This is a genomic window from Collinsella sp. BIOML-A6, assembly GCF_009875845.1.
In the GTDB taxonomy this organism is placed as follows: domain Bacteria; phylum Actinomycetota; class Coriobacteriia; order Coriobacteriales; family Coriobacteriaceae; genus Collinsella; species Collinsella aerofaciens_H.
Genome location: NZ_WWSL01000015.1, coordinates 1 through 57,671, shown reverse-complemented (window position 1 = coordinate 57,671; position 57,671 = coordinate 1). Strand labels below are relative to the sequence as shown.

Here is a 57,671-nt window from a genome sequence, read left to right as displayed (position 1 = left end):
CGCGTCGGCGGCGTTCTCTGCGATATCCCCGATGCTAGCGGTCGCCTCCAGCGCCGTCGTCGCGGCGGCGCTGGGTCTCGGTGTCGGCATCGGCATGCCTGTGTCCAATCTTGCCGCCCAGACGGGCGCCGATCCGGCGGACGCCGGGCGCGCCACCTCCATGGCTATGTTCTTCAGAGGCTTCGGCGGCACCGTCTCGGTTGCGGCGTGCGGCATACTTGCCCCCGCCGCGACCGCCGCGGGCACGGCGGCGGTGTTCGGCGCGGTGTGCGTGGCGGCTGTCGCCGGCCTGGCCGTGTCGCGGTTCATCCCGAGGGAGATCGCCTCGTAGGCGTGGCCACTTCTCGGCTCTTTCGCATCGACCTTACGCTCCTCTCCCTGTCCGGCTATACCTCGTTAGCTGCCGACCGCCCGAAGCGGGAGCGGAGGGCGCGCGGGATCCCGCGCGCCGCGAAGGGGGCGAAGGCGCAGCCGACCGGATGTTTCGGGGGAGCTTCGCCGACGTCGCTCTGAGCGGGGGCGGCCGATCCCGAAAGAAGCCGGAAAAGCATCGCGGCCCTTACGGGAAAAGCGGGTCCCGTGACAGGCTGTGCGCACGAGGAATAACCGGCATCCGTCGGCCTCGGCTCATCGCTATTGGGTTGTCTCTGGGGTTCGCTCTATCGGCTTTGCACCCGGCCGAGAGGGCGAAGTCGGGCCCTACTCTGACCACTCGGACTTACTCGAACCTACTCTGTCCGAGCGGGGCCCAAATGGTAAGGGGCAATTAGGGGGCTGAAGAGCTATAGGGAGCTCGAAGAGATGACATCGGCTCCCGAGCGCATGACTTCCCCCAGCATCCTGATTCCTCGGTCAAGCTCTATCTGCTTTTCGAAGTAGTCGGCGTACTCAAGGAAGCGCTCGCGCAGGGTGCGCAGGCCTGCCGCCTTTTCCGACCTCGCGTCCGCATCGCTGACAATTCTATCGAAGCAGAGCACGAGCGCAGTGAAGTCGTGGATGACGGGGAAGCGCTTCGTAAGGGCGACGAGCTCCTGGTCGATTCCGAGCTCCTCCCGCGCGGCCGTCGCGATGGAGCCGACGGGCTTCTGTAGACGCTGCCCGATCGTGTTCAGAACGTTGCCGTTATGAGCGGCCGCGTTGCGCAGAGCCTTCACGGGGAACAGGAGCTGCTTGACGGATTCGGCCTCCTGGCTGCGTTCCCTCCTGAGGTCGTAGAAGTAGAACTTGTAAAGCGCGATGATTCCCCCGAAGGAGACGAGTTCCAGGTAGTTCCAGACGTACATGTCCTCGCGTCTGCCGTACTTATTCGCGAGGTCCCGGGTGTAGTTCGAGTCTCCGAGGTACGAGACGCTGCGCTCGAGGTGCTCCGGGTCTATCCCCAAAGTCTGATCCTCGGCGATGTGGAGCATCTCGAGGAAGAGCATCGCCCGCTCGCTGCCGCCCACCCCATCTAGCCGGTCGGCGATGGCCTTCATCCTCTCGACGGTGGCTTCTGACCCGCTTGGATCGAACCGCTCCTCCAGCATCCTCTCCTTACGCAGCCTTTCGTGGGCGAAAAGGAGGTCGAGGACTTCCTTCCCGTCGGCGCCGTCGTCCATCATCGTCCGGTTTAGATGGACCTTCATGTAGTGCTCGATGTCAAGTGTCATCGAGAGGATGTGCTCGCGGAGGTGGTGGTCGAGTCTGGTGAGCTCGGTGAGGTAGGCGAAGTCTAGGTTGACGTAGCGTCCGTAGCCCTCCGACGCGGGGCTACGATACGTTGAGAAGCACTTCGCAAACGCCTTGACCTTGAAGAAGAAGTTCTTGTCGCGGAGGAACGCGACTGCATCCTTGGGGCTCATTATGTCGAAGCGGACGCCCCGCTCTGCGAGGTGGGCGACCTGTTGTTCTGCCGGGATGAGCGGGCGCTCCTTCATGATCGTTCCTCCAAAACGAAAAATGCGGCTGTAGGTACAGGTACCCGCAGCCGCTAAAAGCCCGAAGGCTTTTCACACTGCGGACAGTATACCCCACTTTGCCGAAGGGGCAAAGAGCGCGGGGAACGCCCGCCCTCTTTGCGACACTTGCCGCGAAGAGGGGATATCCGCTTTGGCGGTTTACTTTCCTTGCACCATGGTGAGGGAGATCTTCTTGCGGTCGCGATCGACCTTCTCGACCCACACCTTGACCGTGTCGCCGACGCGCACCACGTCGCTCGGGTGCTTGACGAAGCGGTTGGCCAGCTTGGAGATATGCACGAGGCCGTCCTGGTGCACGCCCACGTCGACGAAGGCGCCAAAGTCGACGACGTTGCGCACCGTGCCCTTGAGCTCCATGCCGGGCTCCAGATCGTCGATGGAAAGCGCCGAGCGGCTAAAGACCACCTCGGGCGCGTCGTCGCGCGGGTCGCGGCCGGGCTTCTTGAGCTCGTTGACAATGTCGATGAGCGTGAGGGTGCCGCAGTCCAGGTCGCTAGCCAGCGTCGAGATGCTGCCCAAACGGCGCTCGATGTCGGGTACGCCGCCGCGGCTGAGCTCACTGGCCGCCACGCCGGCGCGTTCCAAGACGGATGTGGCTACCTCGTAGCTCTCGGGGTGGACGCTTGTCGCGTCGAGCGGGTTCTTGCCGCCGCTGATGCGCAGAAAGCCCGCGGCGTTGAGATATGCCTTGGGTCCCAGCTTGGGGACCTTCTTGAGCTGGCGGCGATCGGTAAAGGCGCCGTTTTCCTCGCGGTACGCCACGATGTTCTTGGCCACGTTCGGCGTGATGCCCGATACGTATCCCAGCAGGCTCGCACTCGCGGTGTTCACGTCGACGCCCACGCGGTTGACGACGTCCTCCACCACGTGGCCCAGGGTGCGCGAGAGCTCGGCCTGGTCAAGGTCGTGCTGGTACTGGCCCACGCCGATGGACTGGGGCGGAATCTTGACGAGCTCTGCCAACGGGTCCTGCAGGCGGCGGCCCAGGCTCATGGCGCCGCGCACGGTGACGTCCAGATCGGGATATTCCTGGCTGGCGAGCTCGGAAGCGGAGTACACCGACGCGCCGGCCTCGTTAACGATGGTGTAGCGAAGGCTGGGTGCCTGCTCGGCAATGAACTCCGAGACGACTTCCTCGGTCTCGCGGCTGGCGGTGCCGTTGCCGATGACGATGGTGTTGACGCCGTCCTTCTTGACGAGGCGAGCGAGCTCGCGCTTGTTGCCGGCGACGTCGTGGCGTGGCTTGGTGGGATAGACCACGCCGTGGTCGAGCAGCTTGCCGGTCTCGTCCATGACGGCGACCTTGCAGCCGGTGCGGTAGCCCGGATCGAGCGCGAGCACGCGGGCGCCGCGCACGGGGCGTGCCGAGAGCAGGCTCTCAAGATTCTTGGCAAAGACGTTGATGGCCTCGGTCTGGGCGCGGACGGTGAGCTTGGCACGGGCCTCGCGCTCCAGCGAGGGAGCCATGAGGCGCTTGTAGCCGTCGGCGATAGCGGCGTCAAAGACGGGCGCGAACACGCCCTGGCGACGGGGCCAGCGGCTGCCGAGGCGCGCCGTGGCGGCAGCGCCGTCGACGTTCACGCGCACGCGGAGCTTGCCCTCGCGCTCACCGCGGTCGATAGCCAGCACGCGGTGGTTGGGTATGCGGCGCAGTGGCTCGTCAAAGTTGTAGTAGGGCTCGTAGGGAGTCTTTTCGGCGGGGTCGGTGGCCTCGACGACGATGTCGGCGGTGTTTTGCGTAAAGGCGCGCAGGTCGGCGACGTTCTCGGGGTCTTCGGCCACCGTCTCGGCCACGATGTCGGCAGCGCCGGCGAGCGCCTTCTCGGGCGTGTCGAAGCCGGCCTCATCGTTGACGTATGCCGCGGCGGCGTCGAGTGCGCTGCCCCTGGCCGAGGCCTGCATGATGATCATGTTGGCGAGCGGCTCCAGGCCGGCCTCGCGGGCCTTTTGCGCGCGGGTCATGCGCTTTTTGCGGTAGGGCTTGTAGAGGTCCTCGACACGCTGGAGCTGCGTGGCCTCGCGAATTTGCTGTTCGAGTTCGGGCGTGAGTTTGCCCTGGGCGTCGATGAGCAGAATGACGTCCTCTTTGCGCTGCTCAAGATTGCGCAGGTAGGACAGGCGCTCGTCGAGGGCGCGCAGGGCGACGTCGTCCATGCCGCCCGTGGCTTCCTTGCGGTAGCGCGAGATAAAGGGGATGGTGTTGCCCTCGTCGATGAGCTTGACGGCTGCCTCGACATTGACGGCCTTAAGGTTGAGCTCGCGGGCGAGCTGGGCGATAAGATCCATGAAACTCCTTGCGTTTGAGGTGCGTTTGCAGCACAGGGCTACCAAGGATACCACCCGTTCCAAAAGACTGTTTTGGGCCCGCGCCACGAAAACGGCCTATCTACTACGTTTGAACAGCATGGGTCGACCATCCCCCGGTTTTCCGAGAATACGCAAGCCGTCTACCTGCGGTTTTTATTTCGCGAAATTCGGCATGGTTGAGGACGATCGGTTAAACGTAGTAGATAGGCGCATTCCGTGGCGAACGAATCAAGCAGAGGTGCAAAATGGCCCCCGTCTCAGAAAAATCGTCGGCAAGGTAGCAAAAAGCCCCGCGGGCAGGAGGCTGCTCGCGGGGCAAAGAAGAGGGGCATATTTGTGGCGGACCGAAGGGTTCGGCATGGGGTTTCTGTCGCGGCTGCTCTTAAGGCATTACAGCTCGACGAGCTGGCCGGTCTCGGCGGCCTCCTTGATGGCGTTGAGAAGCGTGAGCGTCTTAACGTTGTCGGCGGGGGTCACGACGGGCTCGACCTCGCGGCGAACGACCTTCACAAAGTGCTTGAGCTGCATCTTGTGCGGCAGCGCCGGGTCCACAGCCGGGATTTCCATCTGCAGCGGCTTGTGCCAGTTGGAGGCGCCGTCGTAGGAGAACTGGTGTAGGCGGGGCAGCGAAAGGGCGCCCTTAGTGCCGCCGATAAAGTAGGCGTCGGCGTCGAAGGGGCGGTACTGCGGATCCTCGCGAGCGGTGGCCTCCCAGTTCCAGGGGCTGGCGGTGGCGTCGGAGATGGTCATGCTCGCAAGCGCGCCATCGGCAAAACGGACGTTGACCACGGCGGAGTCCTCGGTCTCAAAACCGCGGGCGGCGCTGGACTGCATGCCCTGGACGGCAACGGGCTCGCCCAGCAGGTAACGGAGCAGGTCGACGTCGTGCACCAGGTTGACCAGGATCGGGCCGGCACCCTTCTTGCGGCGCCACTCGACGTCGAAGTACTCGTCGTTCTTATAGATCATGTAGTGGAAGCTCGACACGGTGAGCTTGCCCAGCTCGCCGGACTCGATGATCTCCTTGGCTTTGTTGACGAAGGGATTGTGGCGACGGTGCTGGCCCACGAGCACGGGCACGCCGGCGGTCTCGGCCTCGGCGGCAAAGGCCTGGGCATCCTCGAGGTCGTTGGAGATCGGCTTCTCGACCAGCGGCACAATATTGCGCTTCACGGCCTCGCGGGCAACGCCCAGGTGCAGGTCGTTGGGGGTGGCGATGATGACGGCCTCGGGCTTGACCTCGTCCATCATCTGGGCGGGATCGGTGTAAAACGGCACGCCGGCGGCCTCGGCCGTGGCGCGGGCGCCCTCAAAGGCGTCGGCGATGGCGACGAGCTCGGCCTCGGGCTCCTCGGTGACAAAGCGGATGTGGTTGCGGCCCATGGCGCCGGCGCCGATAACGGCAATGCGGACGGGATTGAGCTCAGACATTTTGACTCCTTAATACTGGTGACCGGTGGAATGCGACAAAGGGACAGTCCCTTTGTCGCATCGGTAAAACTAGGCGGACTTCTTCTTGCTGTCGGAGACCATCATGTAGACGGTGAGCACGACGGCGATGGCGGCGATCACAATGGCGCCGTAGAAGGACTGCTGGTAGGCGGCGCTGCCGGCCTCGGCGTGATACAGCACAGCGGTGATGGGCTGGCTGATCCAGGTGGAAGCGGCATAACCCAAAAACATGATGCCGTAGTTGACGCCGATGTTGCTGGTGCCAAAGGCGCCACCGGTGAGCGGCGGGTAGATGACGAGCAGGGCGCCAAAGCTAAAGCCGAGCAGGGCGAGCGCCACAAAGAACATGCTCTGCGTAAAGCTCATCGACATGATGACGAGCGCGACGATGGTGACGACAAGGCTGATGAGCAGCGACTTGTAGGCACCGAGCTTGTCGATGATCTGGCCAAAGGACAGACGACCAACCAGGTTGGCGCAGGTGTTGACGGAGACGACCACGCCGCCGAGGGCGACGGCCGCGGCGCTCGTGGGGTCGGCGAAGAGCTGGACGGCGGCGATGGAGGCAACCTTGCCCACGAGCAGGGTGCCCGCGGTGGCGGCAAAGGCGAAGGTGACGATGAGGACCCAGAAGCGCGGGGTCTTAACCATCTCGCCCGGGGTGAGGTCGCCGAAGGTGCCGGCGTGTGCGCCGCCCTTGGGGGCCTCGAAGCCCTCGGGCAGCCAACCGGCCTCGGGGGCCTTCAGGAACAGGGCGGAGGCGGCGATCATCACAAAGAAGATGACGCCGAGCGCCTTAAGGGCGCCAAAGATGCCCAGACTCGGGATGAGAAGCGAGGCGAGCACCGGGGACAGTACGGCGGGACCGGCGGTCGAAGCGGCCAGGGTGATGCCGGAGGCGAGACCCTTCTTGTCGATGAACCACTTTTGGCCGGTGGTGAGCGCCGGGTTGTAACCCAGGCCGTTGCCGATGGCGGCGACGAGCGAGAACCACAGGTAGAACTGCCACGGCTCGGTGACGGTGCCGGACATGAACCAGCCCACGCCGTAGCACACAGCGGCGGCGATCACGACGTTGCGCGGACCGATCTTATCGGAGATGCGGCCGGCGAAGATGCCCGTCACGGCCATGATGGTCTGGAAGACCGGGAAAGCCCAGGTAAGGGCGCTCGACCACTCGGGGTAGACGGCGAGCAGGTTCTTGCTCACGACGGAATACAGCGCGATGGAGCTGATGAAGAACATGGTGACGCACGCGGCGGAAAGCACGACGGCGCGACCCTTGTTGGAGTTGGTGGAAGCCATTGGACTCTTTCTAATCGATACGGGGGAGGAGCGGGCGTGTCCGCGGGACCTCCCTGTCAGGTTGGTTTACTGGTCAGTCGGCTTGGCGACGCCGGACTCATCGGACCAGAGCTCGACACCCTTGTTCTTAAGGTAGTTGTCGGCATAGGCGCGACGGCCGCCGGGCTTGGCGGTGAGGTCGCCCATCATGTTGGAGAAGCCGCCATCGACCTTGATGGCGTCGCCGGTGGTAAAGTCCGAGCGCGTGGACGCCAGGAACATGACGGCGTTGGCGATATCGTTGACCTCGCCGATGCGGCGCGTGGCAATGAGGCGGCTGCGGCTCTTTTCGACTTCGGGGTCGGCGTAGAAGTTGGCTGACATCGGGGTCTTAACGAAGCAAGGCTCGACGCAGTTGGAGCGGACGCCGTAGGGGCCCCACTCGGCGGCGAGCATCTTGGACATCATGTTGACGCCGGCCTTGGTGGAGCTGTACACGCCCGAGAACGTCTCGGGGGAGTGGCTGGCGACGGTCGAGATGTGCACCAGGCGGCCCTGGCCGGCCTTGATCATCTCGCGACCAAAGCGCTGCGAGGTGATGAAGTAGCCGGTGAGATTGACGTTGAGCACCTGCTCCCAGTCGCTTAGCGGCAGGTCCTCCATGGCGGCGAAGCGCAGGATGCCGGCGGTGTTGACGAGGACGTCGACGCGGCCGAAGTTGGCGATGGTGGCGTCGACGGCAGCCTGGACCTCGGCCTCGTTGGTGGCGTTCATCTTGTAACCCTCGGCGTGGATGCCAAACTCGGCAGCGAGGTCGGCGGCAGCGGCCTTGACCTTCTCCTCGTCCAGGTCGAGCATGACGACGTTGGCGCCATTGCGGGCGAACTCGCGGCAGATCTCGGCACCCATACCGCCGAGCGCGCCGGTCACGGCGCAGACATCGCCCTCGAGCTTAAGCCAATTGCTCATAGGAACTTCCCTTCTTGTGCCTCCCGGTGGGTCGCTCCTATTAATCGACCCACGTGGTTTTCGCTGGTTATCGTATGCTTTGCATTTGCGCAGGTGAATTGCATATTTGTTAGAATGGCGTTAACCGTAGGTTTACACTATGCAATGCAGTTTATGCTCAACTGAGCGCGTGACCTGCGAAAGCAACCCCCTGTGGCATCATGTGGCCACAGGCGCGAAAACGGGAGATTGACGTGTACGATCGACGACTTGAGGCCATATCGGCCGCCGCGGAGCTGGGAAGCTTCTCGCGTACGGCGGCGAAGCTGCGCGTGTCGACGCCGGCACTCGTTAAGCAGGTATCGGGTTTTGAGGCGGAGTTTGGTATTACGCTGTTCGAGCGCTCGCATTCGGGCGTCAAGGTGACGCCGGCGGGTGCGTTACTGGTAGACGACGCGCGCTCGATCATGCGCCAGTCCGAGGACGCCCTGCGCCGTGCCCGACGTGCGGCGGGTGATGGCGGTGCCGTGCGCCTGGGCGTGTCGATGATGTGCCCGGGGCGCCAGACGCTTTCGATGTGGACGGGCGTGCACGAGCTGGAACCGTCGCTGCGATTTGAGATCGTGCCGGTGAGCGACCTCTACGACGAGCGCGAATCCGTCATGTGCAGCCTTGGTCGCGAGGTCGATGTGGTGCAGTCGAGTTTTTCGACCCCGCGCTGGGGCGACGCATGCCAAAAGCTCCGCATTGTCAACGTGCCGTTTTATATCGACCTGCCGCGCACGAGCCCGCTGGCGCGCAAGACGCGCATCACGGTCGCCGACTTAGAGGGCATGCGCCTGCGCGTGCTCCGTCACGGCAACGATGCCATGGACAGCCTGCGTATCGACCTGTTAGCCGACGGCGGCGTGGACGTGATCGATGTGGACAGCTTCGACTTTGCGCTCTTTAACGAGGCGGAGGAAAAGGGCGACGCGGTGCTCACCTGCGGCGCGTGGTCGGGGGTACACCCGGCCTTTGTGGGCGTACCGTTCCTGTGCGGCCGCGAGGTGCCGGTCTTTCTGCACTACCCGCTCGAGCCCACCCTCCAAGTACAAAAATTCGTGAACGCCATGGCTCAGCTTCTCAAATAGCTATCGTGTCGATGATTCTTTAATCCCCGTCCTAGAAAAATCATCTGGTAGAGTTGACCCCGCATGATTTACAAGACGCTATGCGCCACCTACTCTTTTGTCATTTAGGGGATTGAACTTGTGAATACTTCTGTCGCCAAGAAAGCCAGCCGGGCGGTGCGCTTGCTCATGATGGTGCTCACGGCAGTTCTCATCTTCTTCTTCATCAATGTTATGCTGCTCGTCTCCGATATTCAGGGCACGGCACGCGTGGTCAACTACGCCGGTCTGGTGCGCGGCACCACGCAGCGAATCGTTAAGCTCGAGGATGCAGGCCAGCCTCGAGATGACCTGCTCAGAGCCGTTGATTCATACATTAACGGTTTGCGTTACGGAAGTGATGACCTCAACCTCGTCCGTCTCGACGACGACGAGTATCAGGCAAAGATGACCGAGCTTGCAAACTATTATGATGAGCTTTGCGCCGAGATCATCCGCGTGCGCGAAGTCGGCTACGAGAACACCGACATCATCGCCATGAGTGAGGAGTTCTTTGGCATTTGCGACGATGCTACGCGACTCGCAGAGGACTACTCTCAGGAGAAGGCGTCGGCGCTCAACTATCTCGAGGGCTTGGTGATTATCGACATCGTGGGCTTGGTGGCGACCTTTGCGGTCGAACTTGTTCGCGCGGTGCGCACTGCCGCACTCAATCGCGAGCTGCAGAACAAAGTCTATCTCGACGAAGCCACAGGACTGCCCAACAAGAACAAGTGCGAGGAGATCTTGGGGCAGGAGCATCCCGTTTCCGCTGAAGCGCCCGTTGCGCTGTGCGTCTTCGATCTTAACAATCTGCATACGGTCAATAACAGCTTTGGTCACGAGAAGGGCGACGAATATATCCGTTCTTTTGCCCAGCAGCTGGGGCGCGTGGCGTCGGAGACCTGCTTTGTGGGCCGCGACGGCGGCGATGAGTTTATCGCGGTGCTGTGGGATGCCGATCGAGCTGCCGTGGAGTCCTTTCTCGCTCGGGTTCGTGCGAACATGAACGAGCATTCCGAAGCTCACTCCGACATGCATATCAGCTATGCGGTGGGCTACGCGCTTTCCAGTGATTTTGATGAACCGCCTACGATGCGCGAGCTCTTTTCCCGGGCCGACAAAAACATGTACATCGACAAGAACCGCGCAAAGACAGCCGAGGCAGCCGGGCCGCAACGCGAGGAACGGTAAGCTTGCAACAGAGGGCATAGAAAAGCCTCCGCAGCTCGTGTGGCTGCGGAGGCTTTATTCGTTGCGGCGCATTGTGTTTGGGTCGTTGAGATGAGTCGATTTGCCCCGAAAGAGGAGGGCATTGACCTTAGGGTCATGCCCGACGAATGAGCGGCAAATCGGCCATCTCGGCGGGCCGAACTACTCCAGCTCAAACGCTCCGGTGTAGAGCTGGTAGTAATATCCGCGCTTGGCGATCAGCTCGTCGTGGTTGCCACGTTCGATGATGCGGCCGTGGTCCAGGCAGATGATCGCGTCGGAGTTGCGCACGGTGGACAGGCGGTGCGCGATGACAAACGTCGTGCGACCCTCCATGAGCTTGTCCATGCCCGCCTGCACGATAGCCTCGGTGCGGGTGTCGATGGAGCTCGTGGCCTCGTCCAGGATCATCGCCGGCGGATCGGCGACGGCAGCGCGTGCGATCGAGATCAACTGACGCTGGCCCTGTGACAGCTGGGCGCCGTTGCCGGTGAGCATGGTGTCGTAGCCGTCGGGCAGGCGGGTGATAAAATCGTCCGCGCCCGCGAGCTTGGCCGCCGCGATGCACTCCTCGTCGGTCGCATTCAGGTTGCCGTAGCGGATGTTGTCCATCACGGTGCCGGTGAACAGGTTCACGTCCTGCAGCACCACGCCCAGCGAACGGCGCAGGTCGGCCTTGCGGATCTTGTTGACGTTGATGCCGTCGTAGCGGATCTTGCCATCGGCAATGTCGTAGAAGCGGTTGATGAGGTTGGTGATGGTCGTCTTGCCGGCACCGGTGGCGCCGACAAACGCGACCTTCTGACCCGGCTTGGCGTACACGGATACGCCGTGCAGCACCTCGTGGTCGGGCGTGTAGCCAAAGTCCACGTTGTCCATGACCAGGTCGCCACGCAGCGGCACGTACTCGATCTCGCCGGTCGCGCGGTGCGGATGCTTCCACGCCCACATGCCGGTGTGGTGGTCGGCCTCCTCGAGCTGCCAGGTGTCGGGGTTGACCTGCGCGTTGACAAGCGTCACGTAGCCCTCGTCGGCCTCGGGCTCCTCGTCGAGCAGCTCAAAGATACGCTCGGTGCCGGCAAGGCCCATGACCACGGCGTTGATCTGCATCGAGATTTGGCCGATCTGGCCGCAGAACTGCTTGGTCATGTTGAGGAACGGTACCACCACGGCGATCGAGAGCGGCAGGCCCGAGATGCTCAGGTTGGGCACGCCCAGCGCCAGGAAGATACCGCCTGCCAGCGCGACCAGCACGTAGAGCAGGTTGCCCAGGTTCATGAGGACCGGCATTAGAATGTTGGCGTACATGTTGGCCTTCTGCGAGACCTCGAAGAGCTTCTCATTGCGCTCGTCAAAGTCGGCCTCGGCGGCGGCCTCGTGGCAGAACGCCTTGACGACCTTCTGGCCGTTCATGACTTCCTCGATATGGCCCTCGACCACGCCGAGCTCGGTCTGCTGCGCGATAAAGAAGCGCGCGGAGTTGGAGCCGAGCAGCTTGGTCATAAAGGTCATAAACGCGACGCCGGCGATGATGACCATGCACATCCACACGCTGTAATACAGCATGATAAAGAACACGGTGACGATGACGATGATCGTCATGAGCAGGTTGGGCAGCGACTGGCTGATCATCTGGCGCAGCGTGTCGATGTCGTTGGTGTAGTGGCTCATGATGTCGCCGCGCTGATGCGTGTCGAAGTAGCGGATTGGCAGGTCCTGCATGCGGTTGAACATCTTCTCGCGCAGCTTCTCGAGCGAGCCCTGCGTGATGACGGCCATGGCGCGGTTCCAGAAGAGCGAAGATGCGACGCCCACGGCGTAGATGCAGCAGAGTGTAGTCACAAGTTTCAGAATTTTGGGCTGCGCGGCCGTCCAGTCGCCCGACTGCCATGATTCGCTGATGACCTGCAGCGCGCTTTGGAGAAACGTCGCGCCGATGGAGTTGATGACGGCACAGAGCACCACGCCGGCGACGACGAGGGGCAAAAGCACCGGGTAGAAGCTAAAGAGCGTCTTGATGAGGCGCGACATGGTGCCGCCCTTGCGGTTGAGCGCGCGCTCGGCGGTAGTTACCTTACTCATGTGCCTCGCCTCCTTCCTGGGTCTGAGCTTGCGATGCAGATGCCTCGGTGCCGGCTGCAGCGTCCTCGCCCTCGGCGCTCATCTTGTTCTGCGAGGTAAAGGTCTCGCGGTAGATCTCGCTCGTCTGGAGCAGCTCGTCGTGGTTGCCGATGTCCTTGATGCGGCCGCCCTCCATGACGATGATGCGATCGGCATCCTGCACGGAGCTAATGCGCTGGGCGATGATGAGCTTGGTCGTGTTGGGCAGATAGCTCGCCAGGCCCTCGCGGATCTTGGCGTCGGTCTTGGTGTCGACGGCGCTCGTGGAGTCGTCCAGGATCAAGATCTTGGGGCGACGCAGCAGGGCACGCGCGATGCAAAGGCGCTGCTTCTGGCCGCCGGAAACGTTGGATCCGCCCTGCTCAATCCAGGTGTCGTAGCCCTTGGGGAAGCCGTCGACAAACTCGTCGGCGCAGGCCAGATGTGCGGCCTCGCGGACTTCCTCGTCGGTGGCGTTCGGGTCGCCCCAGCGCAGATTCTCGGCGATGGTGCCGCTAAACAGCACGTTTTTCTGCAGCACCATGGCTACCTGGTGGCGCAGCGCGTCCAGATCGTAGTTGCGTACGTCCACGCCGCCGACGCGCACGGTGCCCTCGGTGACATCGTACAGGCGGGCGATCAGGTTCACGAGCGTCGACTTGGCCGAGCCGGTGCCGCCGATAATACCGATGGTCTCGCCGCTTTTAATATGCAGGTCGATATCGTCGAGCGCCTGGCGGCGGGCATGCTCGGAGTACTTAAAGCTCACGTGGTCAAAGTCGATGGAGCCGTCGGCAACCTCGAGCACGGGCTCGGTCGGGTTGGCGATCATGGGCTCGGCGGCCAGGACCTCGGTGATGCGGTGCGCCGACTCGTCGGCCATGGTCACCATGACAAAGATCATCGACAGCTGCATCAGGCTCATGAGGATCTGGAAGCCATAGGTAAAGATGGATGAGAGCTGTCCAACGTCGAACAGGGTGCCCTGGCTCGTGATGATGAGCTTGGAGCCCAGGTAGATGATGACGACAAATGCGCCGTTGACGCAGATGTTCATCATGGGGTTGTTAAAGGCGAGCAGCTTTTCGGCGCGGGTGAAGTCCATCTGGACGTCGCGCGCGGCGGTGGCGAACTTCTCTTTCTCGTAGTCCTGGCGCACGTAACTCTTGACCACGCGCATGCCGGTGACGTTTTCCTCGACGGACTCGTTGAGCGCGTCGTACTTGTGGAATACGCGGGCAAAGATCGGGCGCACCTTATAGATGATAAAGAATAGGCCAAAGCCCAGCAGCGGAATGATGACCAGGTAGACCATGGCGACGCTACCGCCCATGGCGTAGGCCATGGCAAAGGCGAAGACCAACACCAGCGGTGAGCGCACGGCGATGCGGATGAGCATCATAAAGGCCTGCTGCACGTTGTTGATGTCGGTGGTGAGGCGGGTGACGAGCGAGGGGCTCGAGAACTCGTCGATGTTGGCGAAGCTGAACGTCTGGATCTTGTAGAACAAGTCGCGACGCAGGTTCTTGGCAAAGCCGCAGCTGGCATGGCTGCAGGTGATGCCCGCAACGGCGCCAAAGGCGAGCGACGTCAGCGCAATGAGCACCAGAAAGCCGGCGGTGGGCAGCATCTGGGCGACGGTGGCACCGTCTTTGATGGCGTCGATCATGTCGGCGGTGATAAACGGGATCATCATTTCGCAGATTACCTCGCCAAGCACGAGCAACGGCGTGGCAATGGTGACTTTCATATAGTCGCGGATGCTGCCCATGAGGGTTTTAATCATCCAGTTCCTCCCAGGTTACGCGGATTTTTTCGAGCATCTCGGCGAGCTGTTCGCGCTCGTCGTGCGTAAGGGCGCTAAAGGCCTGTTCCCTAAAGCGAATGCGGGCCGCCTGGTCGATACGGGCGTTTTCCCGGCCGGTTTCGGTCAGGCGAATGGTGAGTTGCCGTCGATCCTTGGGGTTACGGCTGCGTTCGATGAGGCCGTTGACCTCGAGCTTGGACAAGATCTCGGAAAGCGACCCCGGCTTGAGGTCAAAGTGCATGCCGAGTTCCTGCTGAGACATCTCGCCGCCGGGCTGCTTTGCCAGCAGGCAGATGATGGGCGCCTTGCCGGACACGCCTCCGCCATGAAAATGCATGTAATGGCCGCAAAAACCCAAGCCGCTCAGGATGCGCTTGGCGAGTTTGTCTTCGGCGCTGACCGCTTCGGGTACATCCGCCGGCTGTGACGGGTCGCCACCGGGCTCGTGCGAACAAAGGCTCAGAGGTTCATCGCACATGAATTAATGTTGCTCCTTTCTTTAGTTAGGTAGTGGAATTGTTTTGTGCCTAACCAATCTAGGGGCGCATGGATTAATTGTCAAGGTACCAAACTAGCCGTTACGCGGTTTTACCAAACGCCGTAACTGCTCGACGCTGCAAGCCCGCCAGAGCGGCAATCTGCCCTTCAACTTCGGCGGCATGACCAGAAGGTAACATCGGCGTTGCCCGACTAGTCGCTTTGGCACTTGGGGACGTTCCTTTTGTGCCGGCACTCGGGGACACTCCTTGCACCATTTGCCGGTGATTTGTAGTAGTCGTTGGGGACGTTCTTGTTTGACTAGTCATTTAAGAACGTCCCCAACGACTACTTCGTTTTCGTAACCTTTCCGCAACAATTTGCCCGTCGTGCTGCTCGACTCCGCTCACAACGTCTCCTGCGCTACACTTAGTCGCACTGTGGCGCTGCTGCGCCGTGCCCGAACCAAGGGGGACACTCATGAAGAACACTCAGCTGCTGCTGATCAACGATATGTGCGGCTACGGCAAGGTCGCGCTTTCCGCCATGCTGCCGGTGCTGTCGCACATGGGTTACCGTATCCACAATCTGCCGACGGCACTTGTGTCCGATACGCTCAACTATCCCAAGTTCTACATTCACGACACCACCGAGTACGTGCGCCAAAGCCTCGCTATCTGGGAGGAGCTCGGCTTTGAGTTCGACGCCATCTCGACCGGCTTTATCGTGACCGAGGAAGAGGCGCGCATCATCTCGGACTTTTGCCACCGCCGCGCGCAAAAGGGCACCAAGGTTTTCGTCGACCCCATCATGGCAGACAATGGCAAGCTCTACGCCGGCGTGCCCGAGTCGACCATCGGCCTTATGCGCAGTCTGGTCGAGTGCGCAGACTACGCGGTGCCCAACTATACCGAGGCGTGCCTGCTTACCGATAGGCCTATGGCCGAAGAGATTACACCCGATGAGGCCCGCGCCCTTGTGGACACCGTGCGTGAGCTGGGTGCCAAGTCCGTGGTCATTACGAGCGCCGTAGTCAATGGCACGAACGCGGTTATCGGTTACGACCATGTGGCGGGGGAGTACTTTACGATTCCCTTTGAGCTCATTCCGACCTATTTCCCGGGCACGGGCGACACGTTCTCGGCGGTGCTCGTAGGCCGCGTTATGGCAGGTTGGAGTCTGCAGCGCGCGACGTCCGATGCCATGCGTGTGGTGGCTGAGCTTATCGAGCGCAATGCCGACCAAGAGGACAAGTCGGCCGGCCTTCCCATCGAGGCATGCCTGGACGTGATTGACCATGAGTAATGCCGACGAGGGCGGCGTCAAGCCTGCGGGCGAGAACAGACCGCTCGGCGCGCCGCGTGGCAAGCGTCCTCGTATCCGCGTGAGCTGCGTGGACCAGCTGGGTGCGTGCCGCTGCCACCATGGTCACAAGCCGGGCGACGTTTTTGACTTCGACCGAGACCGCGGCAAGATGTGCTCCATGGCCTGTCACGTGGGCTTTCCCTATATCGATATCCTGCGCTACGGCGGAACCGTGCCTGGCAACGAGCCTGGTACGGCAAAGTTCTGCTGCCCCGAGGTCGATACGCTGAACGTCTGGCTTGCCGAGATCGTCGACGAGTAGCCGAGTGTGACAAAGGGACAGTCCCTTTGTCACACTCGGCGGTGGACGTGCCTCTTCATGCTCTAAATCTCAAATCTCTGCATTTCATCCGATTTTGTGCTCAAAAAAACTCTGCATTTCATCGATAATCAAGCATATAAATCTTTGCATTTCATTTGATGGCACTGAGGGGAGAGCCTATGCTGCGTAGGAAAATAGCGGCCGAGCTGGAGCGTTGGCTGAAGTCTGCCGAGCAAAAGGCCTTATTCATCACGGGTTCTCGCCAGATCGGCAAAAGCTATTCGATTCGTGCATTTGGCAAAGCCAGCCACGCAAACTATATCGAGCTTAACCTCATGGAAAATCGCCAGGCAAAAGACGCTCTTCTCGAGGCGCGGGATGCCGATGATTTCATCAGCAGGGTGACGCTTCTCTCGGGAAAGTCGATTGCACCGGGCAAAACGCTCGTATTTATCGATGAGGTCCAAGAGGCCCCCGACATCATGACAATGGCAAAGTTCCTTGTTGAGGATGGGCGGTGCCGCTGGGCGTTTTCGGGGTCAATGCTCGGGACTCAGCTCAAGGGCGTCAGGTCCTATCCCGTGGGGTATGTTCACGAGCTTAGGATGTTCCCGCTCGATTTTGAGGAGTTTTGCTGGGCAATCGAGGTGAGCGAGGGAGCTCGCCAAACGATACGCGACGCGTGTATCAACGAGAAGCCCATTCCTGATTACATTCATGACGCGATGATGGCAAACTTCAGGACCTATACCGTTGTCGGCGGAATGCCAGAGGTCGTGCAGCGCTTCCTTGACATGCGGGGCGACCTTGCCTCTGTTCGTCAGCTACAGTCAGAGCTCAATGAACAGTACCGGCGGGATATCTCCAAGTATGCAAGTGGGCGAGCCCTTCAGGTGCAGAGCATTTACGATCAGCTCCCTATTATGCTCGAGGGCGAAAACAAACGCTTCGTGCTCAATTCCATTGACCCCAAGGCGCATTACGACAAGTACCAGCGAGATTTTGTCTGGCTTGTCGATGCCGGCGTTGCTCTCAAGGCCGATATCGTAACCGAGCCAAAATCGCCCCTGCTCAAGACGGCGCGGCCATCGCAGTTCAAGCTATATCAATCGGATACGGGCATGTTGATGGCGCGCTACCCCGTTGGAGTCGCCCAAGCGGCGTATCTTGATAACAAGGAGCCCAATCTGGGCGGCATTTACGAAAACGTGGTGGCCCAGCAGCTGGCTGCCCAAAATCGCCAGCTTTACTACTATCAGACAAAAAAGCGCGGCGAAGTGGACTTTGTGGTCGACGGGCCGGCTGGGACGGCTGTTCCGATCGAGGTTAAATCGGGCTCCTATTACCACGCGCACGCTGCGCTCGGTCATGTGCTTGATACGGCCGAATATGGCGTAAGGCTCGGAATTGTTTTCTCGAGAGGCAACGTTGAGCGCAACGGAGCTGTTCTTTATTTGCCGCTATATGCGACCTGGGCCCTTTCGGATGTTTTGGGTGACGCCCGTGCCGAGGGGATAAAGCTGGAGGTCAAGCCGGTCTAGGGCCAGTCCTCGATGCGACAAAGGGACAGTGCCTTTGTCGCATCCGCTATCCCGAGATAATGAGTGTGGATTTTCTCCCGTTTAGAGCGCGCTTGAACGTTCAAAGTGGGAGAAAATCCACACTCGATTTATGCCGATGGCGCGGTTCGCGCGCTCGCTTGCCTACATTTGCTCGAGCATGGCGGTGCAGCCGGCGAGCACATCGCGGTAGGTGGCATCGAAGTTGCCGGTGTACCAGGGATCGGCCACGTCGCCGGGGCGCTCGGTCCAATCAAGCAAGCGCGTAATCTTGCCGTCGGGGTCGTCGCCAAAGATGCGATGCAGGCCGCGCGCGTTCTCAGCATCCATGTAGACGATGTGATCCCAGTCGCCATACTCCGCGCGACGCACCTGGCGCGCGCGGTGGGCAATGACGGGAATCCCGACTTCGCGCAGCTTGGCGACCGTGCCATGATGCGGCGGGTTGCCGATCTCCTCGGTTGAGGTCGCTGCGGAATCGATGACAAACTCCGCCTCGCGCCCAGCGCGGCGCACGAGCTCGGTAAGCACCGACTCAGCCATCGTCGAGCGGCAGATGTTCCCATGGCAGATAAACAGTACGCGTTGCATAGGACGATACCTTTCATATAGAAGGCTGCTAAGGAGTCGAAGCCGGGCGCATGCCAAGTTTTATTTCTTGGCCAGTTTGAAGTAGCGCTCAAATATCAATTCGAAAACGTAATAGAACATCAATCGGCTGTCGAGGTCCATGCTGCCCAAGCGGATTTCTTTTTGCACGGTGTAGATAGGGTAGTCGGCTAGTTTCGAGAGAGAGTTTCGAGAAAAGCCGGTGAGCGTGACGACCTTGCATCCGCGCGTTTTGGCTATCGATGTGGCGTCAATAGACACCTGCGTCTCGCCGCTTACGGAAACGCTGAAGACCAGGTCGTTTTTGCCGAGGAGTTCTGCGTAATGCCTCATGACATGGCGTTCACTGAGCGTATCGGTGTTCTTGCCCATGATCTTGAGCTTTTCCGCCATTTCGAGGCACGGGTATTTCGAAAAGCCCGAGCAGAAGAACACGATATGCGAGGCGTCCTGGATAAGGCTCACGACCGAATCGATGACCCGGTCGTTAAGCAGATCTTTGGTCTGTACGAGCTGGGTGTCGAGCGGAAGCGTCTCGATAGTGAATCGATTGCGGTCGAGCGAGGCGGAATACGATTGTTTGAGCTCCGTAAACCCCGAGAAGCCAAGCTTATGGGCAAGCCTGACGATTGTATTGGGAGCGACAAAGAACCGTTCAGCAACGCTCTTAAGCGTGACATCGTCAATATCATCGCGTAGTTCGATGATGTAGCGCATGATCTCGCTTTCGAGATCGTTGAGCTTGCTCTCGCCAGCTCGCACATGATCATAAAAAGATTCTTGATCTTTCATAAGATGTTTCAGCCCCTCGTACCTCGCCGTATATATGGTACCGCTTTGTGTTGCCAGGTGAGAAATCGGTAATCGGTCAAGATTGCCTATTGCCCATGAACTGGGCAAACGTGCGTGTCTGCCTACACATATCTGTGTTGTGAGCGAAATCATGTGTCCCCGTTTCGCATTGACCCACACGGAGACTCGCAAATGACCTTATGTCGCAAAATGACAATCGAAACGAAGCAAGCCGAGGACAACCGCGGAGCCCAAGGTCTTCGAGAACACCGATCAGCCAACCCTGGAGGGACGGAACATGAAGGATAAGCTCAATATTGTGATCGTTGGCGGCGGCTCCACGTGGTGCCCTGGCATTCTTAAAGCCCTGACCAAGCACATGGACATTCTGCCGCTGAACCGCGTGATGCTCTATGACATCGATGCCGAGCGTCAGCGTCCGATCGGCGAGTTTGGCAAGATCCTCTTCGCCGAGGAGGAGCCCGGTGTGGAGTTTGGTTACACCACCGATAAGGACGAGGCTTACACCGACGTTGACTTTGTGCTCTGCCAGATTCGTACCGGCGGCTACGAGATGCGTAGCAAGGACGAGAAGATTCCGCTACATATGGGAATCATCGGCCAGGAAACGGTGGGCCCTGGCGGCATGGCTTACGGTATGCGCTCCATGCATGACATGGTTGAGATCGTCAACGACGTTCGCGCTCATAGCCCGGAGGCGTGGATTATCAACTACACCAACCCGGCTGCTATTGTGGCATATGGTCTCGAGCGCGTCCTGCCCGATGAGCATCGCGTCCTCAACATCTGCGACCAGCCTGTCAACCTCATGCGCTCTTACGGTCGCCTGCTCGGTCGCGATATGAGCAAGACGGAGCCCGTGTACTTCGGCCTCAATCACTTCGGTTGGTTCAAGCACATCTACGATGAAGAGGGTCATGACCTCGTCCCGCAGATTAAGGAGTACACGGAGAAGAACGGCTTCCTTCCTGCCGATGCCGAGCAGCGTGACCAGTCCTGGCTCGACACCTACGCCATGGTCAAGGACATGCTCGAGGACTTCCCCGACTATCTGCCCAACACTTATCTGCAGTACTATCTGTATCCCGAGTACAAGGTCGCTCACCTCGACCCCGACTACACTCGCTCTGACGAGGTTATCAACGGCCGTGAGAAGCGCGTATTCGCCGAGTGCAAGCGCGTTGCCGAAGTCGGCACCGCAAAGAACTCCTCGGTTGTGCAAAACGACGCTCATGGCGATATGATCGTGGAAATCACCTCGGCCATTTATCGCAACACCAACAAGACCTTCATTGTCATCGTGCCCAACAACGGCATTATCGAGGGCATGCCCGATGACGCCATGGTCGAGGTCGCGGCAAGCGTGGGCGCCAATGGCCCGCAGCCCTATGCTGTTGGCAAGATCGGTACCTTCTATCGCGGCCTTATGGAGAACCAGTACGCCTATGAGCGCCTGACTGTTGAGGCTTGGATGGAGGGTTCCTACGAGAAGGCTCTGCAGGCACTCACGCTTAATCGTCTGGTCGGTGACGCAAAGAAGGCTCGCAAAGTGCTCGACAAGCTCATCGAGGCCAATAAGGATTACTGGCCGGAGCTTAAGTAGCTAGTTCCATAGCGCTTGATAACTGTTATGGGGCGTGTGGGCTGTAGAGCTGCACGCCCCGTTTCTTTAAGAGGGGTATCCCATGAACAAAGATGAGCTGCTGGCAAAGTTCCAGCGCCTGGGCAAAGTCCTCATGACGCCTGTCTTGATCCTGCCAATCGCCGGCATCCTTCAGGGCTTTGGCAATGCCTTTACCAGCCCCGCCCTTACGGCAGCTGTTCCCTGGCTTGCTGCTCCGGGCTTTGCGATCTTCTTTTCGATTCTCAAGGCCGCTGCCGGCATCGTTATGAACAACATCCCGGTTATCTTCTCGATTTGTCTCGCCTATGGCTTCGCCAAGTCCGAGAAGGCTACCGCGGCGCTTTGTGGCTTTTTGGGCTACATGTGCATGAACTCCGTGATGGGCACGTTCCTTACGGCGACTGGCGTTATCGATCCCGCGAATCTTACGACGGGCCAGAGCACGATCCTCGGTATCACCACGCTCGACACTGGCGTTATCGGCGGCCTTCTGGTGGGTGCAATCGTCGCATGGTTGCATAACCGTTACTACAAGATTGAGCTGCCTGCCGTGTTCTCCATCTTCAACGGCACGCGCTTTATCCCGGCGGTAACGCTGCTCTCGTGCAGCGTTCTCGCATTGGTCATGTCCTTTGTTTTCCCGTTTATTCAGAACGCTCTCGGTGCGCTATCCGAGTTCATCAAGACTACGGGTGCTTTTGGTGCATTTGTCTACGGCGCCGGCGAGCGCATGCTCCTGCCTTTTGGCCTGCATCACTTTGTCTATTTGCCGTTCTTCTTCACGTCGCTCGGTGGCGTCGAGACCATCGACGGCCAGACCGTTCAGGGCGCTATCAATATCTACAACGCGATCCTGGGCTCTCCCAGCATGTCGTTTAACATCGAGGTCAGCCGTTTTGTCATGAACGGCAAGGTTATCTTCGCCATGTTCGGCCTGCCCGGAGCTGCACTCGCCTTCTACAAGACGGCGCTTCCCAAGAACAAGAAGAAGACCGCAGCGCTTATGATTGCCATCGTGGTGCCTTGCATCCTCTCCGGAATTACCGAGCCGCTCGAGTATTCCTTCCTGTTTATCGCGCCCATCCTCTACGTGTTCCACGCTCTTATGGCTGGTCTTGCCTATGCGCTGACCTATATCCTGCAGTTTAACGTGGCCGGTTCCGCGTCCTTCGGCGGCCCGCTCTTGTCGTTGATCTTTAACGGCATTATGGGTGCAGCCAAGGGCTCCAACTGGCAGGTTATCCTGTTCCTCGGCCCCATCTACTTCGTGGTGTACTACTTCGTCTTCAAGTTCATCATTCTTAAGAAGGACCTTAAGACCCCCGGCCGCGAGGAAGAGTCCGACGATGAAGCCGAAAAGGCTCCCAAGACCGTGATCAGCGACCTCATTCCCGCCATCGTTGAGGCAGTGGGCGGCGACAACAATATTAAGTCTGTCGAGGCCTGCTTCACCCGTCTGCGCATCCAGCTCAATGACTGTGACAAGGTGGTTGATGACGCCGAGTTTACCGAAAAGCTCGAAGCGCGTGGCATCGTGCATGTTAACGGCGGCGTGCAGATTGTCTACGGTAACATGGCTTCTAACTACGCAACTCAGATGCGCGAGTTACTGGGTATGGAGTAAACGACTCAAACACACAATCAAGATTAATACAGGTTGGCGTCCGATCCTTCAATCGGGCGCCAACCTGTGCTGTTTTGGGGTGAATGGGCAAGTACATGACGTGCTCGCTGCTCTCTTTTGGTGCTGCCTATCGTGTATTCGGACGCCTTGCGACGGTGAGGTGCGTTCTTTTTGGTTCTAGCGTGTTTGCGGCTAGCGCTGCGCCCGAAGTCGATTTGCGCAGCTGATATACAGAGCGTTAACCGCGCTTTGTAGGCTCATGCCCTCAACCAAGGCGGTCGAGTACTCGCTGAGTGACTCCGCGCTCACAGGTAGTAAGAGCTCACGCGCCCCGTTGTTATCGAATGCCATGTTGCTCGATATCCAAATAACGCGGCAACCTCGCCGCTTGGCCTCAACGTAAAGATTGAAGATATGGCTCGTCTTCCCTGAGAACGATACAAAGATGGTTAGATCGTCGGGCTGGAGCAGACAGAGCGACGTCTCCTGTCCCTTGACGGAGCCAAATGAGAAGCACAGTCGGTTTACGCGGCTCAGCTTTTCGCAGAGTGAGCGGGCGGCGAGATTGGAGAATGAGCTTCCGTATACGTAGACATTTTGCGCATCGAGAAGCCAGTCAACGGCCCGCTCGAGTCGATCCTCAGTGAGCAGGCGTTTTGTTTCAAGCAAAGAGGTCTCTACGATGTCGAAATACCAGGGTATATCGATTTGCTTATGAGCCCTTGCCTCGGTTGTCTCACGCTGGAGCCAAGCGTTGAAGTCGTCAACTTGCTCTTTGAACGATCGAAAGCTCGAGCCGTTTACGCGCCTGCAGAAGCGCGAGATGGTCGCGGGCGATGTATTGCACGCGCGGGCAAGTTCTTCTATTGAGAACTCTGGGATCTCGTCGTGATGGGAAAGGGCGTAGAGTGCGATGTGGGCGTCAAGGCTGCCGCCCTTCTCGACGTCTTCGATACAAGACCTGAGGTTCGAATAGACCTCGTACATCGACATTCAAATCACTCCAAACGATAATGCCCCGGAGCGGATACGCCATCTCCGGAGCATCGTGGTGAAGCTATGGAACAGGATTTATTCCATGCCCAAGTATTCTCTCATTTCAACTTTGTAGACAGAAGCTTTATTGCCGTAAACGATCTGAACACCGCCGCCAACGTGCACGATGGCGCTGGCTCCGAGGTCTTTGGTGAAGACGCTATCGTCCTTGACTAGGGCGGTGTCTTTGAGGCTGAGCCTCAGGCGAGTGAAGCAGGCGTTGACGCCCGAGATGTTATCGGCGCCGCCCACGGCATCCACGATCTGCGGGATGAGGTCGCTTACCTGGACAGGTGCTTTGGAGTCGATGACCGACGTGTCATCCGCTGCCTGCGTGTCATCATCCTCGCGGCCCGGGGTTTTGAGGTCAAATTTCTTGATAAAGGTGCGGAACAGCACGTAATAGATCCCGAAGTAAGCGACGCCGAGCGGAATAAGCCAGAACCAGTTGGAGCCTTTATCGGCGTTCATGATGCCGTTGAAGATCCACGAGAGGAGCGGTCCGCCGAAGGCGGAAGGCCCGGGCACATTGAACTGTACCAGGTAGGTGAGTACATACACGATGCCGCACAGCAGGGCGTGGACCACATAGAGTATGGGCGCTACAAAGAGGAAGGAGTACTCGAGCGGTTCGGTTATGCCCATGATGGCGGCCGGAATAACGGCGGCGATCATGAGGGAGCCGACCTTCTTCTTATTCTCGGGACGGGCACAGTGGTAGATGGCGAGTGCCGCCGCGGGCAGGCCGCACATGGCGAACAGCACCTTGCCGTTCATGACGTATTTTGAGATGTCGATGTCGTACATCATGCCGGGCGTGTTGAGCATGGCGTTGTAGATGTTGACAGCACCCTCGACGGTCTGGCCGTCAACCTGGATGCTACCGCCCAGAGAAGTGAAGAAAAACGGCAGGTAGATGAAATGATGCAGGCCGAAGGGCAGAAGCATGCGCTCGGAGAAGCCATAGATGAACGCGCCAAACACCCCAGTGGAATCGATGAGTGTCGAGGCGGCCTTTAGGCCGGTTTGCACAAACGGAAACACGAAGGCGAGCGCAACGCCCACTAGGCTTGCGAAAACGACGGTGAGGGCGGGGACGCAGCGTGTGCCGTTGAAGATACCGAGCACCGGCGGAAGCTGCACCTTATAGAATCGGTTGTGGATCCACGCGACGACCAAGCCGATGATGATGCCGCCGAATACGCCAGTATCGAGTGTGGTTACGCCCAGGATGGCGTTCTGACCGGTCTGCAGGTTGGCGGGATCGATGGTGCCCAGCAGGATAAGCAGCTGACCCATGATCGTGTTCATGGTCATGTAGCCGATGAAGCCCGAGAGCGCGGCGGTCGCCTTCTCGGCCTTGGCGTAACCGTAGGCGATGCAGATCGCAAAGAGAACCGAGATGTTACCATTGATAACGTTGCCGGCTGCTTTGATGAGCGTGCTAATGATCACCATCGGCTCGGTGCCCAAAAACGGGCAGAGCGAGATGAGGTTGGCATTGGAAAGGGCGGAGCCCAGACCGACCAAAATGCCGGAAACGGGCAGGAGGAGGACCGGCGCCATGAGCACCTTGCCGAGTCTCTGGAACTCGCTGTAGAGCTTGTTTTCTTTCATGATGTTCCTTCGATGCACGGGGAGTTAGGACAGGGTCGGCCAATAATCGCCGTTCGCTTCGATCAGGTCGTCGAGGATTTGGCGCGCGACGGTAGTCGAAGGGACGGTCTTGTTGATTGCGATGGCTTCGAGCGCCTTCTGGTAGGAATGCTCGTAATATGCGTCGACGGCGAGCTTCTCACTGGCATTCTGCTCTTCGATAAGCCCCTTGTAAAAGGTGGGGATAGCAGGTTGGCTGATGGGTTCGGGGCCCCAAGAGCGCAGGTAGGCGGGGACCTCGACCATGGCGTCGTCGGACAGATTGGGGATGGCGCCGTTATTCTCGACGATTACGAGATAACGTTCGCACTTGTTGTAGGCGATAGAGGCGGCTGCGTCGACGATAAAGTCGCCAAAGACCGTGAAGCTCTGTACGGGGCTCTTGTAATTAACGGGATCTGCCAGGTACTTGTCGTGCTCGGCAAACATCTCCTTCTCGCGTCCGTTGATGACGTTGTCGGCGCGCGTCCAGTTGGGGTCCATGTCATCTGCCATGTCTTTGGAGTACAGGTAGTACTGCAGGTAGCTGTTGGGCAGATACTCGGGATAGTCCTTCACAATCTTGACGTATTGACCCCAGGTGTGCATCCAGTCCTTGTCCTTGTGATGCTTGTCGCTCACGGCCATGCCGTGCTCGAGAATCATCTGACGGAGCTCCGGCAGACGATCGTGCCCCTGCTTGTCGTAAATTTTGGTAAACCAGCCAAAGTGATTGAGTCCAAAATACATGGGGTCGATATCGCGCCAGCTGGGAAGTCCGAGCATCTTAGAGTACGAGAGCAAGATAGCCGTGGGCATATCGCAGATGTTAAGGATATGGTCGTTGTCAAACTCGCGACGTGTGGCCTCGGCGACAACTGCGGCGGGGTTGGAATAGTTGAGGATCCAGGCGTCTGGACTGTATTTCTTGGCGTAGCGTACGAGGTCGAAGACGCCGGGGATGGACCTGATGCCATAGGAGATCGAACCGCCGGCGCCGCAGGTTTCCTGTCCCACGCAGCCGTACTTGAGAGGGATGCGCTCGTCTTGGCGACGCATCTGAAGGCCGCCCTGGCGGATTTGCGCGAAGACGAAGTCGACATCGGTGAATGCCTTTTCGGGATCGGTCGTCACGACGACTTCGATGTCAGGAGCTTCCTGCTCGATGAACTGCTTCATGATGTCGTAGACGAGATGCATGCGCTTCTCGTCGATGTCGTACAGGGCGAGTTTGCACAGCGGTAATTCGTTTTTCTTCTGCAATAGGCTCTGGATGATGCCGGGAGTGTGGGTGCTGCCGGCCCCGGCGATTACAACTGCTTTCTTGTCCATGTGGTAAACCCCTTTCGTGAGGATTGACCACTTCAGACTACGAAAGCTTTACCTGCGATTCTATCGATTTTCAGATTGCGAAAAACGATAGCGATAATCTTAACAGGATGCGCTTTGCGTGGTTAAATAGCGCCGGGAAAGATGCTGACTTGGGCGGCAGACGACGTGTTGCATGGCTGCAGGAGCGAACGCCAGGCGGTCAGAAGATGGCGGGCGGTGCTGCGTCTAAGTGGCCTTTGCATGATTGTTTTAAATGCAACTAGCTCGCATACGTTGATTGTCGCTTTGTCGACTGCCAAAAATGAGTCGGCTGGACAGTTAGTTCAGATACGTATGGATTGAGGTCGTCAAGGAGTATCAGCAGGTTCCTTCATGGGCGCTTGGAAAGCATGTGATTGAGACTGATTTGCGTTATAGCTTTGGTTTTGACTGCGAAATGCGGTACTGGCCTCGCTTTGTAGAGCTTGGATGGCTGAGGTGAGTACGTATCTGAATCAACTGTCCAAACTCATTTGCAAGGACGTGCATTGATACATGTTCAGAGCTTTTTGCGCCGCTTGAGCACGCTCGGCTTAGCCAGCGGCATGCGCGGCTTTTGGCTGCAATTGCGCTACCCGCGGTGGCGCTCCCAGCGAGCCAACTTAATCGTCACCAGCGTGAGCACCCAGGCTATGAGCGAGAATGCGGCACCAACCGCGCCAACGTAGGCAATGCCAACTCCGCTTACCACGGCGCCGCCTACTGCGGTGCCAAACGAAATGCCGACGTTAAACGCCATGGGCTCAACCGAACTTGCGAGTACCATCGACTTGGGGTGGCGGCTGCGTGCCACATCCATAAAGTGTGTGATGCACGACACCGAGAACAGGTACATGAGCAGCGCCAAGCTAAAGACAAAGACCAGCGCGAGCGGCATGGTGCCGCCCACAGCAAACAGCCCGAGCAACGCCGCAGCCTGCAGCACAAACGTCACAAGCAGCGCCTTCATGCCAAAGCGCGCATCGATCCATCCGCCTAAGATGTTCGAGATCAGGCAGAATACGCCGTAGGCCATAAGCGTGGTACTCGCCTGAACGGTGCCCATGCCCAGCACCTGCTCAAGATAAGGCGTCACGTAGCCGTAGAACACATAGACCGAGCCCACGCCAAACAAAAAGATAAGCATGCCGGTGATGATGCTCGGCTCGCGTAGCAGACCCGCCTGTTCGCGAAAGGTGGCAGGCTCGTCGGTTTGCCCAGCGCGCGGCATAAACGCCACGAGCGCTCCGCAGATCAAAACGGCAAAGGTCAGCGTGCCGTACATGGCCACGTGCCAATCGAGCGTGTCGGCCACAAGCTTGCCGATCGAAGTGACAAAGACCATTGCCACGGAAAACGCACCATATACCACCGAGATGGCAAGCGAAGTTTGCTGCGGGGACAGCAGTTCGGGGATGTACGTCACGCCCACGGCGAGCAGCGCGCCCGAGACGGATCCCAGGACAATGCGCGAGATAAAGAGCACCTGGAAGTTGGGCGCCAACGCCATGACCAGGTTGCCGAGCGCAAAGACGATGCTGTAGCACACGAGCAGCTGGTAGCGGCGGAATCGCCCCGTGCTGAGCGCAAGCACCGGCGTCGCGTTAGCGTAGACGAGCGCAAACACGCTGATGAGCTGGCCCGCAGTGGCAAGCGAGATGCCGAGTTCCGTCGCCAAGTCGCTTTCGATGCCGATGACCACGAACTCGGAGCAGCCGAGCGAGAATCCCAACAGCACGAGCAGCGCCAGGCAGAGCTTGGTGCGCGCGGGGGAGAGCGCGGCGGCGGTTGACTTACTTTTAGGCGTGGTTGCGGCGGTCAAGGTTGTCACTCCAATGTCGCATGAATAAGCGGGATTCAATCCCTGCAACTCTAACAGAATGTGTCAGGTGCCTGCCCCCCTTTGTCGCAGGCTGCGCTTGCCTGTATAGTCGCAATACAGGCGAAGATGGTCTCAGGTACATCGCGGGCGACAGGAGATCCCATGGGCATGCATACGACAAAGGTTGCAGTGGGCGAGGGCAAGTTTGCGCTCGAGGCCCAGCTGACGGTGACGCCGCGAGGCATGGTGGTGTACGCCTGCTCGCCGGAGTTCGCGCACCTGGGCGCCACGGCGCAGGCCATTCCGCGTCCCGAGCCCGGCCGCACGGCGACGGTGAGCATCCTGGCCGTTCCGTGCCATCGAGACGAGATCCCGGCGCACGATATCGCGGCGGCGCTGGCCACGCGCTTTGGCGTGCCGGTCGTTGCAAGCACCGGTTTTCATGTCGAGCAGGCGAGCAAGGACGACCTGCAGCGCGTGCTCGACACCACCAAAGAGCTCATCGCCGCGCTCGAGGAAGCCGCCGCCCGCATTCTGCGCGCCGGCTGGGATGAGGGCGGCGCAGGCGCCGAGGTCGTGGCGGTCGATGCTGCGACCGGCGAGGCGCTTGGCCCCGTCGATCGCATCGAGGCCCATACCGGCGAGGGTATCCTGCATCAGGCATTTCTGACGCTTTTGGTTGAGCGTCGGGGCGAAGACGCACGCCTGCTGCTCTGTCGCCGCAGTCTGCTCAAGCGTCTGTGGGGTGGGGTGCTGGCCGATAGCTGCGCCGGCCATCCGCTCCCCGGGGAAGACGCCGCGGCCGCCACGGCGCGCCGCATCAACGAAGAGCTCGGCATTGCGCGCGAGCCCGATCAGCTCAAGCACCTCGGACACGTGGTGTACCGCGAGGACCACGGCGACGGCCGCTGCGAGTGTGAATGGTGCGAGGTGTTCGCAACCCATGTTGAGCCGGGCGAGCTGCATATCAACCAAGAGGAGATCTCGGAGGTGCGTCGCGTGGCCCCGTCCGAGCTCGACGGCTATCTGCAGGGTCACCCCGAGCAGTTGGCCCCCTGGCTTCGCGAGGCTCTCAGCAACCCATCCATCCGTACGGCCCTCGCTATGTGACATCGGACAGTCCCTTTGTCACATCCAAACCGTCACAACAGTCGGCGAAAATCTCGAAAACGAGGAAAAGCGTCGAATGTTGTGACGGTTTTCCCGTCTGTGCCGGCGAGCTCCAGCGCCATCTGGGGGTATAAGACTAGCGAGTGTTTATTCGCGAGGCTTAAGGGGCGCCCCGTATGGATATCGATAACTTTGAATGGTGGTATAGCGAGGGCGAGGCTCCGGACGAGGAGTGGGACGAGCCCGCACCGCGTGACGTGTCGAGGGACGAGGACGAGACCGGCAACGATGCCGCTGTCGAGCCTGAAGCCGCTTCCGACTCCGCCGAGCCCCTGACCTTTGAACAGGCCTGGGCCCAGGCCGAGGCCGACGAGGCAAAGGCCGATGCCACGGCCACGCTGGGTGAGCCGGCCGACATGTCCATCTCGCCGGCCAAGACCCCGCAGCCGCGTCACACCATCGACCCCGGCAGTACGGCATCTTTCAGCATACTCGACGTGCCCGTGCAGGGTGCTCAGGCGCCTGCGCCCACGCATCGCCCCGACCTGGCTCGCGAGGAAGACGCGGGCCGCCGCTCTCCGCTCGGCCCCATCCTCATCGCCTTCATGGCCGGCGTCATCGCTTGCTCGGCGATTGGAAATGTCTGGAGCCATGTGGAGCAACAGCGCAGAGATGCCGCCAAGGTCGAGATGTCTGTCGAGCAATCGCTCAGCCGCACGCGCTCGGTGCATGTGTCGGTCGAGGTCAAGGACGGTGCGACATGGGACACCGCCCGCGGCGACAGCCAAATGCTCATCCGCATCGTGGGCCGCACGCTCAGGGGGCAGGCGGTTGACGAGTATCAATATGTCAACTCCGCTGGCGACGGCGTCGAACTCAAGCCCGGCGACTATGAGCTCACGGTCGACGAGCCGCCCGTCGCCACCGATGGCATGCGCTTCCGCGCCTCAAAGCGCATGGTTCCCGTGAGCTTTAATTCGCAGGCGCCCGATACGGTCGACAGCACGCCGCAGGGCGGGTTCGACCTTTACGCAATCGTTCAATAACTGCGCCTGCCGCTTCTTCTTGCCGCCAAGAGTGGGACAATAGCCCTCGACACTGTTGTTTACTTTTGGAGGAAGTAGCATGTCCACCGTCACCACCATCAAGCGCGGCGGCCTCACCGCGGCCATCGATTCCATGGGGGCCCAGCTCACGAGCCTTGCCCTCAACGGCAACGAGTATCTGTGGCAGGGCGATCCGGCCTTTTGGGGCAAGCATGCGCCCATTCTGTTCCCCATCGTGGGTTCACTGCGCAACAACACGGCGACGTCTGCGGCCGGCACCTGCGAGATGCCGCGCCACGGCCTCGCGCGCATCGTCGAGCACAAGCTGGTCGAGGTCTCCGAGGACGGCTCCTCAGTAACGTATGAGATCACCGATACGCCCGAGTCGCTCAAGGCTTTCCCCTTCCACTTTAAGCTCAACATGACCTATGCCCTGACTGGTGACGCCACGCTTACCCAGACCTTTGCCGTCACCAACACCGGCGACGTGGACCTGCCGTTCTCGGTGGGCGGCCACCCTGCATTTAACGTGCCCGCCCCCGGTGCCGAGGACGAGACGTTCGAGGATTACGAGCTGGCATTTACCGAGGCTTGGACCAACGAGGCCCCCATCATCACGCCCGATGGCCTCATGACGTTCGAGGGAAGCTACAAGGCGCCCGATAACTCTGACGTGTTGCCCATCACGCACCGTAGCTTCGATAACGATGCCATCATGTTCACCGATACCCCGGGTTCCACACTCACGTTGCGCGGTCGTAAGTCGGGCCATGGCGTCAAGATCGACTTTGAGGGCTTTAAGTACATTGGCGTGTGGTCTGCCGCCAACGACGCTCCGTTTGTGGCGCTCGAGCCTTGGACCGGTCACACCACCATGGACACCGAGGACGATGTCTTTGAGCACAAGGTCAACACCATTACGCTGGCGCCGGGCGAGACGGACAAGCGTACCTTCGAGGTAACGCTGCTTTAACAGGCTGCATACCTGGATGTCGCTCGCCGGCGACAAAACTACGGGCTAGTCGTTGGGGACGTTCCTTAACGACTACCAATCGTTTTCAGTTCGTTAACTTGTATATATGCATCTGCAGGAGGTAGCGCTGAGCGGTATCCTGTTAAGTCGTTAGCATACGATTCGGCAGGGAAGGCAGATTATGCATTCTCCCCATCAACGCGACGCGTATCCACAGCCGGTATGCAGCCGTCGCATCTTTTTGGGTAGCGCTCTCGCTGCGAGCGCTACCGTCGTCGCCGGCGCGCTCGCCGGCTGCCAGCGCCCGTCCACGCTCAAGGTGGTTCAGCCCACGACGGGCGGCGGCCGCGACGACCTGTCCGATTCCGTGATCGGCAAGGACAAGATCCGCATCGGTATGGAGGCGGCCTACGCTCCGTATAACTGGCAGGTCTCCGAGGCCAGCGAGTTCACCATCCCCATCGATAACGTGCAGGGCGCCTATGCCGACGGCTACGACGTGCAGATCGCCAAGATCGTCTGCAAGGCCCTCGGCGGCGAGCCCGTTGCCGTCAAGCAGAGCTTCTCGGGTCTTATCGATTCGCTCAACAACGGCCAGATCGACCTCATCATCGCCGGCATGAGCGCCACGCCCGAGCGTGAGGAGTCGGTCGGCTTTTCCGATCCGTACTTTATTGGATACTTTGGCCTGTTCGTAAAAGAGGGCTCGCCCTACCAAAACGCGACCAAGCTCAGCGACTTCAGCGGTGCCACGGTGCTCGGCCAAAAGGACACCATGCTCGATACCGTCATCGACGAGATCCCGGGCGTTGTCCACAAGAACCCGGTCGATTCGGTTCCCACGGTGTTTTCGAACCTGCTGCAGGGCACCTGCGATGCCGTGACCTACAATACCGAGAACGAGAAGGGCTATATGGCCCAAAATCCGGGCATTGTCCCCATTCACTTTGCCGAGGGCGAGGGCTTTAAGCAGGAGGTCACGGCAAATGTCGGTTGCCGCAAGGGCTCGGACAAACTGCTTAAGCTCATCGATAAGACGCTCAAGGGCGTCAGCCAGGAGGAGCGCAACCAAATGTGGGATGCGTGCCTCGATCGTCAGCCGGCATAGGGAGACAGCATGAAAACCATCAATCGTCTGGCCTCCTTTATCAAGGCCGACCACCGTTATGTGTACCTGGGCACGAGCGTTATCGCGGCGCTCGGTCTGGCGTTTAGCCAACGCAACCCCACGCCGCTGAGCTTCTTGGCGCCTACGGGCGTGTTCCAAGACTGCCTCTGGGCAATCCTTTGGGCCTGGCTCGTCGTGTCGGCGGCGGCGCTTGTCACCAAGCTTATGCACTGGAACGACTATCGCGAAACGTCGCCGTTTGCTTCCGAGCGCTTCCGTCGCGGCGCGCGCCTGGGCAGCTATGTCGTGGTCGCCATCGCGGCGATCTTCTTTATCGACCGTTGCGTCATGTCGTTTATCGACCTGGTGCAGGTGAGCATTGTCTCGGACTCCAACCCCAGCGACTTTTTGTCGAGCCTGGTCTACATGACCTATAAGAGCGGCGACTTCTTTATCCGCGGCATCGAGATCACCATCGCACTTGCCACCTTCGGCACCGTCATTGCCTTTTTCCTAGCGCTGCTCTTTGTGTTCCTGCGTATTCAGACGTTCGACCGCGTGGACAACGATCTCACGCGCTTTTTCAAAAGCATCGGCCGCGGCTTTGCGACCATCTACTCCACCATCGTGCGCGGCACGCCCATGATGGTTCAGGGCCTACTCATCTATTACGCGGGCTTCACCGTTTTGCGCGGCCTGGGCTTCGAGACCGCCCAGGCCAACCAGATCTGGAGTACCTTCACCGCCGGCCTCGTCACCATCTCGCTCAACTCCACCGCCTACATGATGGAGGTCCTGCGCGGCGGCATCGAGTCCATCGACGCCGGCCAAGCCGAGGCGGCGCGCTCGCTGGGTCTGTCGCAGTGGCAGGCCATGCGCAAGGTCGTGTTCCCCCAGGGTATTAAAAACGCGATCCCCGCACTCACCAACGAGCTCATCATCAACATCAAGGACTCGTCGGTGCTTTCGGTCATCGGCGTGTTCGACCTCATGTACGCCACCACCACCGTCGCCGGCGTGTACTACCGCCAGATGGAGGTCTACTGCGTGGCACTCGTGGTTTACCTGATCCTGACGCTCGTGGCGAGCCGCCTGCTCGAGGCCTTTGGCAAGAAGCTCGGCGCCGAGGCCCCGGCAACGCTGCCCAGCTCCAACTAGGCTCAAGACGAGGAGAATCATCATGGCAGATACCGCCACTACCGGCACCGCGGCCGCCGCACAGACCAATGAGCCGCTTATCCGCGTCGAGGGCCTGCGCAAGAGCTTCGGCTCGCTCGAGGTGCTCAAGGGCATCGACCTGTCCGTTAACCCCGGCGAGGTCGTCACCATTATCGGCGCCTCGGGCTCGGGCAAGTCGACCTTCCTGCGCTGCCTCAACCTGCTCGAGACCCCGGACGCGGGCCACATCTGGTTCCACGGCCAGGACCTTACGGCCGAGCGCTGCAATATCAATAAACTCCGCGAGGACATCGGCATGGTGTTCCAGGGCTTTAACCTGTTCAACAACATGGACGTGCTCGACAACTGCACGCTTGCGCCCGTCACACTCAAAAAGATGAGCAAGGCCGAGGCCGAGAAGGTCGCGATGGAGCATCTGACGAGCGTGGGGCTCGAAAAGTTCGCGCACGCCGCCGTGGGTCGCCTGTCCGGTGGCCAAAAGCAGCGCGTGGCCATCGCGCGCGCCCTGTGCATGAATCCGCAGATTATGCTGTTCGACGAGCCGACTTCGGCGCTCGACCCCGAGATCGTGGGCGAGGTGCTCGAGGTCATGCGCAAACTCGCGGCCGACGGCATGACCATGGTCGTCGTCACACACGAGATGGCCTTTGCCCGAACCGTGTCCGACCGCGTGGTCTTTATGGACAAGGGCGTGGTGCTCGAGGACGCCGCGCCGGCCGAGCTCTTCGGCAACCCCAAACACCAGCGCACTCGCGAGTTCCTCTCTCGCTATCTCGAGGACAAATAACCGACGCAAACGCTTGCGTTGCAGGGCCGCTCCCGTGGGGCGGCCTTTGTCGTCACAATCGAAAGGATGTCATGGCCGAGGTTTGGCGCTTCTTTGCGCATGAGGATGATTTTACCGATTTGGACGAAGCTGGCGCGTGCGAACGCCTGGGCCGCGTGCTGTCGTTTCCGACCGTCTCGAGTATGGATGCCGAGGAGGTGAACTGGCAGCCCTTCGACGACCTGCGCGCCTATATGCAGCAGGCCTGGCCGCGCGTGTTTTCGGCGGGCGAGGTCGAGCTTATCGACCATTCGCTGCTGGTGACGCTTGCCGGCAGCGATCCGGCTCTTAAGCCCGTTATGCTCATGGGTCACATGGACGTGGTCCCCGTGGTGCCGGGTACCGAGGCCGACTGGACGCACGCCCCCTTTAGCGGGCACGTGGACGACACCTACATCTGGGGCCGCGGCGCGATCGACATGAAAGACCAGGTCGCAGGTATTCTCGAGGCGGTTGAGTATGCGCTGGCGCACGGCTGGGAGCACGAGCGCACCCTGCTCCTGGCTTTTGGGCAGGACGAGGAAACCACGCAGTACGGCGCAGGTGCCATCGGCCGCGCGCTCGAGGAGCGCGGCATTGAGCTTGAGTACCTGATTGACGAGGGCGACTACCGCATCGTTCCGGCTGCCGAGTACAGCGCGGGCGAGGGTTGGCTCATGCACGCCGACCTGGCTGAGAAAGGTTATGCCGACATTGTGCTCAAGACAAAGAGCGCGGGTGGACATTCTTCCAACCCCTACGGTGGCACGTCGCTCGAGGTGCTCAGCCGCGCCATCACTGCAATCTGCGATATCGAGTGGCCGACGCGCGTGACCGACTTGCTTGCCGCCCAGCTCGTCGAGTTGGGGCTCTACACGGCCGATGAAATTGCCGATAACGGGGATGCCATTGTCCGCGATTGCCTTGCCAGCAAGAAGCTCTATCCGCTGGTGACGACCACCTGCGCGCCCACGCAGATTGAGGGTGGCAGCACCGGCGCCAACGTAATGCCGCAGGATATGTGGGCCAATATTAACTTCCGCATGCTCGAGGGCACGAGTGTGGCCGACGTTGTGGCGCGCTGCCGTGAGGCGGTTGCCGGGGCGGACCCTGCCGGTCGTGTCGAAGTGGAGCTGGGTCCCGGCAGCTCCGAACCCTCGCCGTCCCCGCGCATCGGTGGTCCCGGCCTCGAGGCGGTTCACTCCATCGCCGCCCGCTATTTCCGTGATTCAAAGGGGGCGGAGGAAAACGGATCATTCGAGCCAGTGGCAATTGTGCCCTCGACCGTGATCGGTGCGACCGACGCTGCCAACTACCAGCACATTTGCCCTGAGTGCATTCGCTTCTCAGCCTTTGTAGTTGATGACGACGAGTGCGATCGCGGCGTCCACGGCACCAACGAGCGCATCACCCGCCGCGCCTACCTCCAGGGCATCCGATTCCTCGTCGCTCTACTCCAAACGCTCTAGCCAAAAAGTGAGCCCTTGGTGCAATGGGGTCAGGTTTGTTTGCACCAATCATTCCGTGCGGGTTATATGCAGGTTTGCCTGCGCACGCTATCATGTATGGGTTAGACCGCAACTATGTACCCCATACGCGAAGGGATGCGCATGTATCTGAAGATCGACATGTTCTAGCCGGGCTTACCCCCGCAGTGGCGCCGTGCGCCCCATCAACTCTGCCGATTTTCACCTTCACGCATATAAAGGAGTTCCGTCATGCGCGACAAGCTCGAAAAGATTATCAAGGCCTACGAGGAGCTCGAGAAGAAGCTCTCCGACCCGGCCGTCGCCTCCGACATCAAGGAGTTCACGCGTCTCAACAAGGAGTACGCGCACCAGTCCGACCTCATCGCCGCCTCGCGTGAGTACATCGGCGCGCTCGATGACATCGAGGCCGCCAAGGAGATGCTCCGCGACACGACCGACGCGGACGAGAAGGAGATGCTCCAGATGGACATCTCCGAGAATGAGGAGAAGCTTCCCCAGCTCGAGGAAGACATCAAGTACATGCTCATCCCGAGCGATCCCAACGACGACAAGAACACCATCGTCGAGATCCGCTCCGCCGCCGGTGGCGACGAGGCGGCCATCTTCGCCGGCGATCTGTACAAGATGTACCAGCGCTTCTGCGAGTCGCGCGGTTGGAAGACCACCGTGCTCGACTCCAGCCCCAGCGAGGCCGGCGGCTTTAAGTCCATCGAGTTCAAGGTCGAGGGCGACCGCGTCTACTCCGTCATGAAGTACGAGTCCGGCGTGCATCGCGTCCAGCGCGTCCCCAAGACTGAGTCCCAGGGTCGCATCCAGACCTCCACGGCAACCGTCGCCGTGCTTCCCGAGGCCGAGGAGATCGACGTTCAGATCAACCAGTCCGACCTGCGCATCGATACCTACTGTGCCTCCGGCCCTGGCGGTCAGTGCGTTAACACCACCTACTCCGCCGTGCGCATCACCCACCTGCCCACTAACACCGTGGTGCAGTCGCAGGAGCAGCGCTCCCAGATCCAGAACCGCGAGGTCTGCATGCAGATGCTGCGCGCCCGTCTGTACGAGATGGAGCTCGAGAAGCAGCAGGCCGAGCTCGGCGCCGAGCGCCAGAGCCAGATTGGCCACGGCAACCGTTCCGAGAAGATCCGTACCTACAACCAGCCCCAGGACCGCGTGACCGATCACCGTATCGGCTTCAACTCCACCTACAACGGCGTCCTTCTGGGCGATCAGCTCGGCACCGTCATCGAGGCGCTTGCCGCCGCCGAGCGAGCCGAGAAGCTGGCGCAGGCCGTTTAAGTTCCGCCGTTCTACCGAACGGCGGACCAGCCGACGCTGCGCGCCGTCCATCCTCTGCTTGCGGCGTTGCCTTGCTCCGGATGCGGTAGTCATTGGGGACGTTCTTAGATGACTAGTCAAAAGGGACATTCTTGCGGCACTTGGCAGTTGGGGACGCTCCTTTTGTGTCGGCAGTTGGGGACGGTTCCTAAAGGCCGGCAGATGGGGACGGTCCTTCGTGGCTGGCTGCGAAGACTGTCCCCGACAGCTAGTCGTTTAAGAACGTCCCCAATGGCTAGGTTGGGTACATTGCTTTGAGATGTTATTCGATTGGTTTTGGTGGCTGTTAAGTCATTTACCTGCTCAAAACAATTACTGGCATTCATTTGATACCGAAAATAATGTTCAAAAAATCGTCCAAGAAGTCGCGGGGCCCTTTTTGGCGCGTCGCTCGTCAAGCAATGTGGCAAGTATTTGGTTAGATATTGGTCAGTTAAGTGGCAACATTGCCAAAAGCTTGACGGATGCAGATATGAACGTCGACAAATGAACACTTTGGACGGGGACAAACAATAATTCTGGGCTGATTCTCGATAATCGCCTTCAATCGTCCCTTGCCGCGTGCCACCCTCGCGTACAATCTGCTCCGACATTCGCGCGCCGCCCGGCGCTTAAGAGGGGAGGACCCCATGGCAAACGAGATCTGGACCATCAAGCGTTGTCTCGAGTGGACCAAGGAGTACCTGGCCGAGCGCGGTGAGGAGCATCCCCGTCTTTCTGCCGAGTGGCTGCTGTGCGCGGCCACGGGCCTGGCGCGTATCGACTTGTATATGCGCATGGACGAGACCCTCGACGCAGCGCAGCTCGAAACCATGCACGCGGCGGTCGTCCGTCGCGCGAAGGGCGAGCCGCTGCAATACATCACGGGCAGCACGCAGTTTCGCATGATTGACGTCGCGTGCGCCCCCGGTGTGCTCATTCCGCGCCCCGAGACCGAGATGCTCGTCGAGGAAGTCCTCAATTATCTGGATGCCGAGGTGCTGAGCCCCGAGGCTGCTGCCCGCCAGCGTGTTGAGCTGCCTTGGAACGATGAGGTCGAGCAGGCCCGCAAGGCCGAGGCCGCGTTGGCAGACGAACGCGCGACCGCCGAGCGCCGTGCCGCCAACCTGACGGCTGCCGATGAGGCGGCGCTAGGCAGCGACGTACTGGGCAGCCGTGCCTATGCCGAGGAGCTGGCCGACCGCGAGGCCGAGGAAGCCGCCGCGCAGGCAGCAGAAGCCGAAGCCGCGGAAGCCGCCGAGCCCGATCTCGACGGATACGGCATCGCCATCGAGGGTGCCGACCAGGAGACGGCTTCAGCTCAGGATGCCGCTGCGCCTGCCCCAGCCGAGCCCCGCATCGCCCGCGTTCTCGAGGTCGGCTGCGGCACCGGCTGCATCTCGCTCTCCCTTGCCTGGGAGCGCCGCGACCACGTCACCTGCACCGCTACCGATATCGAACCGCGCGCTATCGACCTTGCCACCAAAAACCGCGACGCCCTCGGCCTCACGTCCGATGAGGTTGCCTTCAGCCTCACCAACCTGGTGAGCTCCATTCCCCGCGAGGAGTGGGGCACCTTTGACGTACTCGTCTCCAACCCGCCCTACATCCCCACCGATGTCATGCGCTCGCTGCCGCACGAGGTCAAGGACTTTGAGCCCGATCTGGCGCTCGAGGGTGGCGCCGACGGCCTCGATATCTTCCGCCGCCTGCTCAACGCGGCGCCCTACATGTTGCGCGCCGGCGGCCTCTTTGCCTGCGAGCTCTACGAGGGCGCGCTCGACGCAGCGGCCGAGCTCTGTCGTCAAGCGGGTCTGTCGGACGTGCGCATCGTCCACGACCTCACCGATCGCCCTCGCATCGTCCGAGCTGTCGTCACCGAGCCCAAGCAGCGTATTTAAAAACTGACGGAATAGATAAATATATACGTTTGCCCTTGCAATATACCGTAAAACTTCTAGTATAAAAGGAGAAGGGTATGTCAAATCAGATGCAACGATATCGCATTGTGCTTGACCACATCGAGCATTGGCTTGATAAGCAGAATGACGCTACGTTGCGGCAGATTTATGCGGACCTTTTGATACTTGAGAGGGAGGGTCCCAGCCTTGGTCGTCCACTGGTTGACCGTGTCAAGGGCTCGAAGCTTCATCATTTAAAGGAGCTGAGAGTAACGTCGTGTGGTGGGCAGGTGATTCGCATCCTCTTCGCCTTCGACCCCAAGCGCCAGGCGGTATTGCTTTTGGCAGGAGATAAGTCGCGAGCGGGATCATCAAAGGCAAAATGGAACGGCTGGTATGCGATCAACATTCCAAAGGCCGAGCAAATATACCGTCGCCACGTAAGGAGGCTCGATCGAGATGGAATTGCATGAGTATATGGAATCTCGCGGGATAACGCGCGACTCCATTGCCGCCGAGCAGGAGAGGACTCGCGATCGTATCGAAGCCTATAAGCTTGCTCAGATTCGCAGGCTAAAAGATCTAACACAGGCGTCGGTCGCCCAGTCGATGGGCGTTTCTCAAAAACGTGTATCCGAGCTCGAGCGCGGCGAGCTGGGCTCGATGAGGCTCGACACGCTGAGCAGGTACGCAGAGAGCCTCGGCGGAAAACTGGTTGCAAGCATTGAGTTTCCCGATCGTACCGTTACGCTTGCTCGCTAAAAACCTTCAATAACCCCCTCACTTTCACCGACTACTAGAGCCGCTCACCAAACCAACATGCGCTTTGGGCAAATAGGTTGAATGTTTCGTGCGAGAATGCCCCACAGTAAACAAACTTGCACCAGGGCGTAAGGGGCTGGCATACACATGCAGACGGTCTATCGGGTATACGAGGGAGCACGCGAGCCGCATCGGCTTGCAGTCGAGCGCACGGCCGAGCTACTCGGTCGCGGCGGCCTGGCGCTTATTCCAACCGAAACGGTCTACGGTGTCGCCGTGGCGGTCAACGCCTTCTCGGATGCCGTTCCACAAGATACAAGTGAACCTCTGCCGTGGCCGCGCGATCCGCAGGCCACCGTCAACGGCGCCGCGGTCCCCGCACTCGGTACCGGCTATCGTCGTATCTTTACCCTCAAGCAGCGCGAGCTTACCCAAACGGTTGCCTGGCTGGTCGATGATGCCGAGGCGCTCGACCGCTATGGCGTGGATATCCCTAATGAGGCCCGCGTGCTCGCCCGACGATGCTGGCCGGGCGCCCTGACTATCGTGGTCAAGGCGGCCCCCTGCGTGCCGACCTTTATGCGCGCCGCCGACGACACGGTGGCACTTCGCGCTTCGGCCTCGCCCGTGGTGCAAGCGCTCATCCGCGCCTGCGACAGCCCTCTTGCCTGCACCAGCGCCAATACGCATGGCGCGCCCGCGCCGGCAAGTTTTGCCACGGTGGAGGAGCGTATCCTGGAGGGGGTCGATGTGGCTGTCGACGCCGGCGAGACCCCGTGCCGCGATGCCTCAACCATTGTGTCGTTTCAGCATGGCGAGCTCCAGATCCTGCGCCAAGGCGCGCTTCCCGCATTAGATATCGAACGGGTCCTGTCCGACCCGATGCAATAGAAAGGCGTAAGCGATGTCGTTGAATCTAGGGAGCCTGGGTGTGGAAGACGCCTCGTTTAGCTTTGGCTGTTCCTACATCATGGCGCTCGACTGCGGCACTACCTCGGTACTCGCGACCATCGTAGACGAGTACGGTTGCATCGTCGCCCAGGCGCGTCGTAGCGTCAAAACCAGCTTCCCGCGCCCCGGCTGGGTGGAGCAGGATCCCATGGAGCTGCTTGCCAGTCAGATCGGCGTGATGATGGAGGTCCAGTTTAAGAGCGGCATCCATTCTGACCGCATCGCCGCCATCGGTATCTCCAACCAGCGCGAGACCACGGTGGTGTGGGACCGCATAAGCGGCCAACCTATCTATAACGCCATCGTGTGGCAATGCCGTCGCACCGCACCTCTGATCGACGAGCTGGTCGAGCAGGGCGCAGGAGGGCTGGTGCGCTCCCGCACGGGACTCACGCTCGATCCGTATTTCTCGGCTTCCAAGGTGCAGTGGATCCTCGACAACGTCGACGGTGCGCGTGAGAGCGCGGCGGCGGGCGACCTCATGTTCGGCACCATCGACACCTGGCTCATCTACAACCTCACCGGCAGTCAGGTCTTTGCCACCGACTACACCAATGCCAGCCGCACCGCGCTCTTTAATATCCATACGCTCGATTGGGATGACGATCTGCTGGCGCTTTTCGACGTCCCGCGTTCCATGATGCCCGAGGTTCGTTGGAGCTCGGGTGCCTACGGCCGCGTCGCGAGTGACATCATGACCAACATGCCACCCATCATGGGCGTGGCGGGCGACCAGCAGGCGTCGCTGTTCGGCCACTGCTGTTTCCATCCTGGCCAGACCAAAAACACCTATGGCACGGGTTGCTTCATGCTCATGAACACCGGCGACGAGGTCGTCGAATCCAAGAACGGTCTGGTCTCCACGATCGGCATCGCCGCGGACGGCAAGATCAGCTATGCGCTCGAGGGTTCTATCTTTGCCGCCGGCTCAACCATGAACTGACTGCGCAAGAACATGGGCATCATCTCGAGCGTGAGCGAGTCCGCGCAACTCGCCGCTTCGATCAATGACAACGAGGGCTGCTACTTCGTCCCCGCCTTCGCAGGCCTGGGAGCTCCCTGGTGGGACCCGCGTGCTCGCGGTATCGTGTGCGGCCTGACCGGTGCCTCGAGTCGCGCGACCATTGTGCGTGCGGCCTGCGAGTCCATGGCCTACCAGAGTTATGACGTGCTGCGCGCCATGGAGCAGGACGTGGGGCTTTCGATTGAGCGCCTGTCCGTCGATGGCGGTGCCGCGCGCAACGGGTTCATCATGCAATTCCAGGCCGATCTGCTGGATATTCCCGTGCTGCAATGCGAGACGGTGGAGACCACGGCGATCGGTGCCGCGTACTTGGCGGGTCTTGCCGTCGGCTATTGGGAGAATTTGGAGGAGCTGGAGCAAAACGCTCAGATTGTTAAGACCTTCCTTCCCCATATGTCCGCCGAGCGCCGCGAGCAAAACCTGGCGGGCTGGCGGGATGCCGTCAAACGCTCGCTCAGTACCGTACGGTAGGGCTGCGACGAGCTGCTCGATATAACAAACCGTCACATTTATGCACGGCGCGCGGCAACAACGACGCCATGCGCCTTGTCAGCAAGGCCATCTTCCAGCCGCAACGAAAGGGGCATCAACCCATGACCGTCACCTACGATACGTCTCGTGTGACCCTTGTCGATCACCCACTCGTCCAGCACAAGCTGTCGATCCTGCGCGACAAGAGCACCGGCACCAACCAGTTCCGTCAGCTCGTGCGCGAGCTCGCACTTTTTGACGGCTACGAGGCCATGCGCGACCTGCCCATGGAAGACATCGAGGTCGAGACCCCCATCACCACCGCAACGTTTAAGCAGCTCGCCGGCAAAAAGCTCGCTATCGTTCCCATCCTGCGTGCAGGCCTCGGCATGGTCGATGGCATCCTCGACCTGGTACCCTCCGCTCGCGTGGGCCACATCGGTATGGAGCGCGACGAGGTTACCCACGAGCCGCATGAGTATTACTGCAAGATGCCCAAGGATATCGACCAGCGCATCTGCCTGGTTGTCGACCCCATGCTCGCCACGGGCGGTTCGGCCGAGATGGCCATCAGCTACCTGCGCGAGCGCGGTGTCAAGGATATCCGCATGCTGTGTATCGTCGCCGCGCCCGAGGGCCTCAAGTCACTGACCGCAAAGGACTCCGACGTACATATTTATACGTGCGCCATCGATGACCATCTCAACGAGGCCGCCTACATCGTTCCAGGCTTGGGCGATGCCGGCGACCGTATCTACGGTACGCTCTAGTCGTTGGGCCTTGTCGGCTACGGTCGCAAATACGAAGAAATGGTGCGCACGGTCAAGCGAAAGGCGACCGCACGCGCTCCTGTTAACGGACGTTTTACCCTGCAGGGTTCGAGAAAAACGTATTACCGTACCTGCGGCATAAAGAAGGTCTTAAGAAAACGAACAGGTGCGTATTAACCGATGTTTTCTCGGTTGTACTTTAGCGATTGGCTCGTACAATAGTCACCAATGTTCGGCTGGAACTGTTCTGTGAAGCGTTAAAAAGGAAAGTGAGGACGCCAGTGTTTCAGATAGCCGATCTGCTCGCTATCGTTGCAGGCGCCATCGCGGGCGCGGTTGCCTTTCTTCCCTTTGTCTTTACGCTCAAGCCGGTTCTTGACGATAAACAGAATGCGGACATGCTCAAGGGCATGGTGAGTCTCGCGGTCTCGGCGATCGCGTTGCTTGCCTTTACCCTGGTCGTGTTCGCGTTGTTCGGAGAGGCGTTTCGCATGTTCCTCCTGGGCGAGGCGATCGGCTTTGTGGCCTTTATGGCCGCCTGCACGGTCCGTGTCGCCAAGGCGCTGCGGGATCCTCATGAGGTCGAAAGGTAAGTCGTGGAAATTTTTGAAAAGCTGCCCGATGAGATTAATCATCTGGTCAGCGAGTTCAGCTCCACCCCCGTCGTGGGCGATCTGAGCTGCGGCATCACGCAGTACTCGTTTTGGCTGATCGTCTCCACGATCGTGCTCCTGATCGTCCTGGCCGTGTTCAAGAAGAAGCAGACCCTGGTTCCCAAGGGCTTCTTCGTCAACGGTTTCGAGTACATCATCGAGTACGTCGAGAACGATATCGGCAAGGGCGTCGTGGGTGAGAACTGGAAGAAGCACTTCCCGTTCCTGTGCTCGCTTTTCCTGTTCATCCTGATCAATAACATGATCGGCCTGATCCCGGGAATGAAGCCCGGCACCGGCGCAATCGGCTCCACCGCCGCGCTCGCCATCTTCGCCTTCTTGTACTTCATCTACTACGGATGCAAGGCTCACGGCGTGATCGGCTACATCAAGAGCCTCGCCCCGCAGGGCGTGAGCTTCCCGATGAACGTGCTTGTGTGGGTCGTCGAGCTTTTCTCGACCTTCCTGCGCCTCATCACGCTCGCCGTCCGTCTGTTCTGCAACATGTTCGCAGGACACGTGGTCATGGGCTCGTTCGCCATCATGGCGAGCATGTTCATGCAGCCGCTGCTTCAGCAGGTTTCCGCGGCCCACGCCGTCGGCGCCCTGCCTTCGCTGGCCTGGCTTGCCATCCTCATCCTGATCTATGCGATCGAGCTTGTGGTCGGCGCCATCCAGGCGTACGTCTTCACGGTCCTTACCGCCGTGTATGTCTCCGAGGCAGAGGAGGTCGCGGAGGAGGAGTAATCTTCCGTTCGCGCCCCAAAGGTAAGGCAATTCGTTCAACCGCCGGTGCCCGTACCCATGGAGCCCGGCAGTTATAAAAAGGTTATCCTGCGTGAAATAAGACACGCACGACAAAGGAGGAATCGTGGGAGTTATCGGTTACGGTCTCGGTGTTATCGGCGCTGGTCTTGCTATCGGCCTGTCTGCTCTGGGTGCTACGGGTGCTATGGCCCGTCAGCCTGAGGTCCAGGGCCGCGTGTTCACCGTCTTCATCATGGGCTCCGCCTTCGGCGAGGCTCTGGCTCTGATCGGCTTCGTTGTCGCGCTGATCGTTAAATAGCACGGAGCGTCAAGTATGAATCTTTCATCCCAGAAGAGCGCGATCGCACTCTCCGCGTCCGCGGCCGCGCTGCTCATGCCGGTTTCCGCGTTCGCCGAGGACGGCGCTGCCGGTGCGGACATCCTCATCCCTAAGATGGCGGAGTTCATCCCGGCGCTTATCGCCTTCCTGATCATCTGGATCGTGCTGGCCAAGGTTGCCCTGCCGGGCATCATGAAAACCATGGAGGAGCGCGGCAAGAAGATCGAGGAGAGCCTCGACGAGGCCGAGAAGACCAAGCAGGAGGCTATCGCCAAGCGCGCTGAGTCCGACTCGGTCGTCACCGACGCCCGTCGTCAGGCTGCTGACATCGTTCTCGAGGCCCGTAAGGACGCCGAGTCCGAGCGCGCTCGTATTATCGAGGCTGCGCACAAGGAGGCCGAGGAGATCATCGCCAAGGCCCATACGACCGTCGAGGACGAGCGCAAGTCCATCTACGCCGGTGCCGCGAGCTCCATCGCCGACCTGTCCGTTGCCGTCGCCACCAAGATCGTGGGCGAGGCACTCGAGGACGAGGCCGAGCAGAAGAAGCTCATCGAGCGCTACATCCAGGAAGCAGGTAGCCTGAATGCCGACTAGCCGCTATCAGGACAAGGTGCTCGAGACCTACGCGCGCTCCCTTTTGGAAGCCGCCAAGGCCGAGAACCATGTGTTCGAGGACCTCGAGATGATCGAGCGCTTGGCTTCTGCCAGCTCCGAGATCATCGCCGTGCTCGACACCATGTCCAAGCGCGACCAGCTCGACCTTCTTCCCAAGGTGGCAGCTGCCTTTAAGTATGTTGCCGAGGAAGACGAGGATGTAGTGGGCGTGACCGTCACCACGGCGATCCCGCTCGACGACGAGCTGCGTCAAACCATCACTAAGAAATGCGAGCAGGACTTCGGCCGCAAGGTATTCCTTATCGAGCAGGTCGACCCGTCTATCGTGGGCGGCCTGGTGCTCGAGGCCCGCGGCGAGCGTCGTGACATCTCCGTCAAGACACAGCTGCGCATCGCGCAGGAGACCCTCGCAAACTCTGCTAATTCGTACGGAGGTGAAGCCTAATGTCCGAAACCCTCAATGCCCAGGATATCGCCAAGAAACTGCAGGAGCAGCTCACGAGCCTCTCCGCGACGGTCGATACGCATGAGGTTTCAACGGTCGACGAGGTAGGCGACGGCATCGCGCGCGTCTCCGGCCTCAAGAGCGCCATGGCAGGCGAGCTTCTGGAGTTCAAGAGCTCCGATACCGGTGAGACCGTCTTCGGCCTTGCCCAGAACCTTGACCGTGACGAGGTCGGCGCCGTTCTGTTCGGTGCCGTCGACGCCATCAAGGAAGGCGACGAGTGCCGCACCACTGGCCGCATTATGGATATCCCCGTGAGCCGCGCCATGCTCGGCCGCGTCGTCAATCCGCTCGGCCAGCCCATCGACGGCCTGGGTGACATCGTTGCCACGCATCGTCGCCCCATCGAGTTCAAGGCCCCCGGCGTCATCGACCGTACCCCGGTGTGCGAGCCGGTTCAGACCGGTCTGCTCGCTATCGACTCCATGGTGCCTATCGGTCGCGGTCAGCGTGAGCTCATCATCGGCGACCGTAAGACCGGTAAGACCGCCATCGCCATCGACGCTATCCTCAACCAGCGCGGCAAGGGCATGGTCTGCATTTATGTCGCCATCGGCCAGAAGGCCTCCACGGTTGCCAACATCCGCGAGACCCTCGCTGAGCACGGTGCGCTCGACTACACCATCATCGTTTCGGCAACCGCTGCCGATTCCGCCCCTATGCAGTACATCGCGCCTATGGCCGGTGCCGCTATCGGCGAGTTCTTCATGTACAACGGCGAGGACGGCAAGCCCGCCAGCGAGACCAACCCCGGCGGTCACGTGCTCGTCATCTACGACGACCTGTCCAAGCAGGCCGTGGCATACCGTCAGATGTCGCTGACGCTGCATCGTCCGCCCGGACGCGAGGCCTATCCTGGCGACATCTTCTACCTGCACTCTCGTCTGCTCGAGCGTGCCGTCAAGATGTCCAAGAAGAACGGCTACGGTTCCATGACGGCACTGCCGATCATCGAGACCCAGGACGGCGACGTCTCGGCCTACATTCCGACCAACGTCATTTCCATTACCGACGGTCAGATCTACCTGCAGTCCGAGCTCTTCTTCCAGGGTCAGCGCCCGGCAGTCGACGTGGGTATCTCCGTGTCCCGCGTCGGTGGCGATGCACAGACCAAGGCCATGAAGCAGGTCGCCGGTAACCTCCGTCTGGACCTCGCTTCGTATCAGGAGCTCGCCGGCTTTACGCAGTTCGGCTCCGACCTCGACGAGGCTACGCAGAAGCAGCTTACCCACGGCGCTCGCATGACCGAGCTCCTGAAGCAGCCGCGTTATAAACCGTTTGAGGTTGGCGAGCAGATCGTTGCGCTGTTCGCTGGCAACGAGGGCTTCCTGGATGACCTGGAGATCGCCGACGTGCTGCCCTTCCGTGCCGAGCTCATCGAGTACATGGACAATGGCTTTGGCTCGCTGCTCGACAAGGTTCGCGCCAAGAAGATCGACGACGACACCAAGGCCGAGCTCTTGCGTGTCATCGGTGACTTCAAGCAGCAGTTCATGGCCAAACACCATTCGGATGTTTCTGTATCAGAGGAGAACTAAGCCCTATGGCCAACCTTCGCGACATTAAGAAGCGAATCTCCTCGGTTACCACGACCAAGCAGATCACGCGCACGATGGAAATGGTCTCTACGGCCAAGATCCGTCGTGCCCTCGATCGCTCCAAGCAGGCCGAGCCCTATAAGGAGGCGCTGACCGACGTCATGTTGACGGTCGCCGGCGACGCCTCCTGCTCGGGCAACGATCCCATGCTGCATAAGCATGAGAGCGTCAAGCATGGCCTGATTGTCGTTATTGCCTCGGACCGCGGCCTTGCCGGCGGATTCAATACGACGGTGGAGCGCACGGCCGAAAAGCTCGCCGCTTCTTGGGCGAACGACGGCATCGAGTGCGAGATCATCGCGTGCGGACGCAAACCGGCCACGTATTTCCGCGACCGCGCAAACGTCATCATGCACTTTGAGGGCAATTCCTCCGAGCCTGATTTCAATCAGGCTCGCATGATGTCCTCTCATATCTGCGATGCGTATCGCGCCGGTGAACTTGACCGTGTCGAGCTTGTCTACCACCACGCCAAGAACCGCGTGGATCAGGAGCTTCGCGTCGAGCACTTGCTGCCGCTCGATCCCGAGATGATCGCTATGGCCCACGGTCCGCGTAAGAACGAGACCGACGCCCCTAAGCGCATCTCGTCCACGTTCGAGTTTGTGCCCTCTCCCGAGCATGTTCTCGGCAAGCTTGTGCCGTCATATATCTTGACGGTCATCTACCAGGCCCTGATCGATTCGGCGGCTGCCGAGCAGGGTGCACGCCGCAAGGCCATGCACTCCGCGACGGAAAACGCCACCGCGATCATCTCGACCCTTACCCGCACGTATAGTCGCGTGCGCCAGGCTTCGATCACGACCGAGATCAACGAGATCGTCGGCGGAGCCTCAGCATTGGAGGAACAGTAATGGCTAATAACACCGTAAAGCTTGCGGTCGAGGAAGCCACCAAGAAGACGACTGCCGGCGATGGTCGCATCGTGCGTATCATCGGCCCTGTCGTCGACGTCAAGTTTGACGGTGCGGTGCCCCCGATCTACAACGCGCTCACGGTCGAGGCCGAGACCCCGATCGGTCACCTGAGCACGATTCTCGAGGTTGAGAGCCAGCTTCCGGGCGGCGTCGTCCGCACGGTCGCCATGTCCTCGACCGACGGTCTGCAGCGTGGTCTCATCGCCACCGATACCGGTGAGCCCATGAAGATGCCCGTTGGCCCCAAGACGCTCGGCCGCATTTGGAACGTGATGGGCAAGCCTGTCGACGGTAAGCCCATGCCCGAGGTGGAGGAGTTCTATCCCATCCACCACGCAGCGCCCCGCTTCGACGAGCTCACCACCAAGACCGAGATCTTCGAAACCGGCATCAAGGCCGTTGACTTGCTCGAGCCCTACATCCGTGGCGGCAAAACGGGTCTGTTCGGCGGCGCCGGCGTCGGCAAGACCGTTCTGATTCAGGAGCTCATCAACAACCTCGCCCAGGAGCACGGCGGCACCTCGGTGTTCACCGGTGTTGGCGAGCGTACTCGTGAGGGCACCGACCTGTTCCTCGAGATGAGCGAGTCGGGCGTTATCGACAAGACCTGCTTGGTCTATGGTCAGATGAACGAGCCGCCTGGAGCACGTCTGCGCATCGGTCTGGCTGGCCTTACCACCGCTGAGTACTTCCGCGATCGCGGCCAGGACGTTCTGCTGTTCATCGACAACATCTTCCGCTTCTCCCAGGCCGGTTCCGAGGTTTCCGCACTGCTGGGTCGTATGCCGTCCGCCGTTGGTTACCAGCCTACGCTGGCTACCGAGATGGGCGACCTCCAGGAGCGCATTACCTCGACCAAAACGGGTTCCATTACCTCCGTTCAGGCTGTCTACGTCCCTGCAGACGACCTGACCGACCCGGCGCCTGCCACGACGTTTACGCACCTCGACGCCACCACAGTTCTTTCGCGTAGCATTTCGTCGCTCGGTCTGTTCCCGGCTATCGACCCGCTCGCTTCTTCCTCCGACGCTCTCGATCCCTCGATCGTCGGCGAGGAGCACTACCGTGTCGCCGTCAAGGTGCAGGAGCTCCTGCAGGAGTACTCCGACCTTCAGGACATCATCGCCATTCTGGGTATGGACGAGCTGTCCGAGGAGCAGCGCCTTACGGTCAACCGTGCCCGCAAGATCCAGCAGTTCCTCTCCCAGTCCTTCCACGTCGCCGAGAAGTTCACCGGCAACCCCGGTGTCTACGTCCGCGTCGAGGATACCGTCCGCTCCTTCGCCGAGATTGTCGACGGCAAGGCCGATGACCTGCCCGAGCAGGCTTTCCGCTATGCTTCCACGATTGAGGACGTGCGCGAGCGCGCCCGCAAGATGGGGGAGAAGTAGGTTATGCGTATCCGCATCGTGTGCCCCGTGAGCTGCGCCTATGAGGGCGACGCTGCGTTTGTGTCGATTCCGTCCACGGATGGCGAGTTTGGCGTTCTGCCTGCTCACTCCAGCGAAATCTGCACGATCGACCGCGGTTACGTTCGCGTTTCCGATAAGGCCATGGGCACTGTCGACCACACGTTTGCCGTGGCCGGCGGCTATGCCCAGGTTGCGGACGATGTCGTGACCGTTCTCGCCGAGCGCGCTTGCGATTTGGCGACCGTCGATGCCGACAAGGTTAAAGCTGATATTCAAGGTTTTGAAGAGAAGCTGGGTAATTTGTCGGAGGATGATGCACGCCGCGCCTACCTCTATAATGAAATCGCATGGTGTAAGCTCAAGCTTGCCCAATAGTCAAACGTTTTAGCGTTCGACCATTTGCGAACACATCATGCCCGGGATGGCCCAGCCACCCCGGGCATGCTTTTTGAAAGGGTAGACCTTGGATATTATCCGCGTTGAGGGTGGCCATGCCATCGGAGGTTCCGTGCCTGTTTCGGGCGCCAAGAACTCCGCTCTCAAACTCATGGCGGCAACGCTTCTGGCGCCGGGCAAGACGACGCTGCAGAACGTGCCCGATATTTCCGATGTCCACGTGATGGGCAAGGTGCTCAAGGGTATGGGCGCTACGATCGATGTTCTCGACGAGCACACGCTCGAGATCGATACCTCCCAGGTCGATTCTTGGGAGGCGCCCTATGAGCTCGTTGCCAAGATGCGCGCTTCCACTGCCGTGATGGGACCCCTGTTGGGCCGTTTCCATCGCGCCAAGATCGCCATGCCCGGCGGCTGCAACCTGGGCGCTCGCAAGATCGATATGCATATCTTGGGTCTTGAGGCCTTGGGCGTCGAGTTCGATACCGCCCACGGCTATATCAACGCCAATGCGCCTCAGGGCCTGCGCGGCACTACCGTCACGCTCGAGTTCGCCAGCGTCGGTGCGACCGAGAACCTCATCATGGCCTCCGTGCGTGCGCAGGGTACCACGGTTATCGATAATGCCGCCCGTGAGCCCGAGATCGTCGATCTCGCCAACATGCTTAACGAGATGGGAGCCAAGATTGTTGGCGCGGGTACGCCTGTTGTGACCATCGAGGGCGTGGAAGAGCTGCATCCCGTTACCCATCGCGTGGTGGGCGACCGCATCGAGGCCGGTACCTTTATCGTTGCCGGTGCGTTGATGGCAGACGACCGCGGTGTCGATGTCACGGGCTTTTGCCCCATCCACTTGGGAATGGTGCTCAAGAAGATGGAGCTTATGGGCATCGATTGCAAACGCATCGAGGATGGCGTTCACGTGAATCGTGTCGAGCACATCAAGCCGGTCGATATCCAGACGCTCCCATTCCCCGGTTTCCCCACGGACATGCAGGCGCAGATCATGGTGCTTTCCGCTCTGGCCGACGGCAGCTCCGTTATCACCGAGAATATCTTTGAGAATCGTTTTATGTTTGCATCCGAGCTGGTGCGCATGGGCGCCGATATTCGCATCGAGAGCCATCACGCTATGATTCACGGCGTCAAGGGCTTCTCCGGCGCTCAGGTAACCTCACCGGACCTTCGTGGCGGCGCGGCGCTTGTCGTTGCCGGCCTCATTGCCGACGGCACGACCGAGGTCTCGGCCATTCATCACATTAAGCGCGGCTACGAGCGGTTTGTTGAAAAGCTGCAGGCGCTTGGCGCCCATGTCGAGCACGCCACTGTTCCCGATCCCGTCATCTACTAATGCAGGTTGCCTATGTTTAAGAAAAAGCCCCTTACGGAATCTCGAAGACCTTCGACCGGCGCTCAGGCAAAAATCTATAGCCGCGATAACGTTGCCCGCTATTCCGAGCGCGCCCGTCAGCGCCGTCGCGGTCATACGGTTCGCCGCGTCGCGCTCATTGCTGTGCTCGGCGTGCTGTTGAGCGCTACGACTGCTGCCGGCCTGTGGTTTGTCACCATTATGGGCAAGCTCGGCAATTCCAATGTCATCACCGACAATCTGCGTCGGGTTCTGGTTGATACCGACGAGGCAAAGGAACCGTTCTACGTGCTACTCCTTGGCACTGACGGTCGCCCGGGCGAGGATACATATCGCGCCGACTCGATTATCCTGGCGCGTATCGACCCCACGAAAAAGCAGGCGACGCTCATTTCCGTTCCGCGTGACACCAAGGTCGTGTACAAGGGCGAGACCATGAAGATCAACGCCTGCCATACCGTCGGCGGCGCCGAGGCCATGGTCCAGGCGGTCAACGAGCTGTGCGGTGTTCAGATTTCCCATTATGCCGAGGTCAGCTTCGACGGCATGAAGTCGCTCATCGATTCGGTCGGCGGCATCGACATTAACGCAACCGACGATGTCGACGACCCCGAGCATCTCGACATTAAGATCACCGCCGGTCAGCAGCACATGGATGGCGCGACCGCCCTTACCTATGCCCGCTGCCGCTACACCTATGCGGATGGCGACTACACACGCATGCGTCATCAGCGTCAGGTGCTCGGTGCCCTCGCCAAACAGATCCTAAACAACTTCGATGCCACCAAGGTCTTCGACCTCGTCAATTCGCTGTCTAACATGCTCGTGACCGATATGAGCGTTCAGGACATCGTCTCTACGGTCAATGCCATGCGCGGCATGGATGTTGACGGCATCTATTCGGCCAACTTACCCTCGTATGCCGATGACAGCACCATGATTGATGGCGTGAGCTACGTCTTTGTCTACGAGGACGAGCTCAAGGAAATGATGAAGCGCGTCGACGCTGGTAAGGATCCCAAGGGCCCTAATACCATGGGCCTGTCCGATGGTACCAGCTCCACGATTGGCGACATCAACAGAAACACGTCCGACGACTACGCCAACGGTGCCGCCACTTCGTCAGGCAGTTCGGAAGACTCGGCAGACTCCAGCGATTCAACTGGTTCGAGTGCCTCGGACTACAACTCAGACAACTACGACGGGTCGACCTCTTATTAGTTTCGCTGTTCTACCGCACGGTGGACTGGCCAACTTGTTCGCCTTAGACGTCGCTCGCTGACGTTGGCTCAACCTGCGGTGCTGACTACTCCCCTTGCACGAAAAACCGCCCCGGTCTCTGTAGAGGACGGGGCGGTTTGTCGTTTAGGCTTGTGCGGCCGGGCTTATGCGAAGCGGGCGACGAGCTCCTGGAGGACGTCGGTCATCTTGACGAGCGAGCTGACCGGGACAAACTCGTTGACGCCGTGGTAGCAGTAGCCGCCCGTGGAAAGGTTGGGGCAGGGCAGACCGCGGAACGACAGCTGCGCACCGTCGGTGCCGCCGCGAATCGGCAACACCTGGGGCTCAATGCCGCAGGCAAGGTAGGCTTTCTTGGCGACATCGATAAGCTCGGGGTAGTCACGCACGATCTCGGCCATGTTGCGGTACTGCTGCTTGATCTCGACCGTCACGCGCTCCTCACCTAGACGCTGGTTGAGCATCGAGGCGGCGGCATCAATAAGGTCGAGCTTCTGCTGAAACTTTACCGCGTCGTGGTCGCGAATGATATAGCGCGCCGTAGCGTGGTCGACGGTTGCAGACACGCCCTCAAGATGATAGAAGCCCTCGTAGCCCTCGGTGTATTCCGGGCGCTGCGCATAAGGGAGCAGCGCGTTAAAGTCGCAGAACAGATTGCCCGCGTTGATCATGCGGCCCTTGGCGTCACCGGGATGGATGGACTGGCCCTCAAAGCGAACGGTTGCCTCGGCGGCGTTAAAGCACTCCCACTCCAGCTCGCCGATGGGACCGCCGTCGACCGTGTAGGCGTACTTGCAGCCAAAGGCCTCGATGTCCAACAGCTCGGCACCATGACCGATCTCCTCGTCCGGGCAAAAACAGATGCCGAGTGCGGGGTGGGGCAGCGAGGGGTCCTGAGCGATACGCGCGACAAGCGCCATGATCTCGGCGACGCCGGCCTTGTCGTCGGCGCCCAGCAGTGTGGTGCCGTCACTGCAGACCAAGTCCTCACCCACAAGGTCGTTCAGGGCGGGAAGCTTGGCGGCGCTCATGGCCACGGGCTTGCCGTCGACGGTACCGCAGACCAGGTCGCCGCCTTCGTAGTGCACAATGTGCGGCTTCACGCCGGCGCCCGGCGCAACCTCGGTGGTGTCGAGGTGCGCGATCAGGCCCAGGGCGGGCTTGTCCTCAGCGCCCGCGCTCGCAGGAATATGTGCGCAGACGTAGGCGTGCTCGGTCACATGGGCATCGGCTGCGCCAAGCTCGCGCAGCTCCTCGGCCAGGATGTTGGCAAGGTCAAACTGAACGGTGCTCGAAGGCACCTGATCGCAGTTTGCATCCTCGGATTGCGTGTTGATTTGGACGTAGCGCAAAAAGCGCTCAAGGACGTCGGGGTTCGTGGCGTTGTTTTCCATAAAGACCGCTCCAATCTTGGTCGTCGTGTGCAACAAGAACTCTAGCACGGTATGCCACGGCATGCCGCGACGCTTGGATGGGGTAGAATCAGCCTTTGAACGCAGAAGGGACGGAAGGTCATGGATACGACAAATAGCTCGCGCGAGCTGCACCTAACGGTGGCGAACGAAGACTACTTGGAGTGCATGGTTCGCATCGAAAGTGAAGAAGGGGAGACCAATGGCGTGCGATCGGTCGACATCGCGCAGCGTCTTGGTGTCTCCAAGGCATCGGTCAATAAGGCAGTTTCGGCGCTTAAGGCGTCCGAGCTTGTCGAGCAGTCGCATTACGGCAAGGTCATCCTGACCGACCGTGGTCGCGAGGTCGGCACGGCGATCTGGTACCGCCATCGCCTTATCCGCACGTTTTTGGTCCAGGAGCTCGGTGTCGATTTTGAGCGGGCCGATTCCGAGGCGTGCATGATGGAACATGCACTTTCCGAGGACACGATGAGCCGCTGGCTCGCCTACCTCGAAAAACAGGGAATCAGCGTCGAGGAATAGCGAAACACATATATGGATACGAGTTATTACAACCGCCCCGGCGGCGAGGAACTTATGCGCCGCATGTCGAGCGAGACCCTGTTGACGCAGGGCCCCATGGGCAGCGTGCTGATGAGTGAATACGACGCTGCCGACATCCCACCGGCGTTTTGGAACCTTGCCGAGCCGCAGACTGTTTCTCGTATTCATCGCCTGTATGTCGCCGCCGGTGCGCAGGTGCTCATTACCAATACCTTTCAGGCATCAAGCTATGTCCTCAAGCAAGATCAGATTACGCCGTCCGTGGCTGAGGTCAATCGCGGTGCCGTCGACGATGCGCGCCAGGCGCACCCTCAGCTGCTGCTGGGCTCGATGGGCCCGATCGGCATTGAGTGGTTTGCCGAAGGTTTTGCCGAATATCGAGAAATCCGAGGCATTTCGCGAGAGCAGGCATACGACCTGCTCAATGCTGGTGTTGACGGTCTGCTGATCGAAACGGTGACGTCTATCCGTAATTTGCAGCCCATGCTTGCCGGCGCCCAGGATGCCGCCGACGGCATGCCTGTTTTGGTGAGTTTTGTCGTTGACGATAAAGGCGACCTGCTAGGCGATGGCCTCAATATCGAGGCTGCCGTTTTGTACGCCGAAAAGCACGGCGCAAACTCGGTTGGCGTTAACTGCTGTTCACTTGCGGCCGCGAACGTGGCGGTGCCCAGGATGGTTGCATCGGCGACTACGCCCGTCACGGTACGCCCCAACATGGGCGATCCGGTCCAAACTCAGGATGGTCCTGTGTGGCGCGAGAATCCCGAAGCCTTCGCGCTCGCTTGCATCGAATGGAGGCATGCCGGTGCCGCAATGGTGGGCAGTTGCTGTGGAACCACGGCGATCACCACGGCGGCGATGGCCGAGGCACTCGATATATAAAGGTCAAAACCGCTCCATACGGGGCGGTTTTTTTATTGGTTACACATCGTCGGTAACATTTGCCCAAATGGTGAATGCCGGTTTTGGCAGGTTGCTGGGCAAGCGTTGCGGGTATACCGCATGCGTACCATGATCCAAACACTGTGAGGTGTCTGCGCGTGTGCGCGATAATTCATTTTGGAACTGACGGTTGGCGCGCCCGCGTCGACGATGACTTTACCGCCGACAACATTGCCCGCATTGCCGATGCTGTCGGCGAGTTGTGGCAAAAGATCAATCCCGGCAAAACAGTATATATAGGGTTCGACACCCGGCCGCAGGCGCGCGAGTTCGCCGAGCTTGCGGCAGGCGTGCTTGCGGCTCACGGATTGGACGCAGTCCTCGCATCTCGGCCTGTCCCGACCCCCGTTCTTACGTGGGCGGCGGCGTATGACGGCGAGGCCTGCGGTGCGCTCATGGTGACGGGGTCCCATCATCCGCAGGGGTATCTGTGCCTTAAACTGCGCATGGGAGATGGCTCGACGGCCAATCAGGATGTCATCGAGGAGCTCGAAGAGACCATGGCCCCCGAGCCGATGGGGATCGAGGAACGCTATCGCACCGCGGATATTATTCCTGACTATATGCAGGCGGTGGCATCGTTTGTCGATGCCGAGGCCATTCGAGCCGCTCACCTGCGTGTGGTAGTTGACCCCATGGACGGCGCGGCCCAGGGATATCTTGCCGACCTGCTGCGGGAGCTAGGCGTCGAGGTGCACGAGATCCATGCCGGACAGTCGTCCGATCAAGAGGACATTTGCCCCGACCCTGTTGAGCCGTGGGTGGACGCTTGCGAGCGTGCGGTTGTCGAGGACGGGGCGTGCGCGGGCCTGGTGACCGACGGCGATGCCGACCGTATCGGCGCGGTCGACGAACGCGGTAGATATATTCATCCGCACCAAATCATGGCGCTTGTTTTGGGTGACCTCGTTCAATTCCGCAATTTGGAGGGGCGTGTCGTCGTCAATCTCTCGTGCTCGACGCTCGTGCGCCGCATTGCTGAGGCACTTGGCTGTCGTGTGACCGTTAAGCCGGTCGGTTTCAAATATATAGCTGCAGAGATGAAGAAGGGCGGCGTCCTCATGGGAGGCGAGGAGGCCGGCGGTATCGGCATCGCCGCGCATATGCCCGAGCGTGATGGAATCCTTGCTTGTCTGATTCTGTGTGAGCTTATGGCAAAGACGGGCGCGCCCTTGGGCGTTTTGGTCGATCAGCTCGAGGCCAGTTTTGGTAAGACGAGCTATGGGCGTCGCGATTTGCGCCTTGAGGCCGAAGACGCCGAATCGCTGCGAACGCTGCTCCCTGGCATGAATCCTAAATCGATTTGCGGCAAGGCGCCACAGGCTGTAAGCCATATGGATGGTTTGCGTTTGGCATTCGAGGATGACACCTGGCTGCTGATCCGCCCCAGCGGGACCGAACCGGTGGTTCGCGTATACGCCGAGGGGTTCTCGGTGGAAGAGCGCGATGAATTGCTCGATGCCGGCTGTGCTTTGGCTAGGGGAGCCTATCAGCTTTAGCCATATAACGCTTTACTATAAAGAGGCCCTCGGTGAGCGGTAGCGAACGGCTGGCAAACGTAAGCAGGGTTTTAATATATGTAGGAAATGTGTACGCCCAGATTCCCGCCCGCGGGGGCCCTCCGGTCTGGCAATATATCTCCTTGCCGCGCGGCCCGGTCGGACCGGATCAGCCGC

Annotated in this window: 51 protein-coding genes and 1 pseudogene (1 of these 52 running past the window's edge); 37 read left to right on the top strand and 15 right to left on the bottom strand. The window is 60.1% G+C overall.

Annotated features, from left to right (window positions below; genetic code table 11):
• A protein-coding gene (locus tag GT495_RS06515) for an MFS transporter (protein ID WP_240128127.1) crosses the window boundary here: on the top strand, window positions 1-331 show its 3' portion. The gene continues 1,046 nt to the left of window position 1, outside the view; 331 of the gene's 1,377 nt are visible here — the last part of the coding sequence; its start codon lies beyond the left edge, outside the window; the stop codon is at window positions 329-331.
• Between the two features lie 451 nt (window positions 332-782).
• Here GT495_RS06515 and GT495_RS06510 read toward each other — a convergent pair whose 3' ends face one another.
• The 5 genes from GT495_RS06510 to GT495_RS06490 all read right to left on the bottom strand — a co-directional run bounded on the left by GT495_RS06510 (window position 783) and on the right by GT495_RS06490 (window position 7,970).
• Window positions 783-1,916: an Abi family protein gene (locus GT495_RS06510; RefSeq protein ID WP_161162018.1), complete on the bottom strand. Its 1,134-nt coding sequence runs from the start codon at window positions 1,914-1,916 to the stop codon at window positions 783-785.
• 180 nt (window positions 1,917-2,096) lie between these two features.
• A complete protein-coding gene (locus tag GT495_RS06505; protein WP_161162017.1) occupies window positions 2,097-4,244 on the bottom strand; it encodes a Tex family protein in 2,148 nt (715 codons plus the stop codon).
• A 411-nt stretch (window positions 4,245-4,655) separates the two neighbouring features.
• Window positions 4,656-5,696: a Gfo/Idh/MocA family protein gene (locus tag GT495_RS06500; RefSeq protein ID WP_006235665.1), complete on the bottom strand. Its 1,041-nt coding sequence runs from the start codon at window positions 5,694-5,696 to the stop codon at window positions 4,656-4,658.
• A 69-nt stretch (window positions 5,697-5,765) separates the two neighbouring features.
• The gene (locus GT495_RS06495) at window positions 5,766-7,022 is read right to left on the bottom strand and encodes an MFS transporter (RefSeq protein ID WP_117840335.1); all 1,257 of its coding nucleotides are present in this window, start codon (window positions 7,020-7,022) and stop codon (window positions 5,766-5,768) included.
• 66 nt (window positions 7,023-7,088) lie between these two features.
• Window positions 7,089-7,970 (bottom strand): SDR family NAD(P)-dependent oxidoreductase, encoded by an 882-nt coding sequence (locus GT495_RS06490; RefSeq protein ID WP_161162016.1) that lies wholly within the window; start codon window positions 7,968-7,970, stop codon window positions 7,089-7,091.
• A gap of 233 nt (window positions 7,971-8,203) precedes the next feature.
• Between GT495_RS06490 and GT495_RS06485 the strand changes: the two genes are divergently transcribed.
• Window positions 8,204-9,082: a LysR family transcriptional regulator gene (locus tag GT495_RS06485; protein ID WP_370457609.1), complete on the top strand. Its 879-nt coding sequence runs from the start codon at window positions 8,204-8,206 to the stop codon at window positions 9,080-9,082.
• A gap of 120 nt (window positions 9,083-9,202) precedes the next feature.
• Window positions 9,203-10,294, top strand: coding sequence for a GGDEF domain-containing protein (locus tag GT495_RS11110; RefSeq protein ID WP_204986894.1), 1,092 nt, complete (start codon window positions 9,203-9,205; stop codon window positions 10,292-10,294).
• A gap of 180 nt (window positions 10,295-10,474) precedes the next feature.
• Here GT495_RS11110 and GT495_RS06475 read toward each other — a convergent pair whose 3' ends face one another.
• The 3 genes from GT495_RS06475 to GT495_RS06465 are packed head-to-tail and all read right to left on the bottom strand — an operon-like array spanning window position 10,475 to window position 14,697.
• Entirely contained in the window at window positions 10,475-12,394 is a 1,920-nt protein-coding gene (locus tag GT495_RS06475; RefSeq protein ID WP_161162014.1) for an ABC transporter ATP-binding protein, read from the bottom strand.
• Window positions 12,387-14,198 (bottom strand): ABC transporter ATP-binding protein, encoded by a 1,812-nt coding sequence (locus GT495_RS06470; RefSeq protein WP_161162013.1) that lies wholly within the window; start codon window positions 14,196-14,198, stop codon window positions 12,387-12,389. Before GT495_RS06470 ends, GT495_RS06475 begins: the two co-directional genes overlap by 8 nt.
• A complete protein-coding gene (locus GT495_RS06465; RefSeq protein ID WP_156064103.1) occupies window positions 14,191-14,697 on the bottom strand; it encodes a MarR family winged helix-turn-helix transcriptional regulator in 507 nt (168 codons plus the stop codon). Before GT495_RS06465 ends, GT495_RS06470 begins: the two co-directional genes overlap by 8 nt.
• 479 nt (window positions 14,698-15,176) lie before the next feature.
• Here GT495_RS06465 and GT495_RS06460 point away from each other — a divergent pair, with 479 nt between their 5' ends.
• The 3 genes from GT495_RS06460 (at window position 15,177) to GT495_RS06450 (ending at window position 17,864) form a co-directional block, all read left to right on the top strand.
• Window positions 15,177-16,001 carry a PfkB family carbohydrate kinase gene (locus GT495_RS06460; RefSeq protein WP_161162012.1) on the top strand — a complete coding sequence of 275 codons (825 nt, stop codon included), beginning with the start codon at window positions 15,177-15,179 and terminating at the stop codon, window positions 15,999-16,001.
• The gene (locus GT495_RS06455; RefSeq protein ID WP_192924161.1) at window positions 15,994-16,323 is read left to right on the top strand and encodes a TIGR04076 family protein; all 330 of its coding nucleotides are present in this window, start codon (window positions 15,994-15,996) and stop codon (window positions 16,321-16,323) included. The genes GT495_RS06460 and GT495_RS06455 overlap by 8 nt, the downstream gene beginning before the upstream one ends.
• 179 nt (window positions 16,324-16,502) lie before the next feature.
• Window positions 16,503-17,864 (top strand): ATP-binding protein, encoded by a 1,362-nt coding sequence (locus tag GT495_RS06450; RefSeq protein ID WP_152073269.1) that lies wholly within the window; start codon window positions 16,503-16,505, stop codon window positions 17,862-17,864.
• A gap of 162 nt (window positions 17,865-18,026) precedes the next feature.
• Here the strand turns inward: GT495_RS06450 and GT495_RS06445 are convergent, their stop codons facing one another.
• Both GT495_RS06445 and GT495_RS06440 read right to left on the bottom strand, forming a co-directional pair.
• Window positions 18,027-18,473 carry a low molecular weight protein-tyrosine-phosphatase gene (locus GT495_RS06445; protein WP_161162011.1) on the bottom strand — a complete coding sequence of 149 codons (447 nt, stop codon included), beginning with the start codon at window positions 18,471-18,473 and terminating at the stop codon, window positions 18,027-18,029.
• Between the two features lie 60 nt (window positions 18,474-18,533).
• On the bottom strand, window positions 18,534-19,283 hold the full coding sequence (locus GT495_RS06440) for a MurR/RpiR family transcriptional regulator (protein ID WP_158571660.1): 750 nt from the start codon (window positions 19,281-19,283) through the stop codon (window positions 18,534-18,536).
• Window positions 19,284-19,581: 298 nt separating this feature from the next.
• Between GT495_RS06440 and GT495_RS06435 the strand changes: the two genes are divergently transcribed.
• Together GT495_RS06435 and GT495_RS06430 are read left to right on the top strand one after the other, a co-directional pair.
• Window positions 19,582-20,907 (top strand): 6-phospho-alpha-glucosidase, encoded by a 1,326-nt coding sequence (locus GT495_RS06435; protein WP_161162010.1) that lies wholly within the window; start codon window positions 19,582-19,584, stop codon window positions 20,905-20,907.
• Window positions 20,908-20,989: 82 nt separating this feature from the next.
• Window positions 20,990-22,552: a PTS transporter subunit EIIC gene (locus tag GT495_RS06430; protein WP_161162009.1), complete on the top strand. Its 1,563-nt coding sequence runs from the start codon at window positions 20,990-20,992 to the stop codon at window positions 22,550-22,552.
• A gap of 192 nt (window positions 22,553-22,744) precedes the next feature.
• Here GT495_RS06430 and GT495_RS06425 read toward each other — a convergent pair whose 3' ends face one another.
• From GT495_RS06425 to GT495_RS06410, 4 genes are all read right to left on the bottom strand, one after another.
• Window positions 22,745-23,545, bottom strand: a complete 801-nt coding sequence (locus tag GT495_RS06425) for a MurR/RpiR family transcriptional regulator (RefSeq protein WP_161162008.1) — start codon at window positions 23,543-23,545, stop codon at window positions 22,745-22,747.
• Window positions 23,546-23,623: 78 nt separating this feature from the next.
• Window positions 23,624-25,204: a PTS transporter subunit EIIC gene (locus tag GT495_RS06420; RefSeq protein WP_161162007.1), complete on the bottom strand. Its 1,581-nt coding sequence runs from the start codon at window positions 25,202-25,204 to the stop codon at window positions 23,624-23,626.
• 24 nt (window positions 25,205-25,228) lie between these two features.
• Window positions 25,229-26,554, bottom strand: coding sequence for a 6-phospho-alpha-glucosidase (locus GT495_RS06415; protein ID WP_161162006.1), 1,326 nt, complete (start codon window positions 26,552-26,554; stop codon window positions 25,229-25,231).
• A 610-nt stretch (window positions 26,555-27,164) separates the two neighbouring features.
• Entirely contained in the window at window positions 27,165-28,403 is a 1,239-nt protein-coding gene (locus tag GT495_RS06410) for an MFS transporter (RefSeq protein WP_370457608.1), read from the bottom strand.
• Between the two features lie 159 nt (window positions 28,404-28,562).
• Here GT495_RS06410 and idi point away from each other — a divergent pair, with 159 nt between their 5' ends.
• From idi to GT495_RS06280, 26 genes and pseudogenes are all read left to right on the top strand, one after another.
• Complete coding sequence (gene idi / locus GT495_RS06405; protein ID WP_161162005.1) at window positions 28,563-29,504, top strand: isopentenyl-diphosphate Delta-isomerase; 942 nt, start codon at window positions 28,563-28,565, stop codon at window positions 29,502-29,504.
• Window positions 29,505-29,680: 176 nt separating this feature from the next.
• Window positions 29,681-30,550, top strand: coding sequence for a hypothetical protein (locus GT495_RS06400; protein ID WP_161162004.1), 870 nt, complete (start codon window positions 29,681-29,683; stop codon window positions 30,548-30,550).
• Window positions 30,551-30,629: 79 nt separating this feature from the next.
• Window positions 30,630-31,523: an aldose 1-epimerase family protein gene (locus GT495_RS06395; protein WP_161162003.1), complete on the top strand. Its 894-nt coding sequence runs from the start codon at window positions 30,630-30,632 to the stop codon at window positions 31,521-31,523.
• Window positions 31,524-31,704: 181 nt separating this feature from the next.
• A complete protein-coding gene (locus GT495_RS06390; RefSeq protein WP_161162002.1) occupies window positions 31,705-32,631 on the top strand; it encodes a transporter substrate-binding domain-containing protein in 927 nt (308 codons plus the stop codon).
• A 9-nt stretch (window positions 32,632-32,640) separates the two neighbouring features.
• The gene (locus tag GT495_RS06385; RefSeq protein ID WP_161162001.1) at window positions 32,641-33,789 is read left to right on the top strand and encodes an amino acid ABC transporter permease; all 1,149 of its coding nucleotides are present in this window, start codon (window positions 32,641-32,643) and stop codon (window positions 33,787-33,789) included.
• 22 nt (window positions 33,790-33,811) lie between these two features.
• Window positions 33,812-34,597 (top strand): amino acid ABC transporter ATP-binding protein, encoded by a 786-nt coding sequence (locus GT495_RS06380; RefSeq protein ID WP_148346613.1) that lies wholly within the window; start codon window positions 33,812-33,814, stop codon window positions 34,595-34,597.
• A gap of 71 nt (window positions 34,598-34,668) precedes the next feature.
• Window positions 34,669-36,084 (top strand): M20/M25/M40 family metallo-hydrolase, encoded by a 1,416-nt coding sequence (locus GT495_RS06375; RefSeq protein ID WP_161162000.1) that lies wholly within the window; start codon window positions 34,669-34,671, stop codon window positions 36,082-36,084.
• A gap of 249 nt (window positions 36,085-36,333) precedes the next feature.
• On the top strand, window positions 36,334-37,401 hold the full coding sequence (gene prfA, locus GT495_RS06370) for a peptide chain release factor 1 (RefSeq protein ID WP_118388533.1): 1,068 nt from the start codon (window positions 36,334-36,336) through the stop codon (window positions 37,399-37,401).
• Between the two features lie 298 nt (window positions 37,402-37,699).
• Window positions 37,700-37,930: a hypothetical protein gene (locus GT495_RS06365; RefSeq protein WP_161161999.1), complete on the top strand. Its 231-nt coding sequence runs from the start codon at window positions 37,700-37,702 to the stop codon at window positions 37,928-37,930.
• A 139-nt stretch (window positions 37,931-38,069) separates the two neighbouring features.
• Window positions 38,070-39,320, top strand: coding sequence for a HemK/PrmC family methyltransferase (locus GT495_RS06360; RefSeq protein WP_161161998.1), 1,251 nt, complete (start codon window positions 38,070-38,072; stop codon window positions 39,318-39,320).
• Between the two features lie 77 nt (window positions 39,321-39,397).
• Complete coding sequence (locus GT495_RS06355) at window positions 39,398-39,793, top strand: type II toxin-antitoxin system RelE/ParE family toxin (RefSeq protein WP_204986893.1); 396 nt, start codon at window positions 39,398-39,400, stop codon at window positions 39,791-39,793.
• Window positions 39,780-40,082, top strand: coding sequence for a helix-turn-helix domain-containing protein (locus GT495_RS06350; protein WP_161161997.1), 303 nt, complete (start codon window positions 39,780-39,782; stop codon window positions 40,080-40,082). Before GT495_RS06355 ends, GT495_RS06350 begins: the two co-directional genes overlap by 14 nt.
• Window positions 40,083-40,229: 147 nt before the next feature.
• On the top strand, window positions 40,230-40,973 hold the full coding sequence (locus tag GT495_RS06345; RefSeq protein WP_161161996.1) for an L-threonylcarbamoyladenylate synthase: 744 nt from the start codon (window positions 40,230-40,232) through the stop codon (window positions 40,971-40,973).
• 13 nt (window positions 40,974-40,986) lie between these two features.
• Window positions 40,987-42,528: pseudogene (gene glpK, locus GT495_RS06340) on the top strand (glycerol kinase GlpK).
• Window positions 42,529-42,650: 122 nt separating this feature from the next.
• A complete protein-coding gene (gene upp / locus GT495_RS06335; RefSeq protein WP_152076231.1) occupies window positions 42,651-43,298 on the top strand; it encodes a uracil phosphoribosyltransferase in 648 nt (215 codons plus the stop codon).
• 281 nt (window positions 43,299-43,579) lie between these two features.
• Complete coding sequence (locus tag GT495_RS06330; RefSeq protein WP_118388545.1) at window positions 43,580-43,891, top strand: hypothetical protein; 312 nt, start codon at window positions 43,580-43,582, stop codon at window positions 43,889-43,891.
• 3 nt (window positions 43,892-43,894) lie between these two features.
• The gene (atpB, locus tag GT495_RS06325) at window positions 43,895-44,698 is read left to right on the top strand and encodes a F0F1 ATP synthase subunit A (protein WP_161161995.1); all 804 of its coding nucleotides are present in this window, start codon (window positions 43,895-43,897) and stop codon (window positions 44,696-44,698) included.
• 124 nt (window positions 44,699-44,822) lie between these two features.
• Complete coding sequence (locus GT495_RS06320; RefSeq protein WP_022094262.1) at window positions 44,823-45,017, top strand: ATP synthase subunit C; 195 nt, start codon at window positions 44,823-44,825, stop codon at window positions 45,015-45,017.
• A 15-nt stretch (window positions 45,018-45,032) separates the two neighbouring features.
• A complete protein-coding gene (atpF, locus tag GT495_RS06315) occupies window positions 45,033-45,635 on the top strand; it encodes a F0F1 ATP synthase subunit B (RefSeq protein ID WP_152073243.1) in 603 nt (200 codons plus the stop codon).
• Window positions 45,625-46,101, top strand: coding sequence for a FoF1 ATP synthase subunit delta (locus GT495_RS06310; protein ID WP_161161994.1), 477 nt, complete (start codon window positions 45,625-45,627; stop codon window positions 46,099-46,101). Before atpF ends, GT495_RS06310 begins: the two co-directional genes overlap by 11 nt.
• A complete protein-coding gene (gene atpA, locus GT495_RS06305; RefSeq protein WP_152073241.1) occupies window positions 46,101-47,699 on the top strand; it encodes a F0F1 ATP synthase subunit alpha in 1,599 nt (532 codons plus the stop codon). The genes GT495_RS06310 and atpA overlap by 1 nt, the downstream gene beginning before the upstream one ends.
• 5 nt (window positions 47,700-47,704) lie before the next feature.
• Window positions 47,705-48,613, top strand: coding sequence for an ATP synthase F1 subunit gamma (gene atpG, locus GT495_RS06300; protein ID WP_152073240.1), 909 nt, complete (start codon window positions 47,705-47,707; stop codon window positions 48,611-48,613).
• Window positions 48,613-50,067 (top strand): F0F1 ATP synthase subunit beta, encoded by a 1,455-nt coding sequence (atpD, locus tag GT495_RS06295; RefSeq protein ID WP_006235717.1) that lies wholly within the window; start codon window positions 48,613-48,615, stop codon window positions 50,065-50,067. Before atpG ends, atpD begins: the two co-directional genes overlap by 1 nt.
• Window positions 50,068-50,070: 3 nt before the next feature.
• Window positions 50,071-50,463 carry an ATP synthase F1 subunit epsilon gene (gene atpC / locus GT495_RS06290; protein WP_117630038.1) on the top strand — a complete coding sequence of 131 codons (393 nt, stop codon included), beginning with the start codon at window positions 50,071-50,073 and terminating at the stop codon, window positions 50,461-50,463.
• 88 nt (window positions 50,464-50,551) lie between these two features.
• Complete coding sequence (gene murA / locus GT495_RS06285) at window positions 50,552-51,835, top strand: UDP-N-acetylglucosamine 1-carboxyvinyltransferase (protein ID WP_161161993.1); 1,284 nt, start codon at window positions 50,552-50,554, stop codon at window positions 51,833-51,835.
• 12 nt (window positions 51,836-51,847) lie between these two features.
• A complete protein-coding gene (locus tag GT495_RS06280) occupies window positions 51,848-53,074 on the top strand; it encodes an LCP family protein (protein WP_161161992.1) in 1,227 nt (408 codons plus the stop codon).
• A gap of 164 nt (window positions 53,075-53,238) precedes the next feature.
• Here the strand turns inward: GT495_RS06280 and pepT are convergent, their stop codons facing one another.
• Window positions 53,239-54,486 carry a peptidase T gene (gene pepT, locus GT495_RS06275; RefSeq protein WP_161161991.1) on the bottom strand — a complete coding sequence of 416 codons (1,248 nt, stop codon included), beginning with the start codon at window positions 54,484-54,486 and terminating at the stop codon, window positions 53,239-53,241.
• A gap of 120 nt (window positions 54,487-54,606) precedes the next feature.
• Here pepT and GT495_RS06270 point away from each other — a divergent pair, with 120 nt between their 5' ends.
• From GT495_RS06270 to GT495_RS06260, 3 genes are all read left to right on the top strand, one after another.
• Window positions 54,607-55,029, top strand: a complete 423-nt coding sequence (locus GT495_RS06270; protein WP_161160665.1) for a metal-dependent transcriptional regulator — start codon at window positions 54,607-54,609, stop codon at window positions 55,027-55,029.
• A gap of 12 nt (window positions 55,030-55,041) precedes the next feature.
• The gene (locus GT495_RS06265; protein ID WP_161161990.1) at window positions 55,042-55,935 is read left to right on the top strand and encodes a homocysteine S-methyltransferase family protein; all 894 of its coding nucleotides are present in this window, start codon (window positions 55,042-55,044) and stop codon (window positions 55,933-55,935) included.
• A 158-nt stretch (window positions 55,936-56,093) separates the two neighbouring features.
• The gene (locus GT495_RS06260) at window positions 56,094-57,494 is read left to right on the top strand and encodes a phosphoglucomutase/phosphomannomutase family protein (RefSeq protein ID WP_161161989.1); all 1,401 of its coding nucleotides are present in this window, start codon (window positions 56,094-56,096) and stop codon (window positions 57,492-57,494) included.
• The last annotated feature ends 177 nt before the right edge of the window (window positions 57,495-57,671 follow it).

Bases quoted from the DNA above. Each gene is read 5' to 3' on its own strand.
- GT495_RS06510 (WP_161162018.1), bottom strand. From the start codon at position 1,916: ATGAAGGAGCGCCCGCTCATCCCGGCAGAACAACAGGTCGCCCACCTC.
- GT495_RS06505 (WP_161162017.1), bottom strand. From the start codon at position 4,244: ATGGATCTTATCGCCCAGCTCGCCCGCGAGCTCAACCTTAAGGCCGTC.
- GT495_RS06500 (WP_006235665.1), bottom strand. From the start codon at position 5,696: ATGTCTGAGCTCAATCCCGTCCGCATTGCCGTTATCGGCGCCGGCGCC.
- GT495_RS06495 (WP_117840335.1), bottom strand. From the start codon at position 7,022: ATGGCTTCCACCAACTCCAACAAGGGTCGCGCCGTCGTGCTTTCCGCC.
- GT495_RS06490 (WP_161162016.1), bottom strand. From the start codon at position 7,970: ATGAGCAATTGGCTTAAGCTCGAGGGCGATGTCTGCGCCGTGACCGGC.
- GT495_RS06475 (WP_161162014.1), bottom strand. From the start codon at position 12,394: ATGAGTAAGGTAACTACCGCCGAGCGCGCGCTCAACCGCAAGGGCGGC.
- GT495_RS06470 (WP_161162013.1), bottom strand. From the start codon at position 14,198: ATGATTAAAACCCTCATGGGCAGCATCCGCGACTATATGAAAGTCACC.
- GT495_RS06465 (WP_156064103.1), bottom strand. From the start codon at position 14,697: ATGTGCGATGAACCTCTGAGCCTTTGTTCGCACGAGCCCGGTGGCGAC.
- GT495_RS06460 (WP_161162012.1), top strand. From the start codon at position 15,177: ATGAAGAACACTCAGCTGCTGCTGATCAACGATATGTGCGGCTACGGC.
- GT495_RS06455 (WP_192924161.1), top strand. From the start codon at position 15,994: ATGAGTAATGCCGACGAGGGCGGCGTCAAGCCTGCGGGCGAGAACAGA.
- GT495_RS06450 (WP_152073269.1), top strand. From the start codon at position 16,503: ATGCTGCGTAGGAAAATAGCGGCCGAGCTGGAGCGTTGGCTGAAGTCT.
- GT495_RS06445 (WP_161162011.1), bottom strand. From the start codon at position 18,473: ATGCAACGCGTACTGTTTATCTGCCATGGGAACATCTGCCGCTCGACG.
- GT495_RS06440 (WP_158571660.1), bottom strand. From the start codon at position 19,283: ATGAAAGATCAAGAATCTTTTTATGATCATGTGCGAGCTGGCGAGAGC.
- GT495_RS06435 (WP_161162010.1), top strand. From the start codon at position 19,582: ATGAAGGATAAGCTCAATATTGTGATCGTTGGCGGCGGCTCCACGTGG.
- GT495_RS06430 (WP_161162009.1), top strand. From the start codon at position 20,990: ATGAACAAAGATGAGCTGCTGGCAAAGTTCCAGCGCCTGGGCAAAGTC.
- GT495_RS06425 (WP_161162008.1), bottom strand. From the start codon at position 23,545: ATGTCGATGTACGAGGTCTATTCGAACCTCAGGTCTTGTATCGAAGAC.
- GT495_RS06420 (WP_161162007.1), bottom strand. From the start codon at position 25,204: ATGAAAGAAAACAAGCTCTACAGCGAGTTCCAGAGACTCGGCAAGGTG.
- GT495_RS06415 (WP_161162006.1), bottom strand. From the start codon at position 26,554: ATGGACAAGAAAGCAGTTGTAATCGCCGGGGCCGGCAGCACCCACACT.
- idi (WP_161162005.1), top strand. From the start codon at position 28,563: ATGCATACGACAAAGGTTGCAGTGGGCGAGGGCAAGTTTGCGCTCGAG.
- GT495_RS06400 (WP_161162004.1), top strand. From the start codon at position 29,681: ATGGATATCGATAACTTTGAATGGTGGTATAGCGAGGGCGAGGCTCCG.
- GT495_RS06395 (WP_161162003.1), top strand. From the start codon at position 30,630: ATGTCCACCGTCACCACCATCAAGCGCGGCGGCCTCACCGCGGCCATC.
- GT495_RS06390 (WP_161162002.1), top strand. From the start codon at position 31,705: ATGCATTCTCCCCATCAACGCGACGCGTATCCACAGCCGGTATGCAGC.
- GT495_RS06385 (WP_161162001.1), top strand. From the start codon at position 32,641: ATGAAAACCATCAATCGTCTGGCCTCCTTTATCAAGGCCGACCACCGT.
- GT495_RS06380 (WP_148346613.1), top strand. From the start codon at position 33,812: ATGGCAGATACCGCCACTACCGGCACCGCGGCCGCCGCACAGACCAAT.
- GT495_RS06375 (WP_161162000.1), top strand. From the start codon at position 34,669: ATGGCCGAGGTTTGGCGCTTCTTTGCGCATGAGGATGATTTTACCGAT.
- prfA (WP_118388533.1), top strand. From the start codon at position 36,334: ATGCGCGACAAGCTCGAAAAGATTATCAAGGCCTACGAGGAGCTCGAG.
- GT495_RS06365 (WP_161161999.1), top strand. From the start codon at position 37,700: ATGTTATTCGATTGGTTTTGGTGGCTGTTAAGTCATTTACCTGCTCAA.
- GT495_RS06360 (WP_161161998.1), top strand. From the start codon at position 38,070: ATGGCAAACGAGATCTGGACCATCAAGCGTTGTCTCGAGTGGACCAAG.
- GT495_RS06355 (WP_204986893.1), top strand. From the start codon at position 39,398: ATGTCAAATCAGATGCAACGATATCGCATTGTGCTTGACCACATCGAG.
- GT495_RS06350 (WP_161161997.1), top strand. From the start codon at position 39,780: ATGGAATTGCATGAGTATATGGAATCTCGCGGGATAACGCGCGACTCC.
- GT495_RS06345 (WP_161161996.1), top strand. From the start codon at position 40,230: ATGCAGACGGTCTATCGGGTATACGAGGGAGCACGCGAGCCGCATCGG.
- upp (WP_152076231.1), top strand. From the start codon at position 42,651: ATGACCGTCACCTACGATACGTCTCGTGTGACCCTTGTCGATCACCCA.
- atpF (WP_152073243.1), top strand. From the start codon at position 45,033: ATGAATCTTTCATCCCAGAAGAGCGCGATCGCACTCTCCGCGTCCGCG.
- GT495_RS06310 (WP_161161994.1), top strand. From the start codon at position 45,625: ATGCCGACTAGCCGCTATCAGGACAAGGTGCTCGAGACCTACGCGCGC.
- atpA (WP_152073241.1), top strand. From the start codon at position 46,101: ATGTCCGAAACCCTCAATGCCCAGGATATCGCCAAGAAACTGCAGGAG.
- atpG (WP_152073240.1), top strand. From the start codon at position 47,705: ATGGCCAACCTTCGCGACATTAAGAAGCGAATCTCCTCGGTTACCACG.
- atpD (WP_006235717.1), top strand. From the start codon at position 48,613: ATGGCTAATAACACCGTAAAGCTTGCGGTCGAGGAAGCCACCAAGAAG.
- atpC (WP_117630038.1), top strand. From the start codon at position 50,071: ATGCGTATCCGCATCGTGTGCCCCGTGAGCTGCGCCTATGAGGGCGAC.
- GT495_RS06280 (WP_161161992.1), top strand. From the start codon at position 51,848: ATGTTTAAGAAAAAGCCCCTTACGGAATCTCGAAGACCTTCGACCGGC.
- pepT (WP_161161991.1), bottom strand. From the start codon at position 54,486: ATGGAAAACAACGCCACGAACCCCGACGTCCTTGAGCGCTTTTTGCGC.
- GT495_RS06270 (WP_161160665.1), top strand. From the start codon at position 54,607: ATGGATACGACAAATAGCTCGCGCGAGCTGCACCTAACGGTGGCGAAC.
- GT495_RS06265 (WP_161161990.1), top strand. From the start codon at position 55,042: ATGGATACGAGTTATTACAACCGCCCCGGCGGCGAGGAACTTATGCGC.